We start from the raw sequence: 53,875 nt of genomic DNA, 5'->3' as shown, positions 1-53,875 counted from the left end.
CTCCTTGCGCCACGGTTGCGAGATCTGGCTGACACGCACTCCCTCCGGCGAATATGCCGGTCACACCCGGGTGGGCCACTGCTCCACCGATTTTGGTGGTGCCACGACGCTGGTGCAGCATATCTGGATTGGCCCCGACAGCGTCAGATTGCTGGATCGCGCCTATGACAACGCAGGGAGCCCGCGCTGGGGCAGCCCGGGTGAGGGGTATGTCTATTTGCGTCGTTCCAAAGGGTTTGGCCAGTAGGGGCGAGTGCATCTGGCTGCGGGAACATGAAGGATGAAAAACAGGGATCGTAAAAAAGGCGCCCGATGGGCGCCTTTTTCAGAATTCTTCAGAAGTAAAATTACTTCTTGGTGGTCATCGCACCGAAACGCTTGTTGAACTTGTCTACGCGGCCGCCGCTAGAAACTTCTTTCTGCTTGCCGGTGTAGAACGGGTGGCACTCGGAGCACACGTCCAGGTTCAGATCTTTACCGATGGTAGAGAAAGTGTTGATGACGTTACCGCAAGAGCACTTGGCGGTGATGGCTACGTAGTCAGGATGGATACCAGCTTTCATGGACAACCTCAATTAATAGGCCGTGTCGCCATCCGATCTCTTGTCGGACACCACACGATTGTTGAACACAGTTTCAAAGGCTGCGAATAATATAGGAAATGCCTGAGATCAGGCAAGTGGCTTCGCAGAAAAAATAGGCAACCCCTGGTGAATTCTTCCCAAACGCTGGATCTGGTTCGTGTCGCTGTCCCGGTACCGTTACGCCGTCACTTCGACTATCTCTCTCCCCTGCCGTTACCTGCCCCCGGTTGCCGGGTCGAGATCCCTTTCGGTCCCCAGACCCTGGTCGGGCTGGTGGTGGATCATCCGGCTGACAGCCAGGTGCCCCGCAACAAGCTCAAGCCCATCAAACGGGTATTGGACACGGCACCAGTGCTAGGGCCGGATATTCTGGCGCTGATGAACTGGAGCGCCAGCTACTACCAGCATCCGCTGGGTGAGGTGCTGCCCCACGCCCTGCCGGTGCTGGTGCGCAAGGGGGAGCCTGCCGCTTATCGTGAACTGGAGTTCTGGTTTGCCACCGAGGCGGGCATGGCCATCGACCTCAACGAGCTCAAGCGGGCGGCCAAGCAGCAGCAAGCGCTCGCCTTGCTGCGCAAGGGGCCGCAGACCCCCTCCGCTCTCAAGCAGGAGGAGATCCAGAGCGCAGCTCTCACCGCGCTGGAGAAGAAGGGGCTGCTGGAGAAGCGTTCGCTGGAGCCGAGCCATGATGGCGATTGGGCTGCCCGCTTCGAGCCGGGGGAGGGGCTGCGCCTCAATGGCGAACAGGCGTTGGCCGTCTCTGCCGTTACCAGCCAGAGCGACAAGTTTGGTGCCTTCCTGCTGGATGGCATCACAGGTTCCGGAAAGACCGAGGTCTACCTGAGCATCCTCGAGCCATTGCTCAAGGCGGGCAAGCAGGCGCTGGTGATGGTGCCGGAGATCGGCCTCACCCCGCAGACCATCAACCGCTTCCGGCGCCGCTTCAACGTGCCTGTGGTGGCGATGAACTCCGCCATGAACGACAGGGAGCGGCTCGACGCCTGGCTCGCCTGCCGAGACGGCGCCGCCGCCATTCTGATCGGTACCCGCTCCGCGGTGTTCACCCCGTTTCACAACCTCGGCATCATCATCATCGACGAAGAGCACGACGCTTCTTTCAAGCAGCAGGACGGTTTTCGCTACCACGCGCGGGATCTTGCGGTGATGAGGGCCCATCGTGCCGGTATTCCGATCCTGCTTGGCTCGGCTACCCCATCGCTGGAGACATTGCACAACGCCCGCACCGGCAAATATCACCATCTCACCCTGACTCGCCGTGCCGGTAACGCCCAGACCGCCCGTCAGGTGATTCTGGATATCAAAAACGTGCGGCTGCAGGCCGGGCTCTCCCCCCAGTTGGATCAGCTGATGGCGGAGCATCTGGCGGCGGGCAATCAGGTGATGCTGTTTCTCAACCGCCGTGGCTATGCCCCGGCTCTGATCTGCCACCAGTGCGGCTGGAGCGCCGCTTGCGAGCGTTGCGATGCCTGGTACACCTGGCATCAGGCCGGACGACGGCTGCACTGTCACCACTGTGACAGCGTGCGCCCGCTGCCCCACCACTGCCCCGAGTGTGGCAGCAACGAGCTGATCGGGTCGGGAGTGGGCACCGAACAGCTGGAACAGCTGCTTACCACAGTGTTCCCGCAATATCCGGTGGTGCGCATCGATCGGGACAATACCCGCCGCAAGGGGGAGCTGGAGACCCATCTCGGCGACATCAAGGCGGGCAAGTACAAGATCCTGATCGGCACCCAGATGCTGGCCAAGGGCCACCACTTCCCGGATGTGACGCTAGTGGGTCTGCTGGATGTGGACGGAGCCCTGTTTAGCGCCGATTTTCGCGCCGCCGAGAAACTGGCTCAGCTCTACACCCAGGTGGCGGGCCGTGCCGGTCGTGCCAGCAAACCCGGGTTGGTGGTGTTGCAGAGCCATCATCCGGAGCACGCCCTGCTGCAGGATCTGACCCAGAATGGCTACGGCCACTTCGCCGATACGGCGTTGAAAGAGCGCCGCCTGTTGGGGCTGCCGCCCTTCAGCTATCAGGGGCTGTTCCGCGCCGAGGCCAATGGCCGTGACGAGGTGCAGCTGTTCCTCGCCCGCCTCGCCGATACCCTGCGCAGCGCCCGCTATCCCCACGTTCAGGTGCTGGGACCCATCAGCGGTTTTATGGAGCGCAAGGCGGGCAAGTTCCGCATGCAGTTGCTGGTGCAGGGGCCGAACCGGGCCCCGCTGGCCCAGCTGCTGGACTGGGCGGTTAAGGAGCTGGAAGGCTGGCCCGAGACCAAAAAGGTGCGCTGGAGTCTGGATATCGATCCCACCGAGCTCAGTTGATGGCACCGGAGCCGGTCGCTGGCAGATCTCGTCAGCGACCGGGCTGCTGATTCCGTTTAAAGGCTCAGACCCGCAGATCGATCTGCTGCACCCAGCCTCCTTTACCCTGCTCGGTGAGATAGAGGCCGGATTGGCGCAGCACCCCCTGATTGCCGCTCTCCCCCAGATGGTGGAAGGGGGTGTCGAGGGGGCGTAGCAGGATGGCGCCGATCCCCAGTTCGACCAGCGCGATAGGGGCGTGCTCGGGATGCCAGAACTGCAGGGCTGAAAACTGGCTATCCCCCTCGTCCAGCACCCCGTTGCCATCCTCATCCAGGGTTGCCAGCTCGCCGAAGCCATTGCCGGATCGGGCGCCAAACAACTCGCCACCATCGTCTATGGTGACGTTGCCATTGCGATCCAGCGCCACAAAGCCGCTGCCTTCACTCAAGCCCGGCAGGCTGTCCTCCTTGCCATCCTGATCGATATCGAAAGTGACCCGAGCCTCGGTCAGATCGGCGATCTTGCCATCCAGACTGAGCACCAGCGGGTCTTTCAGGGCATTGAGGGTGGTGCGCCGCTGGCTCACCTCCAGCTGGCGCCAGTCGAGCACAAAGCCGAGATCGAGCTGAATAGTCTGACCATCCCAAGTCGCTACGCTGGCCGATGCCACCACGTTGAGCTGCTCCTGTTGCAGCAGGGTGTCAGTCACCTCCACCAGTTGATCCGTCTCGGCGGCTTGAGCCGCGGCGTCTCCTTGGGTCACTCCATCGCCTCCCTCTTCGGAGGGTTTGATCGGCTTGGGCAGCTCGATTTCGTGGCCCAGCATCGCCTCAATCATCAGCTTGATCAGCCGCTGGCGGTTATCCAGTCCATCGTCGGGAATACCATCCTGCTCTTTGCCGACGTCCGCTGCGGGCGGGGCGGGAGGTGTTGCTGCTTGCTGACTGGTGGCGGATTGCCTCGCGGTTTGCAGCGTCAGGGCGCTGGTGAGGGTCAGGGTGCTGCTGCGTTCGCCGGCCGCGGCCGTGTTGTTGCCCTCCGGTGGATTGACGGCGGGTGGCACTGGCCCGAGGTTGCGCACCTTGCGGCTCTGGGCCTGCTGTTGCCGGTATTGCACCTCCCCCTGGAGGTCGTAGTGATCGATGCGCATACGTTCGCCCTCGGCGCTATACATCTGGTCAGTTATCGACCAGTCAATGAGCAGGGCTTAACACCAAATCGGACTAATCAGAGAGGTGGTTAGTACTAGGTTGCAAGGTGGTGGCGTGGCAGGATGGCAAGAGACTGGATGGTGGCGCTCTAGTTGAACATTTTCAGGTAGCGCTGCGCACGCTGACTGACAAGCAGCATCGGTAAGGATAGGGAGAATTACATGAGAAATTGTCTGGTGATGGACGTGGCGGGCCATGGTGGATTCCTGTCTGGCGCCCCTTGCATCAATGATGCTGAGGGCTGCACTCATGCGTAATTGTCTGGTGATGGGAGCGGCAGGATATATCGGTTCCTATCTGGTGCCCCACCTGCAGACCCTCGGCTACAAGGTGATTGCCGGGGCGCGCCGTCCCTGTCGCTTGCCTGAGGGGGTGGAGTTTCGCCTCGCCGACAGCCTCAAACCCATCACCCTGCTGCCTGCGCTGGCGGGTATCGATACCGTCTTCTATCTGGTCCATGCCATGGGGGCGGGGGCCGATTTTCACCGTCTGGAGCAGCAGGGGGTAAAGAACTTCGCTGCCGCCGCTCGTGCCGCCGGGGTGCGTCGCATCATCTATCTCGGGGCAATCCAGCCCGAACAGTGCAACAGCCGCCATCTCAACTCCCGCCGCCACTGTGGCGAGCTGTTTCGCGAATCCGGCGTACCGACGGTGGAGCTGCGCGCCGGCATCATCATCGGGCCCGGTTCGGCGGCGTTCGAGGTGATGCGGGATCTGGTGTTCAACCTGCCGATGATGGTGACGCCCAAATGGGTGCGCTCGCGCACGCCGCCGATTGCGCTGTCCAACCTGCTGCACTATCTGGGCGGGCTGGTAGAGGCAGACGAGGTGGATGGCCGCATCTTCAATGCGGTCGGCCCCGAGCTGCTCAGCTATCAGCAGCAGTTGCAGAAGTTCGCCGCTCATATCGGCAAGCGCTGCCCCATCATTCCCATCCCGTTTCTGAGCCCGCGCCTCTCTGCCTGGTGGCTGCAGTTCGTCACTTCTGTGCCGCAGCCGGTGGCCAAGGCGCTGGTGGGCGGTCTCAAGCACGATATCCCGGCCGACGACGGCCCGCTGCGTGCCCTGCTGCCCCAGACCCTGCTCAGCTTCGACGAGGCGCTGGCGGAGAGTCTGGCGCTGGAGCAGAAGCTGGGTGCCGAACAGCAGGGGCAGGAGACCCCCCTAGGCCTGCGCTGGCGCCATCCCGAATATGGCTTCTACGACCGTACCGCCAGCGGCGAGGCCATCTGCCTCGCCTCTCCCGAGGTGGTGTGGCAGGTGTTGCAGCAACTGGGGGGTGAGCAGCGCTACTTCTACATGAACGAGCTGTGGGTGGTGCGCGAATGGATGGATCACCTGATCGGCGGCCCGGCCCGCACCCGTGGCCGCACCAATCCGGATCGCTTCGTGAAGGGTGACATGCTCGACTCTTGGCAGATCCTCGGGGTGGATGAGGGGCGCAGGCTCGATCTGTTGTTCAACATGAAGGCCCCGGGCGTCGGGCGGCTGGAGTTCAACATCCTGCCGGAGGAGTCTGGCCTGACCCGCATCCGGGTCACCGCTCACTGGCATCCGCAGGGCGCCTGGGGGCTGGCCTACTGGCTCGCCATGTTGCCGTTCCACCTCTTCATTTTTCAGGGGATGACCGAGGCCATCGCCCGTCAGGCCGAAGCGAGGGCAGGTATCCCGGTGATGGATTAACCCCTCTTCACACCATTCCCGCTGATAGAGTGCCCCGTTCGGGGCATTTTTTATGCGGCGGCCATGCCCGGTTATGGCAGATAGTGGTAGGCGTCTCATGGCAAAGGCTGGCATCATGCCGCGGTCTTGTTTACCGCGGATAGATAATCAGTCAGAAAAAGAAGGGATTATGAAGAAAAAACCGTCAATTTTGGGGGGCGCCTGCATCATTGCCAGCGTCTGCGTGGGAGCCGGCATGCTCGGTCTGCCGAGTTCGGGGGCGGGGGCCTGGACCCTCTGGTCGGTGCTGGCGCTGACCGTCACCATGGTGATGATGACCCTCTCCGGCTGGATGTTGCTGGAATCCTTCCAGCACCACGATATGCGGGTCTCCTTCAATACCGTGACTCGCGAGCTGCTGGGGGAGAAGCTCAATCTCCTCAACAACCTCTCGGTCTACTTTGTTGGCGGCATTCTGCTCTACGCCTATATCACCTCCTCCGGTGCCATCCTGCAGGGGATTCTGGGGATCGACAGCAAGCTCGCATCCGTGCTGTTCGTGGCGCTCTTCTCTGCAGTGGTGTGGCACTCGACTCGCGCCGTTGACCGCATCTCTGTGGTGCTGATCGCCTTTATGATCCTCAGTTTCGCCCTCGGTGTGGCCGGGCTGCTCGGCAGTATCAAGCTGCCGACCCTGCTCGATCTGGCGGGCAGCGAGAGTCGCTACGCCCCCTATGCCATGGCAATGCTGCCGGTGGCGCTCACCTCGTTTGGCTATCACCACTCTGTTGCCTCCCTGCGTGCCTATTACCAGAACGAGCAGCAGGCCAGATGGGCCATTCTGGGGGGAACCCTGATCGCGCTGGCGCTCTACGTGCTCTGGCTGCTGGGGATCTTCGGCAACCTGCCCCGTCAGGATTTTGCCCCTGTGATTGCCAAAGGGGGAGACGTGAGTGTGCTGCTCTCCGCGCTTTCAGGGGTGATCGAATCGGAGAAGGTGGCCAGCGCCATCAACGGCTTCTCCATGGCGGCCATTCTCTCCTCCTTTATCGGGGTGGGGCTCGGGGTGTTCGACTATCTGGCTGATCTGTTCAAGTTCGACAACAGCCGCGTCGGTCGCAGCAAGACCTGGGCGGTCACCTTCCTGCCGCCGCTGCTGCTCTCCCTGCTCTTCCCGTTCGGCTTCCTGCTGGCCATCGGCTATGCCGGTGCCGCCGCCACCATCTGGACCTGCATCATCCCGGCATTGCTGGTGCTGCGCACCCGGGCGCGGGCCGAGCGGGGCGAAGTGACCCCCCACTTCGTCACCCCCGGCGGCAAGCTGATGGCCTGGCTGCTGATCCTGTTCGGATTGGCGACCGCGCTGTTCCACTTCCTGTCGATGGCAAATCTGTTGCCGGTCTATCTGGGCAACTGAGTCAGGTCTACAGCACTGACAGAAAGGGCGGCAAGGCCAATTTGCCGCCCTTTTTGCTCCATTTTTATCCCACGCGGCAGAATCTATAACTAAAGTGGTAGGTGTGGGTGGGGTAAGGTGCTGAAATAACTGGTCTGATCTGGCTAGCGGCAGCATGATCTGCTGGGCATGCCCACCGCTTTCTTTTATGATCCCCGCCCTTCTGTGTGCCCCCTGTCGGCACCTCATTTGCACCAACCACATCGGGGTCCCCCATGTCCGATCTGCGTCAAGAAGCACTCGATTACCACGCCCTGCCCGTACCGGGCAAAATTGCCATCGCCCTGACCAAGCCTGCCGAAACCGCCCGTGATCTGGCGCTGGCCTACAGCCCGGGTGTTGCCGAGCCGGTGCGCGAGATCGCCGCCAACCCGGCCGATGCCTATCGCTATACCGGCAAGGGCAATCTGGTGGCCGTCATCTCCAACGGCACCGCCATTCTGGGTCTGGGTAATCTGGGGCCGCTGGCCTCCAAGCCGGTGATGGAGGGCAAGGCCCTGCTGTTCAAGCGCTTTGCCGGCATCGACGCCATCGACATCGAGGTGAAGCACGAGACCAGCCAGCAGTTCATCGACACGGTGGCGGCCATCGCCGATACCTTCGGTGGCATCAATCTGGAAGATATCAAGGCACCTGAGTGTTTCGAGATTGAAGAGGCGCTGATCGCACGCTGCGATATTCCGGTGTTCCATGATGACCAGCACGGTACCGCCATCGTCACCGCCGCCGGTCTGCTCAACGCGCTGGAAGTGCAAGGCAAGCAGATCAGTGACAGCCGCATTGTGTGCATGGGGGCTGGGGCTGCCGCCACCGCCTGCATGGATCTGCTGATCAAGTGTGGCGCCAGAGCGCACAACATCTTCATGCTGGATCGTCAGGGTGTTATCCACACCGGCCGCAGCGATCTCAACAAGTACAAGCAGCGCTTCGCCAACGAGACCCCGCTGCGCACCCTGATGGATGTCATCGAAGGGGCGGATGTGTTTGTCGGTGTTTCCGGCCCAGACGTGTTGCCCGCCGAAGCGGTCGCCCTGATGGCGCCCAATCCGGTGATCTTCGCCTGCTCCAACCCGGATCCGGAGATCAAGCCGGCGCTGGCCCACGGGGTGCGCAGCGACCTCATCATGGGTACCGGTCGCTCCGATTACCCGAACCAGATTAACAACGTGCTCTGTTTCCCCTTCATCTTCCGCGGTGCCCTCGATGCCCGTGCCAGCCGCATCAACGATGCCATGAAGATTGCCGCGGTCGAGGCGATCCGTGCGCTGGCCAAGGAGCCGGTGCCGGCCGAGGTACTGACCGCCGCCGGGGTGAGCGAGCTCGCCTTCGGCAAGGATTACGTTATTCCCAAGCCGATGGATGCCCGTCTGCTGCCGCGCGTAGCCCGCGCCGTGGCGCTGGCAGCGGTCGCCTCCGGCGTCGCCCGCATCGAGCTGCCCGCGGACTACATGCTGTAATCCGGCGTTGCAAACGGCCCCATAGCGGGGCCGTTTTTATTTGTGCTTCTGACGACAGCCAGAGACGCCAGTCGGGTGACAGGTTGGGGCTGATGGAGGCAAATCGGGTTCAAAGGTGGTCAAACAGCGCTCTCCTCTGACACAATATTGCCACTATGACGCTAACGAGAATCAAGATGCAGCAGCCTGTCAGTGGCCGTTTGGCCCACGCCCTCTCCTTCTTGCGCCATGATGGTCGCCACTTTGCCCAGTTTGTCTGGGGCCGTTTCCAGCAGGACAGATTGACGGTTACCGCCGGTTATCTGGCCTATGTCACCCTGCTTTCGCTGGTGCCGATGATCGCCGTGGTCTTTGGCATGATGTCCGCCTTCCCGGTGTTCCAGAGCCTCAAGCAGGCGATGGAGCAGTTCGTCTACCACAACTTCGTGCCGACTGCGGGAGACATGCTCAAGGAGTACATCGACGGCTTCGTTGCCAATGCCACCAACACCACGGCAGTGGGGATTGGGGCGCTGGTGGTGGTGGCGTTGATGCTGATCTCCGCCATCGACAAAAACCTCAACTACATCTGGCGTTCGACCCAGGGCCGCCCGCTGGCGCAGGCCTTTGCCATGTACTGGATGATCCTGACCCTGGGGCCTGTGCTTATCGGGGCCAGTATCGCCATCTCCTCCTATATCTTCTCGCTGCGGCTGTTTGGCGCCGAGAGCCTGTTCGGTATCGGTTATCTGCTGTTGCGCGGTTTGCCGTTCCTCTTCTCGGTGCTCACATTCCTGCTGGTCTATACCGTGGTGCCGAACTGCAAGGTGCGGCTGATCCACGCCTTTATCGGTGCGCTGGTAGCTGCGACCCTGTTCGAGCTGGCCAAGCGCGGCTTTGCCATCTACATCACCAACTTCCCCTCCTATCAGGCCATCTACGGCGCGCTGGCCACCATCCCGATCCTGTTTGTCTGGGTCTATCTCAGCTGGCTGGTGGTGCTGCTGGGGGCTGAAACCACGGCCTGCCTCGGTGAATATGAGAAACCGGCGAGTGAGGAGCTTGGCTAAGCCATCGCCTTGGCCATCGGTTTATTGGTAGCATCGACGACCGCCCCTGTGAGGGGGCGGTCGTTCTGTTTTCAAAGGAGAGGGATGTGATTGCATTGATTCAGCGGGTCAGCGAGGCCAGCGTGACTGTCGAGGGGGAGGTGACCGGCGCCATCGGTCAGGGATTGCTGGTACTGCTCGGGGTAGAGCAGGGGGATGACGAGGCCAAGGCCGACAAGTTGCTGCATCGGGTCAGTGGTTATCGCATCTTTCCGGATCAGGAGGGCAAGATGAACCTGAATGTCAGCCAGATCGGCGGCAGTCTGCTGGTGGTTTCCCAATTCACGCTGGCGGCGGATACCAAGCGAGGGATGCGTCCCAGCTTCTCCTGCGGTGCTCACCCGAGCGAGGCCGAGCGGCTCTATGACTACTTCGTGGCCAAGGCCGCCGCCAGCGGCATCCCGACCGAAACCGGCCGTTTTGCCGCCGACATGAAGGTGGCGCTGGTCAACGAGGGGCCAACGACGTTCTGGCTACAGGTCTGAAGATGTTTCGTCCCGCGGTGTGACGTGGACGATTACGTTGATGAGCCCCGCAACCGGATAGGGGGTGGCGGGGCCAATCCACTGTTCTATCAGTGTCAGGGCGTGGGTTAGCTCCAGTGCGGTGCGCGGCAGCAGGTTGATCACCAGGGTGCCGCAGAGGCGGGGAGCCAGCGCCCGGTAGAGCCGCTCCTGAAACAGCAGCAGCGGGTTGCCATCCTGACTGAAGAGATCGAGCAGGATGAGGTCGTACTGCTGCTCGCTCTGCTCCAGAAAGGCGAGGGCATCGGCCTGATGGAGTGCGGGAGCAGCGCGTTTATCGCTCTCCTGATGCTGGAAAAACTGCTGATAAACGGTCAGCACCTCTTCGTCGAGGTCAACGCACTCGTGGCGGGCCGAGGGCCAGCGCTGACTCAGATGGCGGGTGAGATCACCGCCACCCAGCCCCAGTTCGAGGATCTGCTCAGCCCGCTCCGGCAGCAGGCAGGCGATGACCCGTTGATGGGGCAGACAGAGGGTCGCGGGGTCGGCGAGCGACATGGCGGATTGCACCACGCCGTCTATCTCCAGCCAGCGGTGCTGGTCATTTTCCTGTACCGTGAGGCGGCGCTGGGGTTTGACGCTGAGGTGCAACAAGTGATCGGCTTGGTACGCTTGCAGATTGAAGTCCATGAATTTGCACGGCAAGATGGTTTCCGACCAGTGTAACTCAAGGATGAAACTATGTACCGGGTAGTCACCCCTCAGACAGTCGCCGAGCTGGATGCCTACTACCAGTTGCGCTGGGAACTTCTGCGTAAGCCCTTCAATCTGCCCGTCGGTTCCGAGCGGGACGAATACGACACCGTCGCCATTCACCGGCTGATGCTGGCCCCCGATGGCACTCCCATCGCGGTGGGCCGCCTCTTTATCGGCGGCGACGAGGCGCAGATCCGCTTTATGGCGCTGCGTCCCGAATATCGCGGCCAGGGGCTGGGCGCCAAAATGGTGGAGGATCTCGAGCAGTTGGCCCGCAGCGAGAAGGTGAAACGGCTGGTGATGAACGCCCGTCAGGAAGCTGTGGAGTTCTATCGCAAGTGCGGCTTTCTCGAAGTGGGGGGCGGCCCCGTCTCCTTTGGCCGCATTCCCCATCGCCAGATGATCAAATCCCTGAGCCCGTTGCAGACTATCCAGTACCGGCCGGAGTGGTGTCAGGATCTCACCACCCGCTGGTCGCGCGGGGTACCCATCAGCGAGAAGATGGGGATGCACATCAGCCACTACGACGGCCAGACCTTCCATCTCAAGGCCAATCTGGCGGCCAATTTCAACGTGCATGGCAGTATGTTCGCCGGCAGTGTCTATAGCCAGTGCGTGCTGGCAGGCTGGGGGCTGATCTGGTTGCAGCTTAAAGAGGAGGGGCTGGTGGGCGAGCCGGTGCTGGCCGAGAGCACCATCAAATATCATGGCCCGGTCGATGAGGAGCCGGAGGCGCGAGTGGCCCGCGAGGGGATGCCCGCCGTGCTGCAGCCGCTCAAACGGGGGGAGCCTGCCACCTTCAGCCTCAAGATCCAGCTGTTCAGCGGCAGCAAGCTGGCGGCGGAGTTCCTCGGTCACTACGTGGTGCAGCCGCCCCGCCGTCCGGGCCAGTAACCGCGCCATTTCCCCATCAAACAACAAGGCCTCATCATGAGGCCTTGTCTGTTTTTACCCTTGCTGGCTGTCGCTTGTCTGCCCGGCTTGGGTCTGCACTTGGGCCTGGTTTTGGGCTTTCGGTGCGGGAGCCGGTCGCCAGAGCGGGGCGCTGTTGCCTTGCGGCGGATAGCGTACTCCCACTTCCCAGCCGCAGGCATCCTGCTTTTGCGGGAAGCTCCAGGCCAGCGTGGGTTCCGTCAGCGGCCCGCGCCACTGGCCGAGCAGTTCGGCGCAGCGGTTGCCGTTGAGGATCCCCAGATCCAGCTGCCACTGCTCGTTGACCAGATCGATCCCCCCTTGCAGCGCCAGCAGATGAGTGATGGTGGAGGCGCCAGCCTGCTCGACTTGTAGTTGCCCCTTGTCGATCTTGCCCTGCACCCTGATGCGGTAGAAGGGGGTGTCACCCTCCTGCATCGCCTGCCACAGCTGATCCGGCGTCAGGGTGGGCGGGGTCGCCCCCTTGAACCACTCATCCAGCAGCGGGTCTATCTTTACCTTGTCCCAGAACGGCTCGTCGGCATCGAGGGCAAAGCTGCCCTGCAGGCTCTGGCGCCACTCGCCCGCCGTCTTGCCGTGTTCGGCTTGCAGGTCGGCGCTCACGTCCGCTTTGCCGGCAAAGGAGACCGGAGAGTGGAATATCTTGCCCCATTGCTGCAGATCCAGCTTGGTCGCCTGCAGTTGAAGGCGGCTGCTCTGGCCCGGTTCGCGGCCCCACTGGCCACTCAGACTGAGGGTGCCCTCATCCGGCAGCGAGCTGGTGAGTTTTCCCAGTTGCCAGGAGCTGGGGGTCAGTTCCCCATCCAGCTCGCCGTTGCGGGCGCTGAGTCCATCCCACACCAGCTCGAACCACTTGCTCTCGATACGGGCACGGCCGAGCAGCGGGCCGGGTTGGTTATCGCGCAGGGCGAGATCGCTCAGATAGAGCTGCCAGCCGGTCAGCGACAGGGGCAGGGTATCGTCGAAGGAGAGCACCTTGAGCTTGTCGAACGCCAGCTTGCGGATATCGACCTGCTGCGGGCGCCAGCTCTGCCAATCCTGCCACCAACCCTGCGGCAGGCTGATATCCATGCCGCTCAGCGCCACGTCTTTCAGGGTCAGCTTTTGCTGCTGGGTATCGAGGGAGAGCTCGACATTGAACTCCCCTTCATAGGCCTTGCCCTGCAGTTCGCCGTCGATCTGCTGGGGCGAGAAGGCGAGCTTGCCCTTGATCTCCTCCAGCTGGAACAGACCACGACCCATGTCCCCCAGGGTGCCGGTCAGATAGCCGGTGGGCTGGTTGCCCGCCTGCCAGTTGAAGGCGGTGAGCTGGCCGCTGAAGTTGTTGAAGGAGAGCTCCTGATTGATGTCGTTGAGGCTGACGCCGTCCAGCTGACCACGATCCAGCGATACGCTTTGCAACGGGAAGCGCTGCGGGGAGCCTTGTTGTGTCAGATCGCCCAGCTCCACCCGCATGCCGCGCGCCTTGAGATCGTGCAGTTGCAGGGTGCGGGCGGGCCAGTCCAGCACCATGCCGGTCTCCAGCAGACCGTCAAACAGGTTGGTCACCAGCTTGTCGGTGCGCAGCACTTCCCCCTCGAGCCGTCCTTGCAGGTTGAGACGGGCGAAGGTGAATTGCGGGGTCTCCAGCTGGCCGATATTGAGGTTCAGGTTGGCCTGTGGTTGCCGTTTCGGGTCGATCAGCTCCCAGTCGCTCAGAGTGGCGTTGAGACCGCGCAGGGTCAGCTCGGGGCTCTCCAGACTGAGGCGATCGATAGTGCTGTCACTGATGGTGAGGGAGTGCACCGGCAGGTTCGGCAGCTGGTTGGGCAGCGGCAGCTTGATGGCGGGGCGAATGAGGTCGAGATGGGCGATCCGCACATCGCGGCTCAGCCAGTCGATGCTCTCGATCTCCAGATAGATCTTGTCGAGGGAGACGGCATCGCCGTAGCGCACCTGCTCCGCCAGCAGGGTGTAGGGGTGGAGCGGGTTGAATACCAGTCGTCCTATGGTGACCGGTACGCCGGTCTGCTGGCTGATCCAGCTGGCGATGGGGCCTTTGGCGCGCTCGGCGTCGAACAGGCCGAGGGCAACCCAGACAAAGAGCAGCAGGAAGGCAAAGGTGTAGAGCAGGCCGCGTAGCCAGGAATTCATAAGTGCTTTCCTCCTGTTTCTGTTATGTGGTCAGGCGTTGGAGTTGTGATCTCGCAGGCCGAGCCAGCGGCGGATCAGCGGGTCGACATGGCTCGGGTGCCTATCCATAAGGACATGTGCCCATCTTCTGCATCTACCTCGATCAGGCATTGGAATAGTGATCCCGTAAGCCAAGCCAGCGCCGTATCAAGGGTTCGACATGACTCGGATGCCTATCCATAAGGAAGCGCGCCATCTTCTGTACCTGCGGAATAAGCGGCTGATCCCGCACCAGATCGGCGATCTTGAGATCGGCCAGACCGGTCTGGCGGGTGCCGAGCAGTTCCCCCGGGCCGCGCAGTTCCAGATCGCGCTGGGCGATGAGGAAACCGTCGTTGGTCTCACGCAGCACCCCGAGCCGGCTCTGGGCCGTTTTGGACAAGGGGGCATGATAGAGCAGCACGCAGTGAGAGGCTACCGCTCCGCGACCGACCCGGCCGCGCAGCTGGTGCAGCTGCGCCAGCCCGAGCCGTTCCGGGTTCTCGATGATCATCAGGCTGGCGTTTGGCACATCCACCCCCACCTCGATGACGGTGGTGGCGACCAGCAGTTGCAGTATGCCTGCCTTGAACTCCTCCATCACCCGCTGTTTCTCGACCGGGCGCATCCGACCGTGTACCAGCCCGATGTGCAGGCCGGGCAGCAGGTTTTGCAGCTCGGCGGCGGTATCCTCGGCAGCCTGACACTCCAGCACCTCCGACTCCTCGATCAGGGTGCAGACCCAGTAGGCCTGCTTGCCCTCGGTGCAGGCGAGCTTGACCCGCTCGATCACATCGCCGCGACGGCTGTCGGGTAGCGCTACCGTGGTGATGGGGGTTCGGCCCGGCGGCAGCTCGTCGATGACCGAGGTATCGAGGTCGGCATAGGCGGTCATCGCCAGGGTGCGGGGGATGGGGGTGGCGGTCATGATCAGCTGATGGGGATGCACCCCCTCCCGCTCCCCTTTCTCACGCAGGGCGAGGCGCTGATGCACCCCGAATCTGTGCTGTTCATCGATGATGACCAGCGCCAGACGCTGGAACACCACCTGCTCCTGAAAGATGGCGTGGGTGCCCACCACCATCTTGACGCTGCCATCGGCGATGGCGGCCAGCGCCTCTTCCCGCGCCTTGCCTTTCTGCTTGCCGGCCAGCCAGCCGACTCCGATGCCGAGCGGCTCCAGCCATTTGGCGAAGTTGATGGCGTGCTGTTCCGCCAGCAGCTCGGTCGGTGCCATCAAGCCCACCTGACAGCCGTTGCCGATGGCCTGCAGGGCCGCCAGCGCCGCGACCAGGGTCTTGCCGGAGCCCACGTCACCCTGCACCAGCCGCATCATGGGGTGACTCTGTTGCAGATCCTTGCTTATCTCGGCCACCACCCGGCTCTGGGCGCCGGTGGGCTTGAACGGCAGGGCGCCGAGCAGCTGTTCGACCAGCGCGGGCGCAGGTTTGAGGGCGCGGGCCAGCTGGGTTTGTGCCTGAGCACGCACCTTCAAGACCGAGAGGTTGTGAGCCAGCAGCTCTTCCAGCACCAGCCGCTGCTGGGCCGGATGTTGACCGCTTTCGAGCAGCGGCAGCGCCACCGAGGGGGGCGGACGGTGCAGCAGTTTCAGGGCGGCGGCCAGCTCAATCTGATGGGGATAGAGGCCGGCGGGCAGCAGCTCCTCGACGCCATAGAGGTCGAGCTGGGCCAGCGCCTGATCGGTGAGGTTGCGCAGGGTGAGCTGGCGCAGTCCCTCGGTAGTCGGGTAGACGGGGGTGAGCGCCTCTTCGGTCTGGCCGGCTTGCTCCTCGCCGAGCAGCTTGTACTCGGGGTGGGCCATCTCCAGCCCGTATTTGCCGGGGCGCACCTCGCCAAAGCAGCGGATCAGGCGGCCCGTCGCCAGACTGTTCTTCTGGGCGGCGGTGAAGTTGAAGAAGCGCAGGGTGAGGGTGCCGGTGCCATCGCTGATGCGACAGACCAGCATGCGACGGCGCCCCATCACCAGCTGAGTGTCCTGGATCTCCCCCTCGACGGCGCCGTGCAGGCCGGGCGGCAGATCGCCGATGGGCCACACCTGGGTGCGGTCCTCGTAGCGCAGGGGGAGATGGAACAGCAGGTCCTGTACCGTGGCCAGTCCCAGCCGCTCGAGCTTCTCCAGCATCTTGCTGCCGACACCCTTGAGGCTATCGAGAGGAATTTTATCCAATTTCATCAATTAGATGCCCGAAAACACTGTAAATATGTCCAGATGATAGGGGTTGTTGAGGGGCCGATGCAAGCCGAGTTGCTGCTGGCTGGGCCGCCAAGGCGGGGGAAACGGCGGATATAACAAAGGCCTGCCGAAAACGGGAGGCCTTTGTGTGGTTGCCAACAGGCAAGGTGCGGGCGCATGGCGCCCAAGGTCAGATGATGCGTTTTAGCAGCAGGTGGGCCTTGACCCTGTGGATCCGTCCCAGCAGCTTGCGCACCTGTTCCGGGTAGTCCTGGATCTGCTCCACCTGATCGAAGTGGCTGATCCGCTTGGTGTTGGTCAGGATGTTCTCCCGCTCGGCATTGAACTGGGGACGCAGCAGGTGGCGACGATCGTGTACCAGCAGGCCGTTCTCCAGATCCAGCGCCCAGGCGCGGGGGTTGAGGTTGTTGCCGGTGAGCAGGGCCCACTCGTCATCCACGAAGATCCCCTTGAGATGGTAGGAGTTGCGCTCGCAACACCAGAGCATCAGGTTGAGGCGACCGTCGTCGATGTGGCGCTGGTTGCGCTCGGCAAACTTGCGCAGGTTGGTCTCGTAGAGATAGGGCAGGCCACCGATAGTGGAGAACTTCTCTTCCGGCGGAATGAAGAAGTCGTTGGCGGTCTTGTCGCCCACTACGATGGTGACTTTGCAACCGCGCTGCAGCAGATCCTCGATATCCTTGCTCAACTCCTTGGGCGGGTTGAAGTAAGGGGTGCAGATGAAGATCTCCCGCTCGGTGGCGCGCACCAGATTGCGGATCATCAGGTTGAGCTGATTGTTGCGCTTGCCCAGACCCACCATGGGGGTGACGGCCACCTCTTGAGTGTTGACCGGCATGGTGCTGAAGCGGTACTGGCTCTGGCGCAGGTTCTGCTTGAAGCGGCGGATTGGCCCCTTCAGCTGCTTGGCGCTGGGGATATCGCTGTGATCCAGTCGCTGCACCGCGTCGCTCTTCACGAACAGGTCATCCACATAGTTGACCATGCTGCGGGCCAGCTCCGGGCTGGTGATCTGGTGATAGCGATCGAAGCGGTAGCGATCCTGCTGGTGCAGGTAGATGTCGTTGAGGCTGGCACCGGAGTAGAGCACCACATCATCAAAGATGAAGCCCTTGAGGTGGAGCACGCCGAGCAGCTCGCGCCCCTTGACCGGCACGCCATAGATTTCGATCTGGTGCTCGTGTTCGGCAGCCATGGCCTGATACATCAGGTGGTTGCCGCCCTGCTTGCCCTTGCCGATCAGGCCGCGCTGGGCACGGTGGAAGTCGACGAACAGCTTGATGTCGAGGGCCGGATTGCGTTGCTTGGCGGCGTAGAGGGCGGAGAGGATCTCCCGGCCTGCTTCGTCATCCTGCAGATAGAGCGCGACCAGATAGATGCGCCGGGTGGCACTGGCGATAAGCGCAAGAATGCGGCGTTTGAAATCCTGGGCGCTGTAGAGCACTTCAAACTGATCCGCTGCGACGGCGATCTGGGGCAGGCGCGCCAGCAGTTGTCGATAATGGGCCGATGAATGCATAGATAAACCTGAAATCACGGGGTTAAGCGTTCCACTCGGAGCGATGAATAGGCGATTCTAGCAATCTAGCCCTCTCAGCCAAAGAAAGAATCATCAGAAAGATGAAAAAGGCCTCACGAGTGAGGCCTTTTTGTCAGCATTTCGCCCATGTCAGAGGAAGCTGTAGATGATCATCGCCATCACGCCGCCGGTGGTGCCGATGATGGTCTCCATCACGGTCCAGGTCTGCAGGGTCTGCTTCTCGGTCAGGCCGAGGTAGCGGTTCGCCAGCCAGAAACCGGAGTCGTTGACGTGGGAGAGCACGATGGCACCGCCGCCGATGGCGATGGTGACGGCAGCCAGCTGGGCACCGTTCAGACCGAGGGGCTCCAGCATCGGCAGCACCAGACCACAGGCGGTCAGCATGGCGACGGTGGCGGAGCCCTGAATGACGCGCACTGCGGCCGCCAGGATAAAGGCCAGCGCGACGATAGGCAGACCGGAGTCGGCCAGCATGTTGCCCAGCGCGGCGCCTACGCCGGAATCAACCAGCACCTGCTTGAAGACGCCACCGGCACCGGTCACCAGGATGATGACACCGGCGGGCTGGATGGCGCTGTTGCAGACGCTCATCACCTCGTCGCGGGACATGCCACGGCGAATACCCAGCAGATAGAAGGCGGCCAGACAGGCGACCATGATGGCGGTGAAGGGGTGACCGATGAACTCCAGCCAGTTGTGCAGGGTGGAACCCGCCTCGACGAAGCGACCGACGATGGTCTTGAGGCCGATCAGCAGCAGCGGCAGACCGATGAGGCCCATGGCCAGCCCGAAAGAGGGCAGGGATTTGCTGTCATCGTGAACACTGTTCTGGGCATCGGCAGGCAGCGGCACATCGACGATCTTGCTGATGAAGTCACCGAACAGCGGGCCAGCCAGGATCAGCGCCGGCACGGCAGCGATCAGACCGAACAGGATCATGTAGCCGAAGTCGGCACCCAGTTGGGATGCCACCAGGATCGGGCCCGGCGCCGGGATAAGGAAGGCCTGGCAGGTGGCGATACCGGCCAGCAGGGCGATACCGATCTTCACCACGCTGCCGCCACCACGACGGACGATGGCGAAGGCGACGCCGATCAGCAGCACCACGGCCACGTCAAAGAAGAGCGGCAGAGCGCAGACAAAGCCGGTCAGGGCCATGGCCCAGTTGGCGCGCTTGACGCCGAACTTGCCGAGCAGGGTGTGGGCTACCCGGTCGAGAGCACCGGTCACTTCCATCACCTTGCCGAACATGGCGCCCAGCGCCACCACTACCGCGACGAAACCGAGGGTGCCACCCATCCCTTTCTGGATGGTGGCGGCGATATCGGCCGGGTTCATGCCAGCGGCGAGACCCGCCACCATGGAGACCAGGATCAGGGCTACCACGGCGTGGAGCCGGGCCTTCATCACCAGGAAGAGCAGCAGCACAATCGAGCCGGCGGCTGTCATGATCAGGGAGAGGTCAGACATTGTTATGCGTTCCTTTTTCCAAGTTCAGTCGTGACACCTTGCCGATCCGTCGGCAAACCATATCTTTATGATTTATTTAGATTTATGGCAAGGGCTCAACATCATATGCCCAGGTGACTATGGGTTTGCTCAGTCTGTGGCAGACTTCACATTTTCAATCGTTACCGGTAACATGTTACCGGTAACGTGTTAGATTAGAACCCATCAACAGCTGGTTTTTTGAAAAGTGGGACAGAGGTCAAATTATGGCGGGTAAGTGCATTATCGTGATGGGTGTGTGTGGTAGCGGCAAATCCAGCGTGGGTCTGAAAGTGGCCGAAGCGCTGGGCGCCAAGTTCATCGATGGTGATGACCTGCACCCCAAGGCCAACATCCAGAAGATGGCTGGCGGCAACCCCCTCAACGATGAGGATCGCGCCCCCTGGCTGGAGCGGATCCGCGACGCCGCCTACAGTCTCGAGCAGAAGAACGAGACCGGCATCATTGTCTGTTCCGCCCTCAAAAAGAAGTACCGCGACCAGATCCGCGAAGGCAACGAGTCGGTCAGCTTCATCTTCCTCGATGGCAGCCAGCCGCTGATCCTCGAGCGGATGCGTGCCCGCAAGGGCCACTTCATGCGTGAAAGCATGGTACAAAGTCAGTTCGATACCCTGGAGCGCCCGGATGGCGAAGCCGGTGTATTCCACATTGATATAGACGGCACCTTCGAACAGGTGGTTGACCGCGCCGTCACAGCATTGGAGCAAGCCCAATGATTCATCAGGTAATTTCCGACGTCACCGCCCGCATCCGCGAGCGCAGTGTCGCCCGTCGTCAGGCATTTCTGGCCCGCATCCAGCGTCAGGCAGAGCAGGGCAAGACCCGCGCCGCGCTGGCCTGCGGCAACCTGGCCCACGCCGTGGCCGCCTGCAGCAGTGACGAGAAGGGTCGCATTCTCGATATGACCCGCGCCAACGTCGGCATCGTCACCGCCTACAACGACATGCTGAGCGCCCATCAGCCCTATCAGGGCTATCCGGATCAGATCAAGGCAGTGCTGGCCGAGCTGGGCCACAGCGCCCAGGTCGCCGGCGGCGTGCCCGCCATGTGCGATGGCGTGACCCAGGGTCAGCCGGGGATGGACATGTCCCTCTTCTCCCGCGACCTGATCGCCCAGGCGACCGCGCTGTCGCTCTCTCACAACACCTTTGATGCGACCCTGCTGCTCGGCATTTGCGACAAGATCGCTCCGGGCCAGATCATGGGGGCCCTCTCCCACGCTCACCTGCCGACAGCATTTGTGCCTGCCGGCCCCATGGCGAGCGGTATCAGCAACGACGAGAAGGTGAAAGTTCGTCAGAAGTACGCCGCCGGTGAAGTGGGTCGCGATGCCCTGCTGGAGATGGAGTGCGGCGCCTACCACGCGGCGGGCACCTGCACCTTCTACGGCACCGCCAACACCAACCAGCTGGTGTTCGAGGCCATGGGCCTGATGCTGCCGGGCTCCGCCTTTGTGCATCCGCATAGCGAGCTGCGCCGCGCCCTGACCGCCGAAGCGGCCCGCCGCATCAGCGCCATGATCCCGGGTTCCCCGGCCTATCGCCCGCTGAGCGAGGTGCTGGACGAGCGCTCGCTGGTCAACGGTCTGGTGGCCCTGCTCGCCTCCGGCGGCAGTACCAACCACAGCATCCACATGGTGGCGCTGGCCCGCGCCGCCGGTCTGGTATTGACCTGGGATGACATCAGCGATCTCTCCGATGTGGTGCCGCTGCTGGTTCGCATGTACCCGAACGGCCCGGCCGACGTAAACGCCTTCGAACAGGCAGGCGGCGTGCCCGGCCTGATGCGCCGTCTGGCGCAAGAGGGGCTGATCCACATGGATGCCACCCCGGTCTTTGGTGAGATGCAGGATTACCTCAGCCGTCCGGCACTGGTCGATGGCCAGCTGGTATGGCAGCCGGTGGGCGAAAGCGGCAATGCGAGCGTGCTTTCACCTTCCGGCAGCGTGTTCCAGGCCACCGGCGGCACCAAGCTGCTGGCGGGCAATCTGGGCCGCGCCGTGGTCAAGGTCTCCGCCGTGGCTCCCGAGTATCGGGTTATCGAAGCGCCAGCGCGGGTCTTCTCCTCCCAGCATGCGGTGGAAGCGGCCTACAAGGCGGGCGATCTCAATCAGGACGCCGTGATCGTGGTGCGCCACAATGGCCCGGCCGCCAACGGCATGCCGGAGCTGCACAAGCTGATGCCGGTGCTCGGCAACCTGCAGAAGGCGGGTTACAAGGTGGCGCTGGTCACCGATGGTCGTCTCTCCGGCGCCTCCGGCAAGATCCCGGCCGCCATCCACGTCACTCCGGAAGCGCTGCACGGCGGGGCCATCGGCCTGCTTGCTGACGGCGACCTGCTGCGGGTTGACGCGGTAAACGGCAGCCTAGACTGCCTGACCGATTTGAGTGGCCGTACCCAGGCCGAGATTGACCTCACTCTGGAACAAGAGGGGTGGGGCCGTGAACTGTTCAGCGTGATGCGTCGCGCGGTATCGAGCGCCGAGTGTGGCGCTACCATCTTTGACTAAGGAAGAGCTATGCAGAACTGGAAAGTGACCCCGGCCGAGGTGTTTGCCGCCTCCCCGCTGGTACCCGTGATGGTTATCAACGAGCTGGATCAGGCCCTGCCGATGGCCAAGGCGCTGCTCGACGGCGGCATCTCTGTCTTCGAAATCACCCTGCGCACCCCGGTGGCGCTCGATGCCATCGCCCTCATTGCCAAGGCGATGCCGGATGCCATGGTCGGTGCCGGTACCGTGCTCAACTGCGAGCAGTTTGACGCCGCCGTTGCTGCCGGTGCCCGCTTCGTCATCTCCCCGGGCATGACCCCGGCACTGCTGGCCCACGCGGCCAAGAGCACTGCACCGCTGATCCCGGGTGTGGCAACTCCGTCTGAAGTGATGCAGGCGCTGGAAGCGGGCTACGACCACCTGAAGTTCTTCCCGGCCGAAGCGAACGGCGGCACCAAGGCGCTCTCCGCCATTGCCGCGCCGCTGCCCCAGGTGAAGTTCTGCCCGACCGGCGGTATCGGCCCGAAAAACGTGGCCGACTATCTGGCGCTCAAATGCGTGGCCACCGTCGGCGGCTCCTGGATGCTGCCGGCCGATGCGGTCAAGAGCGGTAACTGGGAAGAGGTTACTCGCCTCTCCCGCGAAGCGGTTGAGCTGGTTAAACGTTAAGCCTCAGTTGTGCAGAAAACCAAACAGGCCACCCTCGGGTGGCCTGTTTGTTATCGGCGTGACTTAAGTGGGTGAGGGAAGGGATTACCCCAGACTCTCCCCGACATAGAGGGAGAAGCCGATATCCTTGCGGGTGTCGGGTTGGGATTGGCCGTTGAGACGTGCCAGCAGCATGGTGGCCGCCTCCCGACCGATCGCTTCCCGCGGGGTGGCGATACTGGCCAGCTTGGGGGTCATGGCGTGGCCGATATCGAGAGCGTTGCAACCGGCGATGGCGATCTGCTGGGGCACCGGGATCCACTTGGCCTGACACTGCAGCAGGGCGCCCACCGCCAGGTCATCGTTGGTGCAGAACAGGCCGTCGAGGTCGGGATAGCGCACCAGCGCCTGATCCAGCAGCTCGCCCCCCAGAGTGAAGCTGGAGGATTGTTCGGTCAGCAGATGCTGGCCGGTGAGGCCGAAGTCGGTCATCGCCTGATAGTAACCCTCCATCCGCAGCTGGGTGCGCACGTCGAGCCGCGCTCCCAGATAGACCACCTTGCGTCGGCCCCGGTGCAGCATCTCTGTTACCATGGCCCGGGCCGCGGCTCTATGGTCCATGCCGACCACCATGTCGATGGGGGTTTGTGGCAGATCCATGGTCTCCACCACCGGAATGCCAGCGGTGGCGATCATCTTGCGGGTGCGCTCGGTGTGCTGGCTGTCGGAGAGGATCAGCCCATCCACGTGATAGGAGAGCAGGGACGCGACCTGCTCCTCTTCTCGCTCCGGGCTGTAGCCGTAGTGGGCCAGCAAGGTCTGGTAACCGGCCGGTCGGGTTACCGACTTGATGCCATGAATCACTGCCGAGAAGACCTGGTTGGAGAGGGAGGGGATCAGGATGCCGATCGCCTTGCTGGTCGCGTTGGAGAGAATATCCGGCGCCCGGTTGGGGATATAACCCAGCTCTTCCACCACAGCCGCGATCCGCTCGCGGGTCCCCTCCGCCACGGTCTGCGGGTCGCGCAGATAGCGGCTGACAGTCATCTTGGTCACGCCGGTCTGGTCGGCGATATCTTGCAGGGTGGGGCGGCGCTTGCGGGTGGGGTTCATAGGGGTGTCCAGCGTGGATGTTACATGTAACATTACCGTTTTTGGCGGATAAAGTCAGCATATGAAGCCGTTTTTGCAGGAGTTTTCCGATGATCAGAGGCAAGCAGTTCGTGGATGTCCGGTTCGAGCAACAGGATGTGGAGGGGGAGCAGTTTTCGGAGTGCCGCTTTATCGGCTGCAACTTCTCCTGGCTGGATCTGAGCGATAGCCGCTTCATCGACTGCAGCTTCTACGATCGGGAGAGTGAACGGGGCTGCTTGTTGCAGGGTTGCGAGCTGCGCGAGGCCAGCTTCCTGCGCTGCGATCTCACCATGGCCGATTGCAGCCGCAGCCAGTGTCTGGGGTTGGAGCTGCGCGACTGTCAGGCGGTCGGCATCAACTTCGGCCACGCCAGCTTCGCCAACCAGATCACCGCCAAAAGCTACTTCTGCGAGGCCCATCTGACCGGCAACAACTTCAGTTACGCCAGCTTCGAGGGTTGCCTGCTGGAGAAGTGCGAGCTGACCGGCAACCGTTGGCAGGGGGCCAACCTGTTTGGTGCCTCGCTGGCGGGTTCCGATCTCAGCGGCTCCGAGTTTGGCCAGATTGACTGGACCAGCTTCAAGCTGCAGGGCTGCGATCTGCGCCAGTGCGATCTGCCAGGGCTGGATCTGCGCCGGGTCGATCTGCAAGGGGTGCAAATTAACGAGGATCAGCAGCAGACATTGCTGGAGCAGATCGGTCTGGTTGTCTTCCCCTGAGCCGAGCGAAAAATTAGGTAATTTTTCATCAAATGGGAGTGACAGCGGGTTGCTGTACTCCTGAAACGACAAAAGCCTGCGTGAGGCAGGCTTTTGTTGTGAGCGTGTGAGGCGTTTGTCGGCCGGGTTGACTCAACCCTTGGCCAGCCATTTGGTCGGGTTGATCGCCTCGCCCTGATAGCGAATTTCGAAGTAGAGGCCCGGTCTGTCCTGACCGCCACTGTCACCGACCAGCGCCACCGGCTCACCCTGTTCCACATTCTGGCCAACCTGACGCAGCAGCGACTGATTGTGACCGTAGAGGCTCATATAGCCCTTGCCGTGATCGATCACCAGCAGCATACCGAAGCCGTCGAGCCAGTCGGCGTAGACCACTTGTCCCGGTGCGACCGCCTTGACCTGGGTCCCTTCGCTGGCGCCGATCAGGGTGCCTTTCCACTTAAGCTGGGCGGTGCGCGGCGAACCGTAAGAGATGAGGATCGGCCCCTGTACCGGCCAGCGCAGGCTGCCATTGGTCTTGAGACCACTGTAGTGACCGGCACTGCTGATGCCCGAGCCGCGCTCCGGTTTGCTGCTGGCTACCTCTTCGGCCGGTTCTGCCGGTTTGACGGTTTTGTTCTGCTGAGCGGCGAGTCGTTGTTGCTCGGCGCGGCGCTGTTCGGCCAGCTTGCGCTGACGCTCCTGCTCCGCTTTCAGCTTGGCCAACCGCTCCCGCTCGGCCCGTTCACGGCGTTCCTGCTCTTCCCGCTTGCGGCGCAGCTCCTCCAGCCGAGCTTTCAGCGCTTTCTCCGCCTTGACCAGCTTGGTGAGCTTCTGCTCGTCATCTTGTACCGACTGCTGCAACTGGTTGCGCACCTTGGCCCGGCTCTGCTGGCTGGCCAGCAGGGTCTGGTGATGCTCCTGCTGTTCGGCAAGCAGGGTCTGCAGTCTGGTTTCGGTCTCTTTGGTGTCCTGCTGGTTTTTCGCCAGCTTGTCACGGGTGGCGCGCAGGGCGTCGATGGCCTCGATGCGGGCCTTGTTGAGGTAGTCGTAGTAGTCGAGGGAGCGGCTCAGTTTGGCCGGATCCTGCTGATTGAGCAGCAGTTTGAGGTAGTCGTGGTTGCCCGCCTGAAAGGCGCTCTCCGCCTGTTTGGCCAGCAACTGCTTCTGATGTTTGGCTTGAACTTCCAGCGCCAGCTTGTCTTTTTGCAGGGTCGCCAGCGTCTGCTGGTTCTGCTTCAACTGCTGCCTGGTCTGGTTGAGTTTGGCGGCGGCGGCCGAGATGGCCTGCTCGTCAGCCTTGAGCTGGGTATTGAGCTTGGCAAGCTCCTGCTTGCTGAGCTTGATGGTCTTCTGTTGCTCTTTGATCTGGGACTGCATGGTCCCCAGCTGATGATTGGCGGCCAAAGCCGGTGTGCTGGCACCAAATGACAGGCAAAAAAACAGCGCGCCGGCCAACAGGCCGACGCGACTGGTTTTCTGTGAAATAACTTCGCATCCCCGCATGGGGAAGGATTATTTCAGAATCATCAGGGGCTTGCCAGTCATTTCCGGCGGCACCGGCAGACCCATCAGGGTCAGCATGGTGGGGGCCAGATCGGACAGTTTGCCACCTTCAACTACCTCGGCTTTGCGACCGAAATAGATGAGCGGAACCGGCAGATTGGTGTGGGCGGTGTGGGCCTGACCAGTCTCTTCGTCCAGCATCTTCTCGGCGTTGCCGTGGTCGGCAGTGATCAGGCACTCGCCACCCACTTCGGCCAGGGCGTCGGTGACACGACCGATGCAGTGGTCAACGGCTTCACAAGCTTTGACGGCGGCATCGAACACACCGGTGTGACCAACCATGTCGCCATTCGGGTAGTTACAGATGATGACGTCGTACTTGCCGCTCTTGATGGCTGCAACCAGCTTGTCAGTCAGCTCTTCGGAGCTCATTTCCGGCTGCAGGTCATAGGTCGCCACTTTCGGGCTGGCCACGATCTCGCGATCTTCGCCGGTGAAGCAGGACTCTTCGCCACCGTTGAAGAAGAAGGTGACGTGAGCATACTTCTCTGTTTCGGAGATGCGCAGCTGGGTTTTGCCCTGCTTGGCCAGCCACTCACCCAGGGTGTTGACCAGAGCGGTCGGCGGGTAGGCACAGGCAGTTTTGATGTCGGCCGCGTATTCGGTCAGCATCACGAAGTTCAGCTTTGGCTCGACTGCACGGGCGAAGCCGGTGAAGTCGGTGTCAACGAAGGCGCGGGTGATTTCACGGGCACGGTCGGCACGGAAGTTCATGAAAATCAGCGCATCGCCATCTTCCATCGGTGCCGCTTCACCGATGCGAGTGGCTTTGACGAACTCGTCGTTCTCGTCGCGAGCATAGGCGGCAGCCAGTGCTTCGGTGGCGTTCTCGGCGGTGAACTCGCCCTTACCCTGGGTCATCAGGTCATAGGCTTGCTGCACGCGATCCCAGCGGTTGTCACGGTCCATGGCGAAGTAACGGCCGATCATGGAGGCGAAACGACCCTTGCCCAGCTTGGCGAACAGGGCATCGAACAGCTCGATGGAGGACTGGGCGGAGCGCGGCGGAACGTCGCGGCCATCCAGGAAGGCGTGCAGGTAGATCTTCTCGGCGCCACGCTTGGCAGCCATTTCGATCATGCCCATGATGTGCTCTTCGTGGCTGTGTACGCCACCCGGGGACATCAGGCCCATGATGTGAACGGCTTTGCCGTTGGTCACGGCAGCGTCAACAGCCTTGGCCAGCTCGACGTTCTGGAAGAATTCACCGTCCTGGATGTCTTTGGAGATACGGGTCAGCTCCTGATAGACGATGCGACCGGCACCGATGTTGACGTGACCCACTTCGGAGTTGCCCATCTGGCCATCCGGCAGACCGACGTCCAGACCGGAGCCGGAGATCAGGGTGCTGGTGTAGTCACGGGCCAGACGGTCGAGGTTGGGAGTCTTGGCGGCAGCGACGGCGTTGTGCTCTTGCTTGGTGCTGTAGCCCCAACCGTCCATGATGACCAGAACCAAAGGTTTCTTAGCTGTTGACATAAGACTATGTCCTCTCGGATTGGAAAAAATGCGGGAAATGAAACTAGCGTAATATTACTACATCTGCCGAAATAGTCACCTGATAGCCAAGGGGCGCTCCCGCGGCCCCGCAAGCCACGCCTTTCCTGCCATGCTCGCTGCCCAATGATGATGGGAGCCTGCTCGCGCTTTGCCGCCAAGATGGCTGATCTTATCAATACCCCCATGTATACTCGGGCCCTTGTCTTGGTCCCTGGATAGTAGAAGATGCAAGAGTATTTGGATTTTGCGGCCCGCAACCCGCTGCTGACCGCAGCCTGGTTGGGCCTTGCTGGCACTCTGGTTTACACCACTGTGCGTGCCCGTTTGTCCCCGGTAAAAACCGTCAACAACCACACCGCGACCCTGCTGATCAATCGCGAGAATGCCACCGTGGTGGATATTCGCAGTCAGGAAGAGTATGCCAAGGGCCATCTGGCCGGTGCCCAGCACCTGCCGCTGACCCAGATCCAGAGCAATAATCTGGGCCCGGTTGAAAAGCATAAAGATGCCCCCATCATAGTGGTGTGCGAGTCGGGAATGACTGCGGGCGGCGCGGGCCGCCAGCTGAGCAAAGCTGGCTTCAAGCAGGTTTATGTGCTCGGCGGTGGCATGGCCCAATGGCGTGCAGAAAATCTGCCGGTAACCAAGAAACGCTGATTTAAGCAGGGCCTGAGCCCACTTATCCATATAACAAGGAATCAAACGAAATGGCTGACGAGATCAACAACCAGGAAGTACAACCGGAATTCCACATCCAGCGTGTTTACACCAAGGATGTCTCTTTCGAAGCGCCGAACACCCCGCACATCTTCCAGAAAGAGTGGCAGCCGGACGTCAAGCTGGATATGGATACCAAGACCAACATCCTGGCTGAGAACGTGTACGAGGTTGTTCTGACCCTGACCGTAACTTGCAAACTGGAAACCGAAACTGCCTTCCTGTGCGAAGTACAGCAAGCCGGTATCTTCACCATCGGTAACCTGCCGGAGCCGCAACTGGCTCACTGCCTGGCTGCCTTCTGCCCGAACATCCTGTTCCCATATGCCCGCGAAGCCGTGGCCAACATGGTGAGCAAGGGGTCCTTCCCGCAGCTGAACCTGGCACCGGTCAACTTCGATGCCCTGTTTGCCCAGCACATGGCGCAAGCACAGGCCCAGCAGGCGACTGCGGAAGCCTGATAATGGCTGACCAGATCGCTATCTCGGTCTTGGGGGCGGGGTCTTATGGCTCCGCACTTGCCATTTCTCTGGCGCGCAACGGTCATCCGACCCTGCTGTGGGGTCACGACCCTGCTCATGTCGCCGAGCTGGAACAAGACTGCTGCAACAAGGCTTTTCTGCCTGATGTCCCTTTTCCTGCCGATCTGCAGCTAACTGCGGATCTGCAACGTGCGGTACAGGCTGCCCCCGTGCTGCTGCTGGTCGTGCCGAGCCATGTATTTGGCGATGTGCTGACCCGGATCAAGCCCTTCTTGCGCCCCGATACCCGTATCGCCTGGGCCACCAAGGGTCTGGAGCCGGACAGTGGCCGTCTGCTGCAGGATGTGGCTCGTGAAGTGCTGGGTGACGAGATGCCGCTGGCGGTCATCTCCGGCCCCACCTTCGCCAAGGAGCTGGCTGCTGGTCTGCCGACCGCCATCTCGGTCGCTTCGACCCACGACGAGTTCGCCGACGATCTCTCCCACCTGCTGCACTGTGGCCGCTCGTTCCGGGTCTATACCAATCCGGATTTCGTCGGTCTGCAGCTGGGTGGGGCGGTGAAGAACGTCATCGCTATCGGTGCCGGTCTCTCCGACGGGCTAGGGTTTGGCGCCAATGCCAGAACCGCGCTCATCACTCGGGGTCTGGTGGAGATGCAGCGTCTGGGGGCGGCGCTGGGTGCCGATGCCAAAACCTTTATGGGGATGGCGGGGCTCGGGGATCTGGTGCTCACCTGTACCGACAACCAGTCGCGCAACCGTCGCTTCGGGCTGGCCCTCGGGGCTGGCAAGGATGTGAACACAGCCATGACCGAGATCGGTCAGGTGGTGGAGGGGTATCGCAACACCAAAGAGGTGCATCTGCTGGCGGCCCGCTGCGGCGTCGAGATGCCCATCTGCGAGCAGATCTTCAAGGTGCTCTACGAGGGTAAGAACCCGAAAGAGGCGGCCGTCGCCCTGCTGTCGCGAGACAAGAAGGACGAGTAATCTGCCGATTGCCCATGCAAAAGGCCCTGCCAGATGGCGGGGCCTTTTCTTTGCTGCAAGGGCTGCAAATCAGTAGTAGGAGTGGTCGCCGCGCTGGTGCTCGGTGGCGTCTTTCACACCGTTGAGCTCACCCGGGAACTTCTCCAGCAGCTGCTTCTCGATCCCCTCTTTCAGGGTGTAATCGACCATGGAGCAACCGTTGCAACCGCCGCCAAACTGCAGGATGGCCAGTTTGTCTTCGGTCAGTTCGACCAGAGTGACCTTGCCACCGTGACCGGCCAGCATGGGGTTCACTTCGGACATCAGCACGTACTCGATGCGCTCGATCAGCGGCGCGTCATCGGCCACTTTACGCATCTTGGCGTTCGGTGCTTTCAGGGTGAGCTGGGAGCCCATCTGATCGGTCACGAAGTCGATGGTGGCATCCACCAGGAAGGGGGCGCTCAGGGGATCGACCATGCAGTCGAAGCCGCTGAAGGGCAGGTGTTGATCTTCCGGGTCCACGGCATCGGGCGGGCAATACGATACGCCACACTCGGCATTCTGGGTTCCCGGATTGACCACAAACACCCGGATATTGGTGCCATCAGGCTGTTTTTCCAGCAGTTTACGGAAATGGGCCTGGGCGGCGTCGGAAATGCTGATCATCACTATCCTCATAAACCTGAGTGTACGACTAGGGTATTCATGATAACGCGGTTATTAATGCTTGGGTAGCATGCCGATGGCTACTTGTTGTGCCGCAGGGTACGACAGATCGCCCACACTTCCACCTTTGTGATGCCGCTCTCATGGAGCAAACGACTTAGCTGCCCAGCGGTGGCGCCTGTGGTTACGACGTCATCGAGCAGGGCGACATGACGGTATTGGTGGGAGCGGATCCGGAATGCCCCGCGCAGATTGCGCCGCCGCTGCCCGGCGCTCAAGGTTGTTTGTTGCGGGGTCGCCTTGATGCGTTGCAACAGAGTGTTGTCGCAGGGAATACCGGTGAACTCGCCAAGGGCTTGCGCGATCTCCTCCGCCTGATTGAACCCACGCCGCCACTGCCGCCACCAGTGCAGGGGAACCGGAATGATCGCCTCCGGCGGCTCGTTGTCATCCAGATGGTCGGCCAAGAGGCGTGCCAGTAGCGGCGCCAGCAGGATCTGGCCGGAATATTTGAGCCGGGGGATCAGCATGGGGTAGGGGGTTTGGTAGTCGCCAATCACCTGCAACCGCTCCCAGGGGGGAGGTCTGCGCTGGCAGCGACCACAGACCGGTATGCTCTCTTCTATATAGTCAGCCAGCGGTGCGGCGCAGAGGCGGCATCTTGGCTGTGACTGGTGCAGCGCCTGCCGACACCAGCTGCAGAGCAGGGGAGCGTTGTCGCAAGGCTGATGGCAGAGCAGGCAACTCCCTTGCCAGTCACCGTGGCTGCCGAGCAGCGGGCTTGCTTTAGCGAGCAGTCGCTTTAACATGCTGACCCCAAGAGCATGAACAGGGATCTTGAGTCTAGATGAGCATATCGGTAGAGCAGTTTGGCCAGGGGCCCGATCTGGTGCTGTTGCACGGGTGGGGGATGAACGGTGCGGTTTGGCATGGTGTTGCCCAACAGTTGTCGTCCCACTATCGGGTTCATCTGGTGGATTTGCCCGGCTTTGGCAACAGCCTGCTGGCAGACGAGGTGGATTACAGCCTGCCCTGGCTTGCCGAGCAGGTGGCCGCCATCTTGCCGCAGAAGTGCCATCTGCTTGGCTGGTCGCTCGGCGGTCTGGTGGCAAGCCAGTTGGCGCTGACGCATCCCGATCGGCTGCACTCTCTGATCACCATGGCCAGCTCCCCCTGTTTCATGGCCCGTGATGAGTGGCCGGGGATCGCCCCCAAGGTACTGACCGGCTTCAACCAGATGTTGGCGGGGGATTTTCGCCAGACCATAGAGCGCTTTCTGGCGATCCAGGCCATGGGCAGCGAACATGCCCGGGATGATATCCGTCAGTTGCGCCACTGGCTGGCCGAGCGCCCGGCGCCCCAGTTTGCCGCACTCGAGGCCGGGCTGACGCTGTTGGCCGACATTGACCTGCGCGAACCGCTGCGGGAGCTGGATCTGCCCTGGTTGCGGATCTATGGCCGACTGGATTCATTGGTGCCCAAGGCGGCCATTCCCCTGCTGGATGATCTCTACCCTGCCAGCCGCAGCGTGACCCTCAATAAGGCCTCACACGCACCTTTTATCTCCCACCCTGACGAATTCATTGAAATCGTTCGAGATTTTGTTGGCTAAAAAACAGCCGGCAAGCTTCATTAATCCTCTGGTCTGGCGGATAATTAAGCTGTGACCAGAGGAGTAACACCATGCGTATTGATTCTGCTTTCAACAGCGGGGTACAGGGATTTCAGCGAGCCGAGCAGATTGCCGACAAGGCATCCAATCAGATCGCCCGCCTCAACACCCCCAGCGGGGATCAGGTGCAAGTGACCGATGAGCTTGTCAATCTCAAGGTGGCCGAGCAGCAGGCTGGCGCTTCCGCCAAGGTAGTGCAGACCGCCAGCGATATGATGGGAACCCTGATCGACATCCGGGTGTGAGATGAACATCAATGTCAGTCTGCCCCCCCTTATCCCGACACAACTGCAACCCCAGGTGGAAGCGGCGAGGACGGATAATCGCCGGGCAGAACTGATCCCGCAGGCCCGTGCGGGCCAAGCCTCCGTTGCCGAATCTGAAGTCGGCTCCCAGAAAGAGAAATCCAAAGCCGGTCAGGCCTCCAGCAATCAGAGCTCCCAGAACAGCCGTGAAACCGGGCAATTAGCCCCGACGACACTGCCAGACAATCGCTTTGTCGAGGCCACCGGCGAGGATGGGCAGCGCAAGCAGCAAGACCCTAAACAGCAGGAGCAGCAACAGCGGCAAGAGCAGCAGGTTCAGGATCTTGTCGAGCGTGACAAGGAGGTGCGTACTCATGAGCAGGCTCACCAGTCTGCGGGTGGAGAGTACGCCAGCTCGCCCACCTATCAGTTTACGCAAGGGCCGGATGGCAAGCGTTATGCGACGGGTGGCGAAGTCCAGATCGATACCAGTGTCGTACCCGGTGACCCTGCCGCTACCATCGCCAAGATGCAGCAGATCCGCGCTGCAGCGCTAGCGCCTGCCGAGCCTTCCGCGCAGGATCTGGCCGTCGCGCGCAGCGCCGCCGCGAGTGAGGCCAAGGCACGCAAAGAGCTGATGGCCGAGCAGAGCGCGAAATCTGGCGGTGTGCTGAGTGCCTATATGGACAAGCGCAACAGCGTCATCGCGGGCCACTATCAACAGGCTGTCAGCCCGGCCTCTACCCAGTCCCTCAGTCTGCATATCTGAATCACCCTCGCCAAACTTTCAGCTCCTTTGCCTGTTTTGCAACTAACCTGAAGATCAGGCCCATTCCAATTTCACAGGAGCTGTCATGCATTTCGATGAAGTCAAAGCGGAAGATTTCACCACCTTCTCCCGTGTACCGCCCCCCCACCTGCAGATGGAGCAGTTTCTGATGCAGCTCGGAGGAGGGGGAACTGAAGGAACCAGTTTCAAGAAGAAAGTGATGCTGGCTGCTGGCTGGAGCCACACCGGCGTCGTCTCTTACGGCAAGTATCCGCAAGAGGCCTGCAAGGCATTCAACCGACTGCGGGAGGTGCTGGCCCAGCATGGAGAGCCCGAGAGCATTCTTGCTGCCCTGACGCAGTGATCCTGAGCTTCGCGTGTAAAAAAGCCCCTTGCGGGGCTTTTTGCATTCAGAGGTGTTCTGGAAGGTGTCGTTACTTTTTCGCTTTGGAGAGCGCCGCCGCGAAGGCGTTGCCCATGGCACCACCCATATGGGGGCTTTGGCGCGGCTCATTTCTTGGCTTGGTGTTGCCAGCACTGCTGTTGCGCGCTTCAGCCGGCTTGCGGGCGGGCTGCCCTGCCTTTTCGTCGAGGCGCATAGTGAGGCTGATCCGCTTGCGCGGGGCGTCCACTTCCAGCACCTTGACCCGCACAATGTCGCCCGCCTTGACCACCTCACGGGGATCCTTGACGAAACGGTCGGTCAGGGAGGAGATGTGCACCAGACCGTCCTGATGAACACCGATATCGACGAAGGCGCCGAAGTTGGTGACGTTGGTGACCACCCCTTCCAGTACCATCTCGGGCACCAGGTCGCTGATCTGCTCCACACCTTCCTTGAAGGTCGCGGTTTTGAACTCGGGGCGCGGGTCGCGGCCCGGCTTGTCCAGCTCGCCGATGATGTCGGTGACGGTAGGTACGCCGAATTGCTCATCGGTATAGTCGGCCGGTTTCAGGCTGCGCAGCAGGCTGCTGTTGCCGAGCAGGCTCTCCACGGTCTGCTCCAGCTTGGCGAGGATCCGCTCCACGACCGGATAGGACTCCGGGTGTACCGCCGAGCTGTCGAGGGGATTGCTGCCGCCGCGAATGCGCAGGAAGCCGGCGCACTGTTCGAAGGCTTTGGGGCCGAGTCGGCTTACTTTCAGCAATTGCTGACGGCTCTTGAATGCGCCGTGCTCATCCCGATAGGCGACGATGTTCTGGGCCAACGTCTGGGAGAGGCCGGAAACCCGGTTGAGCAGGGCGACCGAGGCAGTATTCACATCCACACCGACTGCGTTCACGCAATCCTCGACCACGGCATCCAGCCGGCGGGCCAGCTGGCTCTGGCCGACGTCGTGCTGATACTGGCCCACCCCGATACTCTTGGGGTCGATCTTGACCAACTCGGCCAGCGGGTCTTGCAGGCGGCGGGCGATGGAGACGGCGCCACGGATCGAGACATCGAGATCCGGGAACTCCTGAGAGGCAAGCTCGGAGGCGGAGTAGACCGAGGCTCCCGCTTCGCTCACCACTATCTTCTGCGCCTTGGCGGCGGGGTAGCGCTCGAACAGATCGCTGACCAGCCGGTCGGTCTCCCGCGAGGCGGTGCCGTTGCCGATGCTGATGAGCTCGACCTTGTGCTTCTGGCACAACTCGCTCAGGGTCTTGAGGCTTTGATCAATCTGGCGTTTTGGTTCGAACGGATAGATGGTGGCGTGATCGACCAGCTTGCCGGTGGCATCCACCACGGCAACCTTGACCCCGGTGCGGATGCCCGGATCCAGCCCCATGGTGCAGCGCATGCCCGCCGGGGCCGCCATCAGCAGATCCTTGAGGTTCATGGCGAACACCTTGATCGCCTCCTCCTCTGCCGATTCGCGGATACGGCCGATCAGCTCGGTCTCCATCTGAAGCGACAACTTGATCTTCCAGGTCCAGCTCACCACCCCTTGCAGCCATTTGTCGGCCGGGCGGTTCTGCAGATTGAGCTTGAGGTGGTGGGCAATGATCCCTTCGCAGGGGCTGGCACTCTCATCGTCACCGGTTACCAGCGCCAGATTGAGGATCCCTTCATTACGGCCGCGCAGCATGGCCAGCACCCGGTGGGAGGGGGCCTTGTGCAGTGGTTCGTCGTGTTCGAAATAGTCCTTGAACTTGGCCCCTTCCTGCTCCTTGCCTGCCACCACGCGGGCGCGCAGGGTGGCATTTTGCCACAGGTAGTCACGCAGCTTCTCCAGCAAGTCGGCCTGCTCGGCAAAGCGCTCCATCAGGATATAGCGGGCGCCGTCGAGGGCAGCCTTGCTGTCGGCAATGCCCTGTTCGGGATTGAGGAAGGTGGCTGCAGCGTGCTCGGGATCCTGCATCGGGTCGCTGAGCAGCAGGTTGGCCAGCGGCTCCAGCCCCGCTTCGATGGCCATCTGTCCCTTGGTGCGGCGTTTGGGCTTGTAGGGGAGGTAGAGGTCTTCCAGCCGGGTCTTGCTGTCGGCGCCATTCAATTCGCGCATCAGCTCGGGGGTCAGCTTGCCCTGCTCTTCGATGGAGCGAATGATCACCTGACGGCGATCTTCCAGTTCACGCAGATAGCCGAGGCGGCTCTCCAGAGTACGTAGTTGGCTGTCGTCCAGACCGCCGGTCACCTCTTTACGGTAACGGGCGATAAAGGGCACGGTCGAGCCTTCATCCAGCAGGCGCACTGCGGCCTGCACCTGCTCCGGGCGAGCATTGAGCTCACCGGCAATCTGTCTCTCTATGGTTTGCATCATGATGTTGTTGAGGGCCTCTGTGGTCGAGTCCGCGCTATCAGGCGCCAAGTGTGAGCACTATATGGGGTCGTGTTGCGGGATGCCACCCTGCGCCGGGGTCTGCACCAGTCAGACTGATAAAGTCGCAGGGGAGGGCGTTTATCTTGCCATTGCACCTGTGACTCAGGATGTGCCTGTGGCAAGCAGTCCGGCTATTTGGGGTAGCTGATCTCGTTGATATACCAGCAGACGTCACCAACTGGCGTACGGACGATGGCCTCATCACCGACCTCTTTCTTGAGCAGGGCGCGGGCCATGGGGGAGTCGATGGAGATGTAATCCTTGCGCTCGAAGATCTCGTCATAGCCGACGATGCGAAAGCGCTTGGTCTCGCCATCATCGTTTTCCACCTCGACCCAGGCGCCAAAGAAGACCTTGCCCTCCTGCGCGGGGGCATAGTCGACGATCCCCAGCTCTTCGAGGCATTTGCGCAGGTAGCGCACCCGCCGGTCGATCTCCCGCAGCCGCTTCTTGTTGTACTGGTAGTCGGCATTTTCGCTGCGATCCCCCAGGCTGGCGGCCCATGCCACCTTCCTGGTGACCTCGGGGCGCTCCTGACGCCAGAGGAAATCGAGCTCTTCTTTCAGCTTGTTGTAGCCTTCGCGGGTGATCAGCTTTGTCTTCATGGTGATGCGGACCTGGTCAAAGGGGGGGATTCATCGCTAACTGCTCGGGAATATTAGCTTTTGTCCTCTTGCTGTCGAGGGAAATCGTGATGGCTCGGCTGGCGCCATTCAGGGAGTCGCTGGCCAGCGCAGTGACTTGATGGCCGTCACGCTCTCGGGACGGGTAATAACCGGTAACATATTTGTGCTTTGCTCCCGCTATATCCCCCCCTAGTATTGGGGGCAGCTAAAGAATGAAGAGGCAAAGCAATGAGTCAGCAGCAATACAAGGTCCTGGTCGTGGACGATGACCTGAAATTACGTTCCCTGTTGGAACGCTATCTCACCGAGCAGGGATTCGTAGTGCGCGGCGTGGCCAATGGCGAGCAGGCCGATCGCTTGCTGACTCGTGAAAATTTCAGCCTGATGGTGCTCGACCTGATGTTGCCGGGGGAGGATGGGCTCTCCATCTGCCGTCGTCTGCGGGAAGCGGGCAACCAGATCCCGGTGCTGATGCTCACCGCCAAGGGGGATGAAGTGGATCGCATCGTCGGGCTCGAGATGGGGGCCGATGACTATCTGCCCAAGCCGTTCAACCCCCGCGAACTGCTGGCGCGGATCCGTGCCGTGCTGCGCCGCCATACCGTCGAGCTGCCGGGGGCTCCCTCTGCTGCAGAAAAGGTGGTCAACTTCGGAGCTTTTCAACTCAATCTCGCGACCCGCGAGCTGAGTCGGGATGGCGAGCCGATGGCGCTCACCAGCGGTGAATTTGCGGTGCTCAAGGTGCTGGTCAGCCATCCGCGCGAGCCGCTCTCCCGCGACAAGCTGATGAATCTGGCCCGTGGCCGTGAATACACCGCCACCGAGCGCAGCATCGACGTGCAGGTCTCTCGCCTGCGCCGCCTGCTGGAACAGGATCCGGCCCAGCCCCGCTATCTGCAGACCGTCTGGGGTCTGGGGTATGTGTTCGTGCCAGATGGTGACGGTGCATGAAAAAGGTCGGCAGCATGTTCTCACGCATGCTCTGGTTTCTGGCCGCCGTTCTGGTGGTCTATCAAGCAGTCTCCTACGTCACCTTCTACAACTATCTGCTGGCGCCAACCGTCAAGCAGATCAGTCACTTGCTGGCCAATCAGGTCAAGCTGATCTTTCCGGTCAACACTGAACAACTGGCGCTGAGTGAAGATGCCGAGGCGCTGGTCTATGTGACGACCGGTACCGATATCTATACCCAGAGCGAGGCGGTGCAGCATGGCTTCAACGAGGCCAAGCCATACCCCTATCTGGAGGAGAACATCAGCCGCGAGCTGGGTGGCCCGGCCAAGGTGCGGGTCGAGATCCAGGATCACTACATCATCTGGATCCAGCCGCCGCAGGCCAGCAAAATCTGGGTGCGGATCCCGCTGACCGAGATTGAAGATGACGATATCGAACCCCTCATCATCTATCTGAGCGTGCTGCTGGTGATCACTCTGTTTGCGGCCTGGCGCTTTGCCCGGCAGCTGGTGCGCCCGCTCGAGGATCTCGAAGCTGGCGCTGTTGCGGTGGCCAGAGGCCATTTCCCCGAGGCGCTGGGGGAGCTGGGTTCACGGGAAGTAAGGCGACTGACCCGCACCTTCAACCATATGTCGCACTCCATCAAGAGCCTGATCGAAGAGCGTAACCTGATGATGGCGGGGGTTTCCCACGATCTGCGTACCCCGCTGACCCGCATCCGGCTGGCGACCGAGATGATGTCCTCTGGTGACGAGTACCTCAAGGAGAGCATCAACGCCGATATCGATGAGTCCAATGCCATCATCGATCAGTTCATCGATTACATCCGTCCGGATGAAGGGCAGGATCTGGAGCCGATCGACCTGACCCAGCTGGTGCACGATACCTTGCTGATCTACTCGGAGCAGGGACTGGAAGTTGATCTGGCGCTGCCGCAAGAGGCGGTGCGGGTGGCCTGCAATCCGGTCAGTATCCGGCGGGTGTTGAACAACCTCTCAAGCAACTCGCAGCGTTATGGGGCGAGCCGTTTGCATGCCGAGCTCAAGGACGATGGGCACTGGGTGCGCCTGCGCCTATCCGATGATGGCCCCGGCATTCCGGAGCAGGACTATTCCCGGGTGCTCAAGCCGTTTACTCAGGGGAATGTGGCGCGGACCGTCGGCGGTAGTGGGCTGGGGTTGGCCATCGTGGCCAAGATAGTCGCCCAGCACCACGGCACTATCCGGTTGGGAAGCTCGGATCTCGGCGGCTTGTTGGTCGAGATGCGGCTGCCGAAACATCAGCCACAGGAGTGGATGGATTGAGAGAAGGTCGTATCCGTGGATACGCCCTTCTGCATGGTCAGCTCTTGGTTTCGACTGATGCTCGATAGCGTTTGCCGTACTTGAGCTGCTGGATCAACAGGGCGGCAACGATGAGCGCCAACCCGATTGGGGTGGCTGGATGGATGGCTTCGCCGATCAACAGGTTGAGCAGCACCAGTGAGGCAAACGGCGAGATAAAGATGAGGTTGCTGATGGGGGCCGTGTTGGTGGCATGGCGCAGCGCCATCAGCCAGAGCACGAAACCGAAGCCCATTTCGAACAGTCCCACATAGATGGCACCAGCCCATCCCTGCCAGGCGGTCATGGCAAAATCGGAGAGCAACCAGGTTGCAACGACGATAAAAGGCAGGCTGATCATAAAGCCGAGCAACAGGCTGACAATGGGATCCCCCTGATTGCGGGTGTTGAGGATCCAGTAGCTGGCCCAGATGAGGGTCGAGACCAGCGCCAGCGTCACGCCGAGGGGGCTGTCGAACTGCAGGCCGAATACATCGCCTCTGGTGGCGATCACCAGTGCGCCAAAATACCCCAGCACGATGGCGACGCCATCACGCCGACGCAGCTTCTGGCCGAGGAAGGGGACGGCCAGCAGACTGAGGGTAATGGCCCAGGTGTAGTTGAGGGTCTGTGCCTGCTGGGCAGGCAGCAGATCATAGGCTTTGAACAGCAACAGGTAATAGAGAAAGGGATTCAGCACGCCCAGAGTCAGATAGTAGAAAGGGCGGGCCTTGATGTAGCTCCCCAGCAGCGGCAGTTTGCCCTGTTTGGCGACGACGGCTGTCAGCGTGAGAGTCGAGGTGAAGGCGGCCACAAGCAACAGTTGCACAGGTTCGAAATAGGCGAGGGAGATCTTGAAGGCTGTGGCGACCGTCGACCAGAGGGCAACGGCGCAAAGGCCATACTGATAGGCTTTCTTTTGATCTTTGAGCATGGGATGTCGTTCCACTGACAGAGGTAAGCGCACAGTCTACCAGTCTGCTTGTAACATTGTCGTTACCTGGGTGTTGGCACAGAGTGCGTTGCCGCAAGCGAGATCCATCTGTCACATAAAACTGCGCATAATCTGTTCGCTCTCCCTTGCGCAAATTTGAAAAATCCGTATAATCCCCTCCGCTTACCCATGAGGTAAGCCAGACGATATGTCTGCTGCTGAGTTTCCTGTTTACAGGAGCCAGCCATACAGTCCTCCCGATATGGGGGGAAACGTGAAAAATCACACCTCTGGCGGGAGAAATCTCGGTCGGGCGGTGTTGATTTATGTTCTTTTATCTATTGGAGCTCTGTCAATGCAGAACCAAAGAATCCGTATCCGCCTGAAGGCTTTTGATCATCGCCTGATTGATCAATCCACTGCGGAAATCGTTGAAACTGCTAAGCGCACTGGCGCGCAGGTTCGCGGTCCTATTCCGCTGCCGACTCGCAAAGAGCGCTTCACCGTCCTGATCTCCCCGCACGTCAACAAAGATGCGCGTGATCAGTACGAGATCCGCACTCACAAGCGTCTGGTAGACATCGTTGAGCCGACTGACAAGACCGTAGACGCCCTGATGCGTCTGGATCTGGCAGCTGGTGTAGACGTCCAGATCAGCCTGGGTTAATTACGGAAAGAGGTTGATAACAATGACAATCGGTCTTGTAGGTCGCAAAGTGGGTATGACTCGCATCTTCACTGAAGATGGCGTTTCTATCCCGGTGACTGTTATCGAAGTTGAAGCTAACCGTGTAACTCAGGTCAAATCTGTAGAAACCGACGGCTACAACGCTATTCAGGTTACCACTGGCGCCAAGAAAGCCAGCCGTGTGACCAAGCCGGAAGCTGGCCACTTCGCCAAAGCTGGTGTAGAAGCCGGTCGCGGTCTGTGGGAATTCCGCCTGAACAACGGTGAAACTTTCACTGTTGGTAGCGAGCTGAAAGTAGATCTTCTCGCTGACGTTAAGCTGGTAGACGTTACCGGCACATCCAAAGGTAAGGGCTTTGCTGGTACTGTTAAGCGCCACAACTTCCGCACCCAGGATATGACCCACGGTAACTCCTTGTCTCACCGCGTTCCGGGTTCTATCGGTCAGAACCAGACTCCGGGTCGTGTATTCAAGGGCAAAAAGATGGCTGGTCACATGGGTGCTGAGCGTGTAACGACTCAGAACCTGGAACTGGTTCGTGTTGACGCTGAACGCAACCTGCTGCTCATCAAAGGTGCAGTACCGGGTGCAACCAACGGCAACGTGATCGTCAAACCTGCCGTCAAAGCGTAACGTCTGAGGAGATAGTAATGGAATTGGTAATGAAAGACGCCAAGAGCGCTCTTGAAGTTTCCGAGACTACCTTCGGGCGCGAATTCAACGAAGCTCTGGTTCACCAGGTCGTCGTTGCATATGCCGCTGGTGCCCGTCAGGGTACTCGTGCGCAGCTGACTCGCTCTGAAGTGTCTGGTGGCGGCAAAAAGCCGTGGCGTCAGAAGGGTACTGGTCGTGCCCGTGCTGGCTCCATCCGTTCGCCCATCTGGCGTTCCGGTGGTGTGACTTTTGCTGCTAAGCCGCAAGATCACAGCCAGAAAGTAAACAAGAAGATGTACCGCGGCGCTATCCGTAGCATTCTGTCCGAGCTGGTACGTCAAGAGCGCCTGATCGTTGTTGAGAAGTTCGGCATCGAAGCTCCGAAGACCAAAGAACTGATCGCCAAGCTGAAAGAAATGGAACTGACTGACGTTCTGATCGTGACTGCTGAAGTCGATGAGAACCTGTTCCTGGCTGCTCGCAACCTGTACAAAGTTGACGTGCGTGACGTTGCCGGTATCGACCCGGTCAGCCTGATCGCTTTCGACAAGGTTCTGATGACTGCTGACGCAGTTAAGCAAATCGAGGAGATGCTGGCATGATCCGTGAAGAGCGTCTGCTGAAAGTTCTGAAGGCTCCGCACATCTCTGAAAAGAGCACCATGGTTGCAGAAAAGCAGAACACTATCGTGTTCAAAGTTGCTGTTGATGCTACCAAGGCGGAAGTCAAAGCTGCAGTTGCGAAACTGTTCGAGGTCGAAGTTGAGACCGTCCGTACCCTGAACATGAAGGGTAAGACCAAGCGCGCAGGTGCACGCGTAGGCCGTCGTTCCGATTGGAAAAAGGCTTATGTGACCCTGAAAGCTGGTCAGGACATCGACTTCATGGGCGCAGCCGAGTAAGAGGAGTTCTCAAAAATGGCAATCGTTAAGTGCAAGCCTACTTCTCCGGGCCGCCGCCACGTCGTCAAGATCGTCAATCAAGAGCTGTACAAGGGCAAGCCCTTCGCCGCTCTGCTGGACAGCAAAAGCAAGTCCGGTGGTCGTAACAACAACGGCCGTATCACTACCCGTCATATCGGTGGTGGTCACAAGCAGCACTACCGTATCGTCGACTTCAAGCGCGACAAAGACGGTATCCCGGCTAAAGTAGAGCGCCTGGAATACGATCCGAACCGTACCGCTAACATCGCTCTGGTGTTGTATGCAGACGGTGAGCGTCGTTACATCCTGGCTCCGAAAGGCCTGAAAGCTGGTGACGCGATCGCTTCTGGTGCTGATGCAGCCATCAAGGTAGGTAACGCCCTGCCGATGCGCAACATCCCGGTTGGTTCTACCGTTCACGCTGTAGAGATGAAGCCTGGTAAAGGTGCACAGCTGGCTCGTTCCGCTGGTACTTTCATCCAGATTCTGGCTCGTGAAGGTAACTATGTAACTCTGCGTCTGCGTTCCGGCGAAGTACGTAAAGTTCTGGCCGAGTGCCGCGCTACCATCGGTGAAGTCGGTAACTCCGAGCACATGTTGCGTCAACTGGGTAAAGCCGGTGCAAACCGCTGGCGTGGTATTCGTCCGACCGTTCGCGGTATGGCGATGAACCCGGTTGACCACCCGCACGGTGGTGGTGAGGGTCGTAACAAGGGCATGCAGCCTGTGTCCCCATGGGGCCAGAAGGCTAAAGGCTTCAAGACCCGTAAGAACAAGCGTACCGACAAGTACATCGTACGTCGTCGTAACAAGTAATTGTTAACATAGAGGAATCACCATGCCACGTTCTCTCAAGAAGGGTCCATTTATTGACCTGCACTTGCTGAAGAAGGTAGAGAAAGCGGTGGAAAGCGGGGATAAAAAGCCGGTTAAAACCTGGTCCCGTCGTTCAATGATCATCCCGAACATGATCGGTTTGACCATCGCTGTCCATAATGGTCGTCAGCACGTTCCGGTTTTCGTTACCGAAGAAATGATCGGTCACAAACTGGGTGAATTCGCACCGACTCGTACTTATCGCGGCCATGCTGCTGATAAGAAGGCTAAGAAGCGCTAAGGGATAAATGATGGAAGCTATCGCTAAACACCGTTATGCCCGTACTTCTGCCCAGAAAGCTCGTCTGGTAGCCGATCAAGTACGTGGTCTGTCCGTAGACAAGGCTCTGAATATCCTGACCTTCAGCCCGAAAAAGGCTGCTGTGCTGGTTAAGAAAGTGCTGGAATCTGCCATTGCAAACGCTGAGCACAACGAAGGCGCCGATATCGACGCGCTGCGTGTTGCTACTATCATGGTCGACGAAGGTCCCTCCATGAAGCGCATCCGTCCGCGTGCCAAAGGTCGTGCGGATCGTATCCTCAAGCGTACCGCTCACATCACTGTAGTGGTATCCGACGCTAAGGCTGGGAGATAAGCAATGGGTCAGAAAGTACATCCTAATGGCATTCGCCTGGGTATTACCAAGCCTTGGAATTCTACCTGGTTCGCGAACACCAAAGACTTCGCTGACAACCTGTACAGCGATTTTCAAGTACGCCAGTTCCTGACCAAGGAACTGAAAAACGCGTCCTTGTCCAAGATCACCATTGAGCGTCCGGCCAAGAGCATCCGTGTGACCATTCACACCGCTCGTCCGGGTGTTGTAATCGGTAAGAAAGGCGAAGACGTTGAGAAGCTGCGCAAAGCTGTAGCCACTATTGCTGGCGTGCCTGCTCAGATCAACATTTCCGAAGTCCGCAAGCCGGAGCTGGATGGCAAACTCGTTGCCGACAGCATCACTTCCCAGCTGGAGCGTCGTGTAATGTTCCGTCGTGCTATGAAGCGCGCCGTACAGAACGCAATGCGCCTGGGTGCCAAGGGCATCAAAGTGGAAGTTTCCGGTCGTCTGGGCGGCGCTGAAATCGCGCGTACCGAATGGTACCGTGAAGGTCGTGTGCCGTTGCACACCCTGCGTGCCGACATCGACTACGCAACTTCTGAAGCCCACACCACTTACGGTGTGATCGGCGTTAAAGTTTGGATCTTCAAGGGCGAAGTTCTGGGCGGTCTGGCTGCTGTTAACGCTGCCGCTGCTCAAGAGCAAGCTCCTGCAAAGCCCAAGCGTGACAACAAGCGCCGCGCTGCTAAGTAAGGAGATTCGGTAAATGTTGCAACCTAAGCGTACTAAATTCCGCAAGACCCACAAGGGTCGTAACCGCGGTCTGGCCACCTCTGGTAACGAAGTATCCTTCGGTACCTTTGGCCTGAAGGCGACATCCCGTGGTCAACTGACTGCTCGTCAAATCGAAGCAGCCCGTCGTGCCATGACCCGTCACGTTAAGCGTCAAGGTAAGATCTGGATCCGTGTGTTCCCGGACAAGCCTATCACCGAAAAGCCCCTCGAAGTTCGTATGGGTAAAGGTAAGGGTAACGTGGAATACTGGGTTTGCCCGATCCAGCCTGGCAAGGTTCTGTACGAGATGGACGGTGTACCTGAGGCTCTGGCGCGTGAAGCGTTTGCCCTGGCCGCAGCTAAGCTGTCTGTTCAGACCACTTTCGTAATTAAGACGGTGATGTGATGAAAGCCCAAGATCTGCGTCAAAAGAGCGTCGAAGAACTGAACCAGGAGCTGCTGGGCCTGCTGCGTGAGCAATTCAACATGCGCATGCAAGCGTCCACCGGCCAGCTGGCTCAGACTCACACTCTGAAACAAGTGCGTCGTGACGTCGCACGTATCAAGACTGTACTGACTGAGAAGGCAGGTGCGTAATGACTGACAAGATCCGTACTCTGCAAGGTCGTGTAATCAGCGACAAGATGGACAAGTCCATCACTGTTGCTATCGAGCGCAAGGTAAAGCACCCGATCTACGGTAAGATCATCAAGCGCACTACCAAGCTGCACGTGCATGACGAAAACAACGAGTGCAAAGCTGGTGACCTCGTGGAAATCCGCGAATGCCGCCCGCTGTCCAAGACCAAGTCCTGGACCCTGGTTGCCGTTGTAGAAAAGGCCTAATCGGTACTTTGTAGTCCAAGCGGCCCCTTTCAGGGGCCGTTTGTTTTTTAGGCTACCTTTTCTGAAAATCCTGTGTTATAGTTTCGCGCCTTTTGAAGGCAGCCAGATCCCATTAGGGATAAGAAGTAAACAAAGCGGAGCACTAAGATGATCCAGATGCAAAGTATGCTGGGTGTTGCCGACAACTCCGGCGCTCGCAGTGTAATGTGTATTAAGGTTCTGGGTGGCTCGCACCGCCGTTACGCCGGCATCGGCGACATCATCAAGGTTTCCATCAAGGAAGCCATTCCTCGCGGTAAAGTGAAGAAAGGTGATGTGTATAACGCGGTGGTCGTACGCACCCGTAAAGGCGTTCGTCGTCCGGACGGCTCTGTCATCCGTTTCGACAACAATGCGGCTGTGTTGCTTAACAACAACCAACAGCCAATCGGTACTCGTATTTTTGGCCCGGTGACCCGTGAACTGCGTAATGAGAAGTTCATGAAGATTGTGTCCCTGGCACCCGAAGTACTGTAAGGAGTCGAACGATGGCAGCTAAAATCCGTCGCGAAGACGAAGTGATTGTTCTTACCGGCAAAGACAAGGGCAAGCGTGGCAAAGTCACTCAAGTCCTGATTGCAAAAGGTAAGGTAATCGTGGAAGGCATCAACCAGGTGAAGAAACACCAGAAGCCGGTACCCGCACTGGGTCAGGCTGGCGGTATCGTCACCAAAGAAGCCCCCATCGATGTATCAAACGTAGCGCTGTTCAACTCTGCCACTGGCAAAGCTGACCGCGTTGGTTTCCGGATTGAAGACGGCAAAAAAGTCCGTTTCTTCAAATCCACCGGCGAACTTGTGAAGTAATTGGAGTTTAACGATGGCGAAACTGCATGATTACTACAAATCCGATGTAGTAAATGAACTGTCCAAGCAGTTCGGTTACAAGACTATCATGCAAGTCCCTCGGATCGAGAAAATCACCCTGAACATGGGTGTTGGTGAAGCGATCTCTGACAAGAAGTTGCTGGAAAATGCTGCTGCCGATATGGCTGCCATTTCCGGTCAGAAGCCGCTGATCACCAAAGCTCGCAAATCTGTTGCGGGCTTCAAGATTCGTGAAGGCTACCCGATAGGTTGTAAAGTAACCCTGCGTGGCGAGCGTATGTGGGAGTTCCTGGAACGGCTGATCTGTATCTCCGTACCGCGTATCCGTGACTTCCGTGGCCTGAACGCTAAAGCGTTCGACGGTCGTGGTAACTACTCCATGGGCGTGCGTGAGCAGATCATCTTCCCGGAAATCGACTATGACAAAGTCGATCGCGTCCGTGGTCTGGATATCACCATCACCACTTCCGCGAATACCGATGAAGAAGGCCGTGCTCTGCTGGCTGCCTTTAACTTCCCATTCCGCAAGTAAGGTTAGGGTTATGGCTAAAACATCCATGAAAGCGCGCGAAGCAAAGCGTGCCAAGCTGGTAGCCAAGTACGCGACCAAGCGTGCCGAGCTGAAAGCTATCATCGTTGACATGAACGCTTCTGAAGAAGCGCGTTGGGATGCTGTACTGCAACTGCAACAGCTGCCCCGTGATTCCAGTCCGTCCCGCCAGCGTAACCGTTGCAATATTACTGGTCGTCCGCACGGTTTCCTGCGCAAGTTTGGCCTGTCTCGCATCAAGGTGCGTGAGCATGCCATGAAGGGCGAAATTCCGGGCCTGAAGAAGGCTTCTTGGTAACGAATCTCGGGAGTTAGACTTATGAGCATGCAAGATCCGATCGCGGATATGCTGACCCGCATCCGTAACGGTCAGGCGGCGAGCAAAGTTGCGGTTTCCATGCCTTCTTCCAAGCTGAAAGTGGCTATCGCCAAAGTGCTGAAAGAAGAAGGTTACATCGCTGGCTACTCCGTAGCTGGTGACGTGAAGCCGGAACTGGAAATTGAACTGAAATATTTCCAGGGCAAGCCAGTTGTAGAACTGATCCAACGCGTAAGCCGTCCAGGCCTGCGTATTTACAAGCGCACTACTGATCTGCCGAAAGTTATGGGCGGTCTCGGTGTTGCTATCGTGTCCACGTCTAAAGGTGTGATGACTGACCGTGCTGCTCGCAAAGCAAGCATGGGCGGTGAGATCATCTGCTACGTCGCTTAATAGGAGGTAGGAAATGTCTCGTGTTGCTAAGGCACCCGTCACTATTCCTGCTGGCGTAGAGGTGACTCTGAACGGCCAGGAACTGACCATCAAAGGTGGTAAAGGTTCTCTGGTTCGCTCTATTCACGCCGGTGTAGAAGTGACCAAAGAAGACAATGTACTGAAGTTCGCCCCGCGCGGCAGCATCGCTGGTGCTGACGCTCAGGCCGGTACTGCCCGTGCATTGGTCAACAACATGGTAATCGGTGTTACCCAAGGCTTCGAGCGCAAGCTGCAGCTGGTTGGTGTAGGTTATAAAGCCTCCATCAAGGGCAATGCTGTTGCGCTGGCTCTGGGCTTCTCTCACCCGGTAGAGCATGCGCTGCCGGCTGGTGTGACCGCTGAGTGCCCGACTGCTACAGAAATCGTTCTGCGTGGCGTCGACAAGCAGCTGGTTGGCCAAGTCGCCGCCGATATCCGTGCTTACCGCGCTCCGGAGCCCTACAAGGGCAAGGGTGTACGCTATGCCAACGAGCAAGTGCGTACTAAAGAAGCTAAGAAGAAGTAAGGTAACACTATGGACAAGAAAGCAGCTCGTCTCCGTCGTGCTACTCGTGCTCGGAAAAAGATGCAGGAACTGGGAGCTACCCGTCTGGTTGTTCACCGTACCCCGCGTCATATCTATGCGCAGGTTATTGCAGCCAACGGTTCCGAAGTTCTGGCCTCTGCTTCCACAGTAGAGAAAGCCATCAGTGAAGCTCTGAAATACACCGGTAACGCAGATGCTGCTACCGCTGTAGGTAAAGCTATCGCTGAGCGTGCTATTGCCAAAGGCGTTCAGAACGTATCTTTCGATCGTTCCGGTTTCAAGTATCACGGTCGCATCGCTGCCCTGGCAGCTGCCGCACGTGACGCTGGTCTTCAGTTCTAAGCTAGGAGTCGAAGATGGCTAAAGTCGAATCTCAAGCCGGCGAACTGCAAGAAAAGCTCATTGCAGTAAACCGTGTTTCGAAAACTGTTAAAGGTGGTCGTATCATGTCCTTCACCGCGTTGACCGTGGTGGGTGATGGTAACGGCCGTGTAGGTTACGGTTACGGTAAAGCCCGTGAAGTTCCGGCTGCTATTCAAAAAGCAATGGAACAGGCTAAGCGTAACCTGAACAAGGTTGAGCTGAACAACGGCACTCTGCACCACCCGGTGCGTGGTGTTCACTCTGGCTCCACCGTGTTCATGAAGCCGGCCTCCCAAGGTACTGGTATCATTGCAGGCGGCGCTATGCGTGCTGTTCTGGAAGTTGCCGGTATCCACAACGTGCTGGCCAAGACCTACGGTTCCACCAACCCAATCAACGTTGTTCGCGCTACTGTAGACGCTCTGGTTCACGGTCAATCACCGGAACAGATCGCTGCCAAGCGTGGTCTGCGCGTTGAAGAAATTCTGGGGTAATGCGACATGGCTAACACTGTAAAAGTAACTCAAACTCGCAGCTCTATCGGCCGTCTGCCAAAGCACAAGGCGACTCTGCGTGGTCTGGGTCTGCGTCGCATTGGTCACACCGTTGAGCTGGAAGATACTCCTTGCGTACGCGGCATGATCAACCAGGTTTATTACATGGTTAAGGTGGAGGGCTAAGCATGCGTCTGAACACTCTGTCTCCGGCCGCTGGTTCCAAGCCTGAAAAACAACGTCGTGGTCGTGGTATCGGCTCCGGCTTAGGCAAGACTGGTGGTCGTGGTGTTAAAGGCCAAACCTCTCGTTCCGGTGGCGGCAAAGTTCGCAACGGTTTCGAAGGCGGCCAGATGCCTTTGAAAATCCGTCTGCCGAAGTTCGGTTTCTTCTCTCGCAAATCTTTGGTTTCTGCCGAAGTGCGTCTGAACGAAATCGCCCTGGTAGAAGGTGATGTGGTCGACCTGAGCACTCTGAAGCAAGCCGGTGTTGTTACTAAGAACATCGTGTTCGCTAAAGTTGTTCTGTCAGGCAACATTGACCGTGCTGTGACCGTTCGTGGTCTGTCCGTCACCAAAGGTGCACGTGCAGCCATCGAGGCCGCTGGCGGTAAAATCGAGGAATAATCAGTACAATGGCTAAGAAACCAGGATTGGATGTTAAAGCACAGGGTGGTCTGAGTGAACTGAAGAGCCGTCTGCTCTTCGTTCTCGGGGCGATTATCGTTTTCCGTGCAGGCTCTTATGTGCCGATTCCTGGTATTGACGCCGCCGTACTGGCCGAGTTGTTCCAGCAACAGAAGGGCACCATCATTGAGATGTTCAACATGTTCAGTGGTGGTGCACTCTCGCGTGCTTCTATTCTTGCGTTGGGGATCATGCCGTACATTTCGGCGTCGATCATTATCCAGCTGCTGACAGTGGTTCACCCCGCTCTTGCTGAACTCAAGAAAGAAGGTGAATCCGGCCGTCGCAAGATTAGCCAATATACCCGTTGGGGCACGCTGGTTTTGGGAACTTTCCAGGCCATTGGTATTGCAACCGGTCTGCCGAATATGATGCATGGACTCGTGACTAATCCGGGTCTAGGCTTCTATTTCACAGCGGTTGTGAGTCTGGTCACCGGTACCATGTTTTTGATGTGGTTGGGTGAACAGATTACCGAGCGTGGGATTGGTAATGGTATCTCGTTGATTATTTTCACAGGTATCGTTGCTGGTCTGCCGCATGCCATTGGCGCTACGGCCGAACAGGCACGTCAAGGGGAATTGCACATCCTGCTGTTGTTGTTGCTGGGCTTGATTGTTTTCGCAGTGACTTACTTTGTGGTGTTCGTGGAGCGTGGTCAGCGTCGTATTGTCGTTAACTATGCCAAGCGTCAACAAGGCCGCCAGGTATTTGCCGCGCAAAGCACACACCTGCCGTTGAAAGTGAATATGGCTGGTGTGATTCCTGCGATTTTCGCATCCAGTATCATCCTCTTCCCGGGGACCATTACCTCCTGGTTTGGTCAGGGTGAGGGTAAAGTAGCTGATATCCTGCAACAGGTCTCTATGGTCTTGCAGCCTGGTCAACCGCTTTACGAGATGCTGTATGCAGCAGCCATTATCTTCTTCTGCTTCTTCTATACCGCGCTGGTGTTCAACCCCCGCGAGACAGCAGATAATCTGAAGAAGAGTGGAGCCTTTATCCCGGGGATTCGCCCGGGCGAGCAGACAGCACGTTACATCGATAAGGTTATGACTCGCCTGACATTGGCAGGTGCGCTCTATATAACCTTTATCTGTCTGGTACCCCAGTTCTTGATGACTGCCTGGAACGTACAGTTCTACTTCGGTGGCACTTCGCTGCTGATTATCGTGGTAGTTATCATGGACTTCATGGCTCAGGTACAAACCCATATGATGTCTCATCAATATGGCGACGTCCTGAGGAAGGCCAACCTGAAGGGCTACGGCCGCTAAAGGTCGGCGTAGTTACGGAGTTAAGCAATGAAAGTTCGTGCTTCCGTTAAGGCAATCTGCCGTAACTGCAAAATCATCAAGCGTCACGGTGTGGTGCGTGTGATTTGCAGCGAGCCAAAGCATAAACAGCGCCAAGGCTAATTTTTTACGGTTAGTACTTGCAACAAATAGTTGTGCTGGCTAATATAGCCAGCCAACTTTTGTTGTGTATTGGTTGACCGCCACGTATCCGCTCACGGGCTTTGTGGTGGTCGTAATCTACTATATGTAGGAGTGAATAGTGGCCCGTATCGCTGGCATTAACATTCCTGACCATAAGCATGCAGTCATCGCTTTGACTGCGATTTATGGCGTCGGTCGTACCCGCTCCAAGGCCATCTGTGCCGCAGCCGGTATCGCTGAGAATGTGAAAATTAAAGACCTGGACGAAGCTCAGATCGAGAGTCTGCGTGAACAAGTAGGTAAATTCACCGTTGAAGGTGACCTGCGTCGTCAGATTTCCATGAACATCAAGCGATTGATGGATCTGGGTTGCTACCGTGGTTTGCGTCACCGTCGTAGCCTGCCTGTTCGTGGTCAACGTACCAAGACCAACGCTCGTACCCGTAAGGGTCCGCGCAAGGCTATCAAGAAGTAACGGGAAGGTAGAAAATGGCTAAAACTCCGACTCGTGCTCGCAAGCGCGTTAAAAAGCAAGTGAGCGACGGTATTGCGCACGTTCATGCATCTTTCAACAACACAATCGTGACCATTACTGACCGTCAGGGCAATGCTCTGTCTTGGGCTACTTCTGGTGGTTCCGGTTTCCGTGGTTCTCGTAAGTCCACCCCGTTCGCTGCTCAGGTAGCTGCCGAGCGCGCTGGTGAGATGGCCAAAGAATATGGCGTCAAGAACCTGGAAGTCATGGTCAAAGGTCCGGGTCCCGGTCGTGAGTCTTCCATCCGCGCCCTGAACGCGGCTGGTTTCCGCATCACTAACATTACTGATGTGACTCCGATCCCGCACAACGGTTGTCGTCCTCCCAAGAAGCGCCGCGTATAACGCTGTAGCTACTTGGTCTAGGATTGTTGGAGAAAGAAGATGGCAAGATATATCGGTCCTAAGCTTAAGCTTAGCCGTCGTGAGGGCACCGACCTCTTCCTGAAGTCAGGTGTTCGTGCGATTGATTCTAAGTGCAAGATTGACACCGCCCCAGGTCAGCACGGTGCGCGTAAAGCGCGTCTGTCCGACTACGGTGTTCAGCTGCGCGAGAAACAAAAAGTTCGTCGTATCTACGGCGTATTGGAAAAACAGTTCCGCAACTACTACCGCGACGCTGCCCGTCAAAAGGGTAACACCGGTGAAAACCTGTTGCAGCTGCTGGAAGGTCGTTTGGACAACGTTGTTTACCGTATGGGCTTCGGCGCTACTCGTGCTGAATCTCGTCAGCTGGTGAGCCACAAGGCCATCATGGTAAACGGTCGCGTTGTGAACATTCCTTCTTTCCAGGTTTCCCCTGAGGACGTGATCTGCGTTCGTGAGAAGGCTAAGAAGCAAGCGCGTATCAAAGCTTCCCTGGAAGTTGCTGGTCAGCGTGAGAAGCCGACTTGGGTAGAGGTTGACGCCGCTAAAATGGAAGGTGCTTTCAAGCGTCTGCCAGAGCGTTCCGACCTGTCTGCCGACATTAACGAACAGCTGATCGTCGAGCTTTACTCCAAGTAAAGCTAGCTTCTAAAGAGAGGACACAATGCTGGGTTCTGTAACAGATTTTCTTAAACCGCGGCTAGTTGACATCGAGCAAGTTAGCCCGACTCATGCGAAAGTGACTCTTGAGCCACTCGAGCGTGGCTTTGGTCACACGCTGGGCAATGCCCTGCGTCGTATTTTGCTGTCATCTATGCCCGGTTGTGCAGTTACTGAAGTCGAAATTGACGGGGTACTGCATGAGTACAGCAGCAAAGAAGGTGTACAGGAAGACATTCTTGAAATCCTGCTCAACCTGAAAGGTATCGCTGTGAAGCTGGAAGGCAAGGACGAGGTAACTCTGTCCCTGACCAAGTCTGGAACAGGCCCCGTTACCGCTGGTGATATCACTCACGGTGATGAAGTCGAGATCGTAAACCCGGAGCACGTAATCTGCCATCTGACTGGTGCCAATGCTGAAATCAGCATGCGCCTGAAAGTTCAGCGCGGTCGTGGTTATGTGCCTGCTTCTGCTCGTGTTCACAACGATGACGAAGAGCGTCCTATTGGTCGCCTGCTGCTGGACTCCGCGTTCAGCCCCATCGTTCGTATTGCCTACAATGTTGAGGCAGCACGTGTGGAACAGCGTACCGACTTGGACAAGCTGGTCATCGACATGGAGACCAATGGTACCCTGGATCCTGAAGAAGCCATCCGTCGTTCTGCCACTATCTTGGCCGAGCAACTGGAAGCCTTCGTGGATCTGCGCGATGTCAGCGTGCCCGAGAAGAAAGAAGAGAAACCCGAGTTTGATCCGATTCTGCTACGTCCTGTCGATGATTTGGAGCTGACAGTTCGTTCTGCGAACTGTCTGAAGGCAGAAGCTATCCACTATATTGGTGATCTGGTACAGCGTACCGAAGTTGAGTTGCTTAAGACTCCTAACCTCGGTAAGAAGTCCCTGACTGAGATCAAGGACGTGTTGGCCTCCCGTGGTCTGTCTCTTGGCATGCGCCTTGAGAACTGGCCGCCCGCCAGCATCGCTGACGAGTAATCCAGATTACGGGTTTCACAGATTTAGTTAGAAGGATAAGGTCATGCGCCATCGTTTGAGTGGTCGTCAACTGAACCGGAACAGCAGCCATCGTCAGGCAATGTTCCGCAACATGGCCAGCTCCCTGGTTCGTCATGAGATCATCAAGACGACTCTGCCTAAGGCAAAAGAGCTGCGTCGTGTAGTTGAACCGCTGATCACCCTTGCCAAGACTGATAGCGTTGCTAATCGTCGCCTGGCATTTGCCCGTACTCGCGATAACGCGATCGTGGCTAAGCTGTTCAATGAACTGGGCCCGCGCTACCTGGAGCGCGCCGGCGGTTATACTCGCATTCTGAAATGCGGTTTCCGTGCAGGCGACAACGCCCCTATGGCTTATATTGAGCTGGTAGACCGCCCGGCCGCTGCTGAAGCAGCTGCTGAGTGATAAAGAAAAAGCCGGGCTTGTCCCGGCTTTTCTTTTAATCCATTCTGATATTGCCTCAACTGCCTCAACTGCCTCAACTGCCTCAACTGCCTCAACTGCCTCAACTGCCTCAACTGCCTCAACTGCCTCAACTGCCTCAACTCATTATTCAACTTCTTCTATATAGGAAGTAAGAGTTGTTCCTGAACCTGGCGAAATGGTGAATTGTCTGTTCATTTCATCCGAACATCGCTGGCCAGCTGGATATCTCCCACTAGGTCGCGCAGGGATCTACATACACCCGTTTGCCCAATTGCGGGCGTTTTCCCTTGTTGGGTCTCAGCCGCAAGTCCATCTTGGCCTCCTTGTTTTCGGCCAT

The 53,875-nt window shown here is 59.2% G+C and carries 63 protein-coding genes and 2 pseudogenes (1 of these 65 cut by a window edge); 49 read left to right on the top strand and 16 right to left on the bottom strand.

Features of this window, described 5'->3' with window-relative positions; genetic code table 11:
• Positions 1–247, top strand: a pseudogene (locus ACTG2J_RS20460) (chromophore lyase CpcT/CpeT); it begins 403 nt to the left of the window's first position.
• A 100-nt stretch (positions 248–347) separates the two neighbouring features.
• On the opposite strand, the gene rpmE reads toward ACTG2J_RS20460, so the two are convergent.
• Positions 348–563, bottom strand: coding sequence for a 50S ribosomal protein L31 (gene rpmE, locus ACTG2J_RS20455; RefSeq protein ID WP_005340673.1), 216 nt, complete (start codon positions 561–563; stop codon positions 348–350).
• A 147-nt stretch (positions 564–710) separates the two neighbouring features.
• Between rpmE and priA the strand changes: the two genes are divergently transcribed.
• Positions 711–2,918, top strand: coding sequence for a primosomal protein N' (priA, locus tag ACTG2J_RS20450; protein WP_439997843.1), 2,208 nt, complete (start codon positions 711–713; stop codon positions 2,916–2,918).
• Positions 2,919–2,982: 64 nt separating this feature from the next.
• Here the strand turns inward: priA and ACTG2J_RS20445 are convergent, their stop codons facing one another.
• Positions 2,983–4,074 carry a hypothetical protein gene (locus ACTG2J_RS20445; protein ID WP_162628434.1) on the bottom strand — a complete coding sequence of 364 codons (1,092 nt, stop codon included), beginning with the start codon at positions 4,072–4,074 and terminating at the stop codon, positions 2,983–2,985.
• Between the two features lie 286 nt (positions 4,075–4,360).
• Here ACTG2J_RS20445 and ACTG2J_RS20440 point away from each other — a divergent pair, with 286 nt between their 5' ends.
• From ACTG2J_RS20440 to dtd, 5 genes are all read left to right on the top strand, one after another.
• Positions 4,361–5,794: a DUF2867 domain-containing protein gene (locus ACTG2J_RS20440; protein WP_113740156.1), complete on the top strand. Its 1,434-nt coding sequence runs from the start codon at positions 4,361–4,363 to the stop codon at positions 5,792–5,794.
• Positions 5,795–5,963: 169 nt separating this feature from the next.
• Positions 5,964–7,190 (top strand): aromatic amino acid transporter, encoded by a 1,227-nt coding sequence (locus ACTG2J_RS20435; protein WP_111900459.1) that lies wholly within the window; start codon positions 5,964–5,966, stop codon positions 7,188–7,190.
• Positions 7,191–7,444: 254 nt separating this feature from the next.
• Positions 7,445–8,686, top strand: a complete 1,242-nt coding sequence (locus ACTG2J_RS20430) for a malic enzyme-like NAD(P)-binding protein (RefSeq protein WP_164535822.1) — start codon at positions 7,445–7,447, stop codon at positions 8,684–8,686.
• A 176-nt stretch (positions 8,687–8,862) separates the two neighbouring features.
• The gene (locus ACTG2J_RS20425) at positions 8,863–9,735 is read left to right on the top strand and encodes a virulence factor BrkB family protein (RefSeq protein WP_005340664.1); all 873 of its coding nucleotides are present in this window, start codon (positions 8,863–8,865) and stop codon (positions 9,733–9,735) included.
• Positions 9,736–9,821: 86 nt separating this feature from the next.
• Entirely contained in the window at positions 9,822–10,259 is a 438-nt protein-coding gene (gene dtd, locus ACTG2J_RS20420; RefSeq protein ID WP_005356887.1) for a D-aminoacyl-tRNA deacylase, read from the top strand.
• Here the strand turns inward: dtd and ACTG2J_RS20415 are convergent.
• Positions 10,248–10,928: a spermidine synthase gene (locus tag ACTG2J_RS20415; protein ID WP_439989602.1), complete on the bottom strand. Its 681-nt coding sequence runs from the start codon at positions 10,926–10,928 to the stop codon at positions 10,248–10,250. The genes dtd and ACTG2J_RS20415 overlap by 12 nt on opposite strands.
• 51 nt (positions 10,929–10,979) lie before the next feature.
• Here ACTG2J_RS20415 and ACTG2J_RS20410 point away from each other — a divergent pair, with 51 nt between their 5' ends.
• The gene (locus ACTG2J_RS20410) at positions 10,980–11,888 is read left to right on the top strand and encodes a bifunctional GNAT family N-acetyltransferase/hotdog fold thioesterase (protein WP_227341588.1); all 909 of its coding nucleotides are present in this window, start codon (positions 10,980–10,982) and stop codon (positions 11,886–11,888) included.
• A 54-nt stretch (positions 11,889–11,942) separates the two neighbouring features.
• On the opposite strand, the gene ACTG2J_RS20405 is transcribed toward ACTG2J_RS20410, so the two are convergent.
• The 4 genes from ACTG2J_RS20405 to gntU form a co-directional block, all read right to left on the bottom strand.
• Entirely contained in the window at positions 11,943–14,060 is a 2,118-nt protein-coding gene (locus ACTG2J_RS20405) for an AsmA family protein (RefSeq protein ID WP_439989183.1), read from the bottom strand.
• A 142-nt stretch (positions 14,061–14,202) separates the two neighbouring features.
• Positions 14,203–16,272, bottom strand: a complete 2,070-nt coding sequence (gene recG, locus ACTG2J_RS20400) for an ATP-dependent DNA helicase RecG (RefSeq protein ID WP_164461656.1) — start codon at positions 16,270–16,272, stop codon at positions 14,203–14,205.
• A 190-nt stretch (positions 16,273–16,462) separates the two neighbouring features.
• Complete coding sequence (gene pssA / locus ACTG2J_RS20395; protein ID WP_005342654.1) at positions 16,463–17,812, bottom strand: CDP-diacylglycerol--serine O-phosphatidyltransferase; 1,350 nt, start codon at positions 17,810–17,812, stop codon at positions 16,463–16,465.
• A gap of 150 nt (positions 17,813–17,962) precedes the next feature.
• Positions 17,963–19,303, bottom strand: a complete 1,341-nt coding sequence (gene gntU, locus ACTG2J_RS20390) for a gluconate transporter (protein ID WP_069527617.1) — start codon at positions 19,301–19,303, stop codon at positions 17,963–17,965.
• Positions 19,304–19,548: 245 nt separating this feature from the next.
• Here gntU and ACTG2J_RS20385 point away from each other — a divergent pair, with 245 nt between their 5' ends.
• The 3 genes from ACTG2J_RS20385 to ACTG2J_RS20375 are packed head-to-tail and all read left to right on the top strand — an operon-like array spanning position 19,549 to position 22,502.
• Positions 19,549–20,058 carry a gluconokinase gene (locus ACTG2J_RS20385; RefSeq protein ID WP_005340649.1) on the top strand — a complete coding sequence of 170 codons (510 nt, stop codon included), beginning with the start codon at positions 19,549–19,551 and terminating at the stop codon, positions 20,056–20,058.
• Positions 20,055–21,851: a phosphogluconate dehydratase gene (edd, locus tag ACTG2J_RS20380; RefSeq protein ID WP_042054229.1), complete on the top strand. Its 1,797-nt coding sequence runs from the start codon at positions 20,055–20,057 to the stop codon at positions 21,849–21,851. Before ACTG2J_RS20385 ends, edd begins: the two co-directional genes overlap by 4 nt.
• A gap of 9 nt (positions 21,852–21,860) precedes the next feature.
• The gene (locus ACTG2J_RS20375; protein WP_005342660.1) at positions 21,861–22,502 is read left to right on the top strand and encodes a bifunctional 4-hydroxy-2-oxoglutarate aldolase/2-dehydro-3-deoxy-phosphogluconate aldolase; all 642 of its coding nucleotides are present in this window, start codon (positions 21,861–21,863) and stop codon (positions 22,500–22,502) included.
• 84 nt (positions 22,503–22,586) lie between these two features.
• Here ACTG2J_RS20375 and ACTG2J_RS20370 read toward each other — a convergent pair whose 3' ends face one another.
• On the bottom strand, positions 22,587–23,594 hold the full coding sequence (locus ACTG2J_RS20370; RefSeq protein ID WP_439997842.1) for a substrate-binding domain-containing protein: 1,008 nt from the start codon (positions 23,592–23,594) through the stop codon (positions 22,587–22,589).
• Between the two features lie 89 nt (positions 23,595–23,683).
• Between ACTG2J_RS20370 and ACTG2J_RS20365 the strand changes: the two genes are divergently transcribed.
• Entirely contained in the window at positions 23,684–24,334 is a 651-nt protein-coding gene (locus ACTG2J_RS20365; RefSeq protein WP_439997841.1) for a Qnr family pentapeptide repeat protein, read from the top strand.
• Between the two features lie 132 nt (positions 24,335–24,466).
• Here the strand turns inward: ACTG2J_RS20365 and envC are convergent, their stop codons facing one another.
• The gene (gene envC, locus ACTG2J_RS20360) at positions 24,467–25,819 is read right to left on the bottom strand and encodes a murein hydrolase activator EnvC (RefSeq protein ID WP_113740148.1); all 1,353 of its coding nucleotides are present in this window, start codon (positions 25,817–25,819) and stop codon (positions 24,467–24,469) included.
• A 9-nt stretch (positions 25,820–25,828) separates the two neighbouring features.
• Entirely contained in the window at positions 25,829–27,358 is a 1,530-nt protein-coding gene (gpmM, locus tag ACTG2J_RS20355; protein WP_076493923.1) for a 2,3-bisphosphoglycerate-independent phosphoglycerate mutase, read from the bottom strand.
• 246 nt (positions 27,359–27,604) lie between these two features.
• On the opposite strand from gpmM, the gene ACTG2J_RS20350 reads away from it, so the two are divergent.
• The 3 genes from ACTG2J_RS20350 to gpsA are packed head-to-tail and all read left to right on the top strand — an operon-like array spanning position 27,605 to position 29,564.
• Complete coding sequence (locus ACTG2J_RS20350) at positions 27,605–28,036, top strand: rhodanese-like domain-containing protein (RefSeq protein ID WP_005340640.1); 432 nt, start codon at positions 27,605–27,607, stop codon at positions 28,034–28,036.
• A 50-nt stretch (positions 28,037–28,086) separates the two neighbouring features.
• Positions 28,087–28,557: a protein-export chaperone SecB gene (gene secB / locus ACTG2J_RS20345; RefSeq protein ID WP_005340639.1), complete on the top strand. Its 471-nt coding sequence runs from the start codon at positions 28,087–28,089 to the stop codon at positions 28,555–28,557.
• Between the two features lie 2 nt (positions 28,558–28,559).
• On the top strand, positions 28,560–29,564 hold the full coding sequence (gene gpsA, locus ACTG2J_RS20340; RefSeq protein WP_113740147.1) for an NAD(P)H-dependent glycerol-3-phosphate dehydrogenase: 1,005 nt from the start codon (positions 28,560–28,562) through the stop codon (positions 29,562–29,564).
• 69 nt (positions 29,565–29,633) lie between these two features.
• Here the strand turns inward: gpsA and nfuA are convergent, their stop codons facing one another.
• Together nfuA and ACTG2J_RS20330 are read right to left on the bottom strand one after the other, a co-directional pair.
• Entirely contained in the window at positions 29,634–30,212 is a 579-nt protein-coding gene (nfuA, locus tag ACTG2J_RS20335; protein ID WP_005340636.1) for a Fe-S biogenesis protein NfuA, read from the bottom strand.
• An 80-nt stretch (positions 30,213–30,292) separates the two neighbouring features.
• A complete protein-coding gene (locus ACTG2J_RS20330) occupies positions 30,293–31,021 on the bottom strand; it encodes a ComF family protein (protein WP_421295122.1) in 729 nt (242 codons plus the stop codon).
• A 38-nt stretch (positions 31,022–31,059) separates the two neighbouring features.
• Between ACTG2J_RS20330 and bioH the strand changes: the two genes are divergently transcribed.
• The 4 genes from bioH to ACTG2J_RS20310 all read left to right on the top strand — a co-directional run bounded on the left by bioH (position 31,060) and on the right by ACTG2J_RS20310 (position 33,262).
• Positions 31,060–31,824, top strand: a complete 765-nt coding sequence (gene bioH / locus ACTG2J_RS20325) for a pimeloyl-ACP methyl ester esterase BioH (RefSeq protein ID WP_113740145.1) — start codon at positions 31,060–31,062, stop codon at positions 31,822–31,824.
• A gap of 71 nt (positions 31,825–31,895) precedes the next feature.
• The gene (locus tag ACTG2J_RS20320; RefSeq protein ID WP_005340632.1) at positions 31,896–32,129 is read left to right on the top strand and encodes a flagellar basal body rod C-terminal domain-containing protein; all 234 of its coding nucleotides are present in this window, start codon (positions 31,896–31,898) and stop codon (positions 32,127–32,129) included.
• Between the two features lies 1 nt (position 32,130).
• A complete protein-coding gene (locus ACTG2J_RS20315) occupies positions 32,131–32,898 on the top strand; it encodes a putative metalloprotease CJM1_0395 family protein (RefSeq protein ID WP_088868230.1) in 768 nt (255 codons plus the stop codon).
• Between the two features lie 85 nt (positions 32,899–32,983).
• Positions 32,984–33,262 carry a hypothetical protein gene (locus ACTG2J_RS20310; RefSeq protein WP_005355353.1) on the top strand — a complete coding sequence of 93 codons (279 nt, stop codon included), beginning with the start codon at positions 32,984–32,986 and terminating at the stop codon, positions 33,260–33,262.
• A gap of 70 nt (positions 33,263–33,332) precedes the next feature.
• Here ACTG2J_RS20310 and ACTG2J_RS20305 read toward each other — a convergent pair whose 3' ends face one another.
• Both ACTG2J_RS20305 and greB read right to left on the bottom strand, forming a co-directional pair.
• The gene (locus tag ACTG2J_RS20305; RefSeq protein ID WP_439989603.1) at positions 33,333–35,642 is read right to left on the bottom strand and encodes a Tex family protein; all 2,310 of its coding nucleotides are present in this window, start codon (positions 35,640–35,642) and stop codon (positions 33,333–33,335) included.
• A 191-nt stretch (positions 35,643–35,833) separates the two neighbouring features.
• On the bottom strand, positions 35,834–36,307 hold the full coding sequence (greB, locus tag ACTG2J_RS20300) for a transcription elongation factor GreB (RefSeq protein WP_216947552.1): 474 nt from the start codon (positions 36,305–36,307) through the stop codon (positions 35,834–35,836).
• A gap of 249 nt (positions 36,308–36,556) precedes the next feature.
• Here greB and ompR point away from each other — a divergent pair, with 249 nt between their 5' ends.
• Together ompR and envZ are read left to right on the top strand one after the other, a co-directional pair.
• Entirely contained in the window at positions 36,557–37,279 is a 723-nt protein-coding gene (gene ompR, locus ACTG2J_RS20295) for an osmolarity response regulator transcription factor OmpR (protein ID WP_005340625.1), read from the top strand.
• Positions 37,276–38,586 (top strand): two-component system sensor histidine kinase EnvZ, encoded by a 1,311-nt coding sequence (gene envZ, locus ACTG2J_RS20290; protein ID WP_021230784.1) that lies wholly within the window; start codon positions 37,276–37,278, stop codon positions 38,584–38,586. Before ompR ends, envZ begins: the two co-directional genes overlap by 4 nt.
• A 37-nt stretch (positions 38,587–38,623) precedes the next feature.
• Here envZ and ACTG2J_RS20285 read toward each other — a convergent pair whose 3' ends face one another.
• Positions 38,624–39,538 carry a DMT family transporter gene (locus tag ACTG2J_RS20285; RefSeq protein ID WP_005355344.1) on the bottom strand — a complete coding sequence of 305 codons (915 nt, stop codon included), beginning with the start codon at positions 39,536–39,538 and terminating at the stop codon, positions 38,624–38,626.
• A gap of 355 nt (positions 39,539–39,893) precedes the next feature.
• On the opposite strand from ACTG2J_RS20285, the gene rpsJ reads away from it, so the two are divergent.
• From rpsJ to rplQ, 28 genes are all read left to right on the top strand, one after another.
• Positions 39,894–40,205, top strand: coding sequence for a 30S ribosomal protein S10 (rpsJ, locus tag ACTG2J_RS20280; protein ID WP_005307944.1), 312 nt, complete (start codon positions 39,894–39,896; stop codon positions 40,203–40,205).
• A gap of 22 nt (positions 40,206–40,227) precedes the next feature.
• Positions 40,228–40,860: a 50S ribosomal protein L3 gene (gene rplC, locus ACTG2J_RS20275; protein WP_005340620.1), complete on the top strand. Its 633-nt coding sequence runs from the start codon at positions 40,228–40,230 to the stop codon at positions 40,858–40,860.
• Between the two features lie 17 nt (positions 40,861–40,877).
• Positions 40,878–41,483 (top strand): 50S ribosomal protein L4, encoded by a 606-nt coding sequence (gene rplD / locus ACTG2J_RS20270; protein WP_005340616.1) that lies wholly within the window; start codon positions 40,878–40,880, stop codon positions 41,481–41,483.
• Positions 41,480–41,782 (top strand): 50S ribosomal protein L23, encoded by a 303-nt coding sequence (gene rplW / locus ACTG2J_RS20265; protein WP_005307955.1) that lies wholly within the window; start codon positions 41,480–41,482, stop codon positions 41,780–41,782. Before rplD ends, rplW begins: the two co-directional genes overlap by 4 nt.
• Before the next feature lie 15 nt (positions 41,783–41,797).
• A complete protein-coding gene (gene rplB, locus ACTG2J_RS20260) occupies positions 41,798–42,619 on the top strand; it encodes a 50S ribosomal protein L2 (RefSeq protein ID WP_005340614.1) in 822 nt (273 codons plus the stop codon).
• A gap of 22 nt (positions 42,620–42,641) precedes the next feature.
• Positions 42,642–42,920: a 30S ribosomal protein S19 gene (gene rpsS, locus ACTG2J_RS20255; protein WP_005307960.1), complete on the top strand. Its 279-nt coding sequence runs from the start codon at positions 42,642–42,644 to the stop codon at positions 42,918–42,920.
• A 10-nt stretch (positions 42,921–42,930) separates the two neighbouring features.
• Positions 42,931–43,275 carry a 50S ribosomal protein L22 gene (gene rplV / locus ACTG2J_RS20250; RefSeq protein ID WP_005319741.1) on the top strand — a complete coding sequence of 115 codons (345 nt, stop codon included), beginning with the start codon at positions 42,931–42,933 and terminating at the stop codon, positions 43,273–43,275.
• 3 nt (positions 43,276–43,278) lie between these two features.
• Entirely contained in the window at positions 43,279–43,992 is a 714-nt protein-coding gene (gene rpsC, locus ACTG2J_RS20245) for a 30S ribosomal protein S3 (RefSeq protein WP_005307962.1), read from the top strand.
• Between the two features lie 13 nt (positions 43,993–44,005).
• Complete coding sequence (gene rplP, locus ACTG2J_RS20240; RefSeq protein ID WP_005340612.1) at positions 44,006–44,419, top strand: 50S ribosomal protein L16; 414 nt, start codon at positions 44,006–44,008, stop codon at positions 44,417–44,419.
• Positions 44,419–44,610: a 50S ribosomal protein L29 gene (gene rpmC / locus ACTG2J_RS20235; protein ID WP_005307965.1), complete on the top strand. Its 192-nt coding sequence runs from the start codon at positions 44,419–44,421 to the stop codon at positions 44,608–44,610. The genes rplP and rpmC overlap by 1 nt, the downstream gene beginning before the upstream one ends.
• On the top strand, positions 44,610–44,858 hold the full coding sequence (gene rpsQ / locus ACTG2J_RS20230; protein ID WP_005307966.1) for a 30S ribosomal protein S17: 249 nt from the start codon (positions 44,610–44,612) through the stop codon (positions 44,856–44,858). The genes rpmC and rpsQ overlap by 1 nt, the downstream gene beginning before the upstream one ends.
• A 147-nt stretch (positions 44,859–45,005) precedes the next feature.
• A complete protein-coding gene (rplN, locus tag ACTG2J_RS20225; RefSeq protein ID WP_005307975.1) occupies positions 45,006–45,374 on the top strand; it encodes a 50S ribosomal protein L14 in 369 nt (122 codons plus the stop codon).
• 11 nt (positions 45,375–45,385) lie between these two features.
• Positions 45,386–45,703 carry a 50S ribosomal protein L24 gene (gene rplX / locus ACTG2J_RS20220; RefSeq protein WP_005307977.1) on the top strand — a complete coding sequence of 106 codons (318 nt, stop codon included), beginning with the start codon at positions 45,386–45,388 and terminating at the stop codon, positions 45,701–45,703.
• A 13-nt stretch (positions 45,704–45,716) separates the two neighbouring features.
• Positions 45,717–46,256, top strand: a complete 540-nt coding sequence (gene rplE, locus ACTG2J_RS20215) for a 50S ribosomal protein L5 (RefSeq protein ID WP_005331162.1) — start codon at positions 45,717–45,719, stop codon at positions 46,254–46,256.
• A gap of 10 nt (positions 46,257–46,266) precedes the next feature.
• Entirely contained in the window at positions 46,267–46,572 is a 306-nt protein-coding gene (gene rpsN, locus ACTG2J_RS20210; protein ID WP_005340609.1) for a 30S ribosomal protein S14, read from the top strand.
• 21 nt (positions 46,573–46,593) lie between these two features.
• The gene (gene rpsH, locus ACTG2J_RS20205; RefSeq protein WP_005307980.1) at positions 46,594–46,986 is read left to right on the top strand and encodes a 30S ribosomal protein S8; all 393 of its coding nucleotides are present in this window, start codon (positions 46,594–46,596) and stop codon (positions 46,984–46,986) included.
• 13 nt (positions 46,987–46,999) lie between these two features.
• Positions 47,000–47,533 carry a 50S ribosomal protein L6 gene (gene rplF, locus ACTG2J_RS20200; protein ID WP_005340607.1) on the top strand — a complete coding sequence of 178 codons (534 nt, stop codon included), beginning with the start codon at positions 47,000–47,002 and terminating at the stop codon, positions 47,531–47,533.
• A gap of 9 nt (positions 47,534–47,542) precedes the next feature.
• On the top strand, positions 47,543–47,896 hold the full coding sequence (rplR, locus tag ACTG2J_RS20195) for a 50S ribosomal protein L18 (protein WP_005340606.1): 354 nt from the start codon (positions 47,543–47,545) through the stop codon (positions 47,894–47,896).
• A 14-nt stretch (positions 47,897–47,910) separates the two neighbouring features.
• Positions 47,911–48,411 (top strand): 30S ribosomal protein S5, encoded by a 501-nt coding sequence (gene rpsE, locus ACTG2J_RS20190; protein ID WP_005340605.1) that lies wholly within the window; start codon positions 47,911–47,913, stop codon positions 48,409–48,411.
• A 6-nt stretch (positions 48,412–48,417) separates the two neighbouring features.
• On the top strand, positions 48,418–48,597 hold the full coding sequence (rpmD, locus tag ACTG2J_RS20185) for a 50S ribosomal protein L30 (RefSeq protein ID WP_005307985.1): 180 nt from the start codon (positions 48,418–48,420) through the stop codon (positions 48,595–48,597).
• Positions 48,598–48,599: 2 nt separating this feature from the next.
• Positions 48,600–49,037 (top strand): 50S ribosomal protein L15, encoded by a 438-nt coding sequence (gene rplO, locus ACTG2J_RS20180; protein WP_005340604.1) that lies wholly within the window; start codon positions 48,600–48,602, stop codon positions 49,035–49,037.
• A gap of 8 nt (positions 49,038–49,045) precedes the next feature.
• Positions 49,046–50,374, top strand: a complete 1,329-nt coding sequence (secY, locus tag ACTG2J_RS20175) for a preprotein translocase subunit SecY (protein ID WP_005340602.1) — start codon at positions 49,046–49,048, stop codon at positions 50,372–50,374.
• Positions 50,375–50,401: 27 nt separating this feature from the next.
• Positions 50,402–50,515, top strand: a complete 114-nt coding sequence (gene rpmJ, locus ACTG2J_RS20170) for a 50S ribosomal protein L36 (protein ID WP_005319705.1) — start codon at positions 50,402–50,404, stop codon at positions 50,513–50,515.
• Positions 50,516–50,654: 139 nt separating this feature from the next.
• Positions 50,655–51,011, top strand: coding sequence for a 30S ribosomal protein S13 (gene rpsM / locus ACTG2J_RS20165; protein WP_005307991.1), 357 nt, complete (start codon positions 50,655–50,657; stop codon positions 51,009–51,011).
• Positions 51,012–51,025: 14 nt separating this feature from the next.
• Complete coding sequence (gene rpsK / locus ACTG2J_RS20160; protein WP_005307993.1) at positions 51,026–51,415, top strand: 30S ribosomal protein S11; 390 nt, start codon at positions 51,026–51,028, stop codon at positions 51,413–51,415.
• 39 nt (positions 51,416–51,454) lie between these two features.
• On the top strand, positions 51,455–52,075 hold the full coding sequence (gene rpsD / locus ACTG2J_RS20155) for a 30S ribosomal protein S4 (protein ID WP_005340600.1): 621 nt from the start codon (positions 51,455–51,457) through the stop codon (positions 52,073–52,075).
• A 25-nt stretch (positions 52,076–52,100) separates the two neighbouring features.
• Positions 52,101–53,090 (top strand): DNA-directed RNA polymerase subunit alpha, encoded by a 990-nt coding sequence (locus ACTG2J_RS20150; RefSeq protein WP_005307997.1) that lies wholly within the window; start codon positions 52,101–52,103, stop codon positions 53,088–53,090.
• A gap of 43 nt (positions 53,091–53,133) precedes the next feature.
• A complete protein-coding gene (gene rplQ, locus ACTG2J_RS20145) occupies positions 53,134–53,517 on the top strand; it encodes a 50S ribosomal protein L17 (protein ID WP_005307999.1) in 384 nt (127 codons plus the stop codon).
• A gap of 227 nt (positions 53,518–53,744) precedes the next feature.
• Here the strand turns inward: rplQ and ACTG2J_RS20140 are convergent.
• A pseudogene (locus tag ACTG2J_RS20140) lies at positions 53,745–53,875 on the bottom strand (gamma carbonic anhydrase family protein); the annotation flags it as partial.

Source organism: Aeromonas sp. 6P (genome assembly GCF_051919525.1).
GTDB lineage: Bacteria > Pseudomonadota > Gammaproteobacteria > Enterobacterales > Aeromonadaceae > Aeromonas > Aeromonas veronii.
The sequence above is the reverse complement of the archived record's forward strand: the minus strand, read 5'-3'. Positions and strand labels throughout refer to the sequence as shown.

Coding starts and splice junctions, on each gene's coding strand:
- rpmE (WP_005340673.1), bottom strand. CDS start 563: ATGAAAGCTGGTATCCATCCTGACTACGTAGCCATCACCGCCAAGTGC.
- ACTG2J_RS20445 (WP_162628434.1), bottom strand. CDS start 4,074: ATGTATAGCGCCGAGGGCGAACGTATGCGCATCGATCACTACGACCTC.
- ACTG2J_RS20440 (WP_113740156.1), top strand. CDS start 4,361: ATGCGTAATTGTCTGGTGATGGGAGCGGCAGGATATATCGGTTCCTAT.
- ACTG2J_RS20435 (WP_111900459.1), top strand. CDS start 5,964: ATGAAGAAAAAACCGTCAATTTTGGGGGGCGCCTGCATCATTGCCAGC.
- ACTG2J_RS20430 (WP_164535822.1), top strand. CDS start 7,445: ATGTCCGATCTGCGTCAAGAAGCACTCGATTACCACGCCCTGCCCGTA.
- ACTG2J_RS20425 (WP_005340664.1), top strand. CDS start 8,863: ATGCAGCAGCCTGTCAGTGGCCGTTTGGCCCACGCCCTCTCCTTCTTG.
- ACTG2J_RS20415 (WP_439989602.1), bottom strand. CDS start 10,928: ATGGACTTCAATCTGCAAGCGTACCAAGCCGATCACTTGTTGCACCTC.
- ACTG2J_RS20410 (WP_227341588.1), top strand. CDS start 10,980: ATGTACCGGGTAGTCACCCCTCAGACAGTCGCCGAGCTGGATGCCTAC.
- ACTG2J_RS20405 (WP_439989183.1), bottom strand. CDS start 14,060: ATGAATTCCTGGCTACGCGGCCTGCTCTACACCTTTGCCTTCCTGCTG.
- recG (WP_164461656.1), bottom strand. CDS start 16,272: ATGAAATTGGATAAAATTCCTCTCGATAGCCTCAAGGGTGTCGGCAGC.
- pssA (WP_005342654.1), bottom strand. CDS start 17,812: ATGCATTCATCGGCCCATTATCGACAACTGCTGGCGCGCCTGCCCCAG.
- gntU (WP_069527617.1), bottom strand. CDS start 19,303: ATGTCTGACCTCTCCCTGATCATGACAGCCGCCGGCTCGATTGTGCTG.
- ACTG2J_RS20385 (WP_005340649.1), top strand. CDS start 19,549: ATGGCGGGTAAGTGCATTATCGTGATGGGTGTGTGTGGTAGCGGCAAA.
- edd (WP_042054229.1), top strand. CDS start 20,055: ATGATTCATCAGGTAATTTCCGACGTCACCGCCCGCATCCGCGAGCGC.
- ACTG2J_RS20375 (WP_005342660.1), top strand. CDS start 21,861: ATGCAGAACTGGAAAGTGACCCCGGCCGAGGTGTTTGCCGCCTCCCCG.
- ACTG2J_RS20370 (WP_439997842.1), bottom strand. CDS start 23,594: ATGAACCCCACCCGCAAGCGCCGCCCCACCCTGCAAGATATCGCCGAC.
- ACTG2J_RS20365 (WP_439997841.1), top strand. CDS start 23,684: ATGATCAGAGGCAAGCAGTTCGTGGATGTCCGGTTCGAGCAACAGGAT.
- envC (WP_113740148.1), bottom strand. CDS start 25,819: ATGCGGGGATGCGAAGTTATTTCACAGAAAACCAGTCGCGTCGGCCTG.
- gpmM (WP_076493923.1), bottom strand. CDS start 27,358: ATGTCAACAGCTAAGAAACCTTTGGTTCTGGTCATCATGGACGGTTGG.
- ACTG2J_RS20350 (WP_005340640.1), top strand. CDS start 27,605: ATGCAAGAGTATTTGGATTTTGCGGCCCGCAACCCGCTGCTGACCGCA.
- secB (WP_005340639.1), top strand. CDS start 28,087: ATGGCTGACGAGATCAACAACCAGGAAGTACAACCGGAATTCCACATC.
- gpsA (WP_113740147.1), top strand. CDS start 28,560: ATGGCTGACCAGATCGCTATCTCGGTCTTGGGGGCGGGGTCTTATGGC.
- nfuA (WP_005340636.1), bottom strand. CDS start 30,212: ATGATCAGCATTTCCGACGCCGCCCAGGCCCATTTCCGTAAACTGCTG.
- ACTG2J_RS20330 (WP_421295122.1), bottom strand. CDS start 31,021: ATGTTAAAGCGACTGCTCGCTAAAGCAAGCCCGCTGCTCGGCAGCCAC.
- bioH (WP_113740145.1), top strand. CDS start 31,060: ATGAGCATATCGGTAGAGCAGTTTGGCCAGGGGCCCGATCTGGTGCTG.
- ACTG2J_RS20320 (WP_005340632.1), top strand. CDS start 31,896: ATGCGTATTGATTCTGCTTTCAACAGCGGGGTACAGGGATTTCAGCGA.
- ACTG2J_RS20315 (WP_088868230.1), top strand. CDS start 32,131: ATGAACATCAATGTCAGTCTGCCCCCCCTTATCCCGACACAACTGCAA.
- ACTG2J_RS20310 (WP_005355353.1), top strand. CDS start 32,984: ATGCATTTCGATGAAGTCAAAGCGGAAGATTTCACCACCTTCTCCCGT.
- ACTG2J_RS20305 (WP_439989603.1), bottom strand. CDS start 35,642: ATGATGCAAACCATAGAGAGACAGATTGCCGGTGAGCTCAATGCTCGC.
- greB (WP_216947552.1), bottom strand. CDS start 36,307: ATGAAGACAAAGCTGATCACCCGCGAAGGCTACAACAAGCTGAAAGAA.
- ompR (WP_005340625.1), top strand. CDS start 36,557: ATGAGTCAGCAGCAATACAAGGTCCTGGTCGTGGACGATGACCTGAAA.
- envZ (WP_021230784.1), top strand. CDS start 37,276: ATGAAAAAGGTCGGCAGCATGTTCTCACGCATGCTCTGGTTTCTGGCC.
- ACTG2J_RS20285 (WP_005355344.1), bottom strand. CDS start 39,538: ATGCTCAAAGATCAAAAGAAAGCCTATCAGTATGGCCTTTGCGCCGTT.
- rpsJ (WP_005307944.1), top strand. CDS start 39,894: ATGCAGAACCAAAGAATCCGTATCCGCCTGAAGGCTTTTGATCATCGC.
- rplC (WP_005340620.1), top strand. CDS start 40,228: ATGACAATCGGTCTTGTAGGTCGCAAAGTGGGTATGACTCGCATCTTC.
- rplD (WP_005340616.1), top strand. CDS start 40,878: ATGGAATTGGTAATGAAAGACGCCAAGAGCGCTCTTGAAGTTTCCGAG.
- rplW (WP_005307955.1), top strand. CDS start 41,480: ATGATCCGTGAAGAGCGTCTGCTGAAAGTTCTGAAGGCTCCGCACATC.
- rplB (WP_005340614.1), top strand. CDS start 41,798: ATGGCAATCGTTAAGTGCAAGCCTACTTCTCCGGGCCGCCGCCACGTC.
- rpsS (WP_005307960.1), top strand. CDS start 42,642: ATGCCACGTTCTCTCAAGAAGGGTCCATTTATTGACCTGCACTTGCTG.
- rplV (WP_005319741.1), top strand. CDS start 42,931: ATGGAAGCTATCGCTAAACACCGTTATGCCCGTACTTCTGCCCAGAAA.
- rpsC (WP_005307962.1), top strand. CDS start 43,279: ATGGGTCAGAAAGTACATCCTAATGGCATTCGCCTGGGTATTACCAAG.
- rplP (WP_005340612.1), top strand. CDS start 44,006: ATGTTGCAACCTAAGCGTACTAAATTCCGCAAGACCCACAAGGGTCGT.
- rpmC (WP_005307965.1), top strand. CDS start 44,419: ATGAAAGCCCAAGATCTGCGTCAAAAGAGCGTCGAAGAACTGAACCAG.
- rpsQ (WP_005307966.1), top strand. CDS start 44,610: ATGACTGACAAGATCCGTACTCTGCAAGGTCGTGTAATCAGCGACAAG.
- rplN (WP_005307975.1), top strand. CDS start 45,006: ATGATCCAGATGCAAAGTATGCTGGGTGTTGCCGACAACTCCGGCGCT.
- rplX (WP_005307977.1), top strand. CDS start 45,386: ATGGCAGCTAAAATCCGTCGCGAAGACGAAGTGATTGTTCTTACCGGC.
- rplE (WP_005331162.1), top strand. CDS start 45,717: ATGGCGAAACTGCATGATTACTACAAATCCGATGTAGTAAATGAACTG.
- rpsN (WP_005340609.1), top strand. CDS start 46,267: ATGGCTAAAACATCCATGAAAGCGCGCGAAGCAAAGCGTGCCAAGCTG.
- rpsH (WP_005307980.1), top strand. CDS start 46,594: ATGAGCATGCAAGATCCGATCGCGGATATGCTGACCCGCATCCGTAAC.
- rplF (WP_005340607.1), top strand. CDS start 47,000: ATGTCTCGTGTTGCTAAGGCACCCGTCACTATTCCTGCTGGCGTAGAG.
- rplR (WP_005340606.1), top strand. CDS start 47,543: ATGGACAAGAAAGCAGCTCGTCTCCGTCGTGCTACTCGTGCTCGGAAA.
- rpsE (WP_005340605.1), top strand. CDS start 47,911: ATGGCTAAAGTCGAATCTCAAGCCGGCGAACTGCAAGAAAAGCTCATT.
- rpmD (WP_005307985.1), top strand. CDS start 48,418: ATGGCTAACACTGTAAAAGTAACTCAAACTCGCAGCTCTATCGGCCGT.
- rplO (WP_005340604.1), top strand. CDS start 48,600: ATGCGTCTGAACACTCTGTCTCCGGCCGCTGGTTCCAAGCCTGAAAAA.
- secY (WP_005340602.1), top strand. CDS start 49,046: ATGGCTAAGAAACCAGGATTGGATGTTAAAGCACAGGGTGGTCTGAGT.
- rpmJ (WP_005319705.1), top strand. CDS start 50,402: ATGAAAGTTCGTGCTTCCGTTAAGGCAATCTGCCGTAACTGCAAAATC.
- rpsK (WP_005307993.1), top strand. CDS start 51,026: ATGGCTAAAACTCCGACTCGTGCTCGCAAGCGCGTTAAAAAGCAAGTG.
- rpsD (WP_005340600.1), top strand. CDS start 51,455: ATGGCAAGATATATCGGTCCTAAGCTTAAGCTTAGCCGTCGTGAGGGC.
- ACTG2J_RS20150 (WP_005307997.1), top strand. CDS start 52,101: ATGCTGGGTTCTGTAACAGATTTTCTTAAACCGCGGCTAGTTGACATC.
- rplQ (WP_005307999.1), top strand. CDS start 53,134: ATGCGCCATCGTTTGAGTGGTCGTCAACTGAACCGGAACAGCAGCCAT.